This window comes from Kitasatospora sp. NPDC048545, from assembly GCF_040651155.1.
In the GTDB taxonomy this organism is placed as follows: Bacteria; Actinomycetota; Actinomycetes; order Streptomycetales; family Streptomycetaceae; genus Kitasatospora.
The window spans coordinates 1-56,410 of the sequence record NZ_JBEZIQ010000045.1 but is presented as its reverse complement, the minus strand read 5'-3'; the positions used below and the strand labels follow the sequence as shown (position 1 = coordinate 56,410).

The window sequence follows — 56,410 nt, the reverse complement described above, 5'->3', positions numbered from 1 at the left end:
CGCGGCCCTGATCCAGGAACTCCACGATGCCCGACACGCCACCGAGTTCACGGATCGTCCGGGCGGCACCGAACGGCGCGTTCCAGAACCCGCCCTGCCGCGGGGTGTGCGGGCCGACGTACGCGTACGGCTCCGGCCGGTGCACGTCACCGAGCGAGACACCGTAGTTGACGTCGTCGAGGGTCACCGCGATGTCGAAGTGCTCGGGCCAGATGACCGGTTCGGCGTCCGCGGACAGCCCGCGCAGCGCGGCGTCACCGAGGGCGAAGCAGTGCAGCAGCCGACGGGCGGCGGCCGGGTCCACCTCGATCGCGTCCTCGACGCCGCCCGAGCCGTCCGGGTAGAGCCCGGCGGGAGCACCGACCGTGATCCCGAGGGCCGCGCCGATCACGGTGCAGGACGTGCGTTCGAGGGACAGCACCTGCCCCGGCGCGACCAGCTCCGCGCCGATCACCCGCAGCCGCGGCTCGACCGTGGTGGCGAAACCGCCCGCACAGGCGCGCAACCGGATCGTGCCGCCGACCCGGTACTGCGGGCCGGCCAGGACCAGCTCGGCCACCGCGTGCAGCGCGCGGCGGGTGCGTACGACCGTCTCGGTGTCCATGGGGACCATGCTCCCCCGGGACGGCGTCCGTGTCCGGGCGACGCACCCGGCCCGCGCCGGTCAGCAGCCCGGCGGCCGGACGGGACGGGGTCAGGCCGGCGAGACGGCCACGCCGAGGGAGTCCGCCCCCATCGGCTTCGGGGCGCCCTTCTCGTAGAACACGTCGACGTCGGTCAGGACGAAGCCCGCCTCGGCCAGCAGCTCGGTGACCGGACGGGTCAGGTGACATCCCGCGAACAGCCGCTGCTCCAGCGGGTCGAGGCGGCGCTGCCAACGGCGCACGGCCTCGTCCTCCGCCGGCGCCAGGCCGTGCTCGACGAAGTGCAGCGTCCCGCCGGGCCGGAGGACGCGCCGCACCTCGTGGAGCGCCGCCTCGACGTCCGGGACGGTGCACAGTGTCCAGGTCGACAGCGCCGCGTCGAAGCTGTGGTCCGGGAACGGCAGCACCTGACCGTCCAGGCCGCCGCGCTCCACCGGGACGGGGGCCGCCGCCACCCGCTCGGCCGCGAGCTTCCACCCCACGTCGGAGGGGTCCACCGCGGTCACCCGGGTCACGGCCGCCGGGTAGAACGGGACGTTCAGCCCCGAACCGAACCCGATCTCCAGGACATCGCCCTCAAGGCCCTCGCAGACCCTCCGCCGGAGGTGCGTGGCCTCCTTCGTCCCACAGACGACGTTGACGATCCGCGGCACGACCTGATCGGCGTAGAACCCCATCACGACCTCCAGCCCTCATGACCAGTCTGGCACCGAGCCGGGCCTCCGCCCAGTGCCGGCCGACACTCCCGATCGCTCCGGGCGACCAGGACCGCCCCGGCCCGACGACCGGCGGCGACCGGCAGTGACCGGCAGTGACCGGTGTCCGCCGGTCACCACTGGGCGACCTTCGACGACCGCGCGGCCGACCGCGACACGACGGCCCGGCGGCGCGGTGGGAGTCCGCGCGGCCGGGCCGCCACCGGGGTGCGGTCGGGTCAGTGCTGCCAGACCCGCACGTAGTCGACCTGCATGTCGGCCGGGGCGACGGCCGGGTACTTGGAATCGACCGCGTTGTCGAGGATCAGGTACATCGGCGCCGAGGTGACGCCGGTCGTGATCTGCCCGACCTTCACACCGTCGTAGTAGTAGGTGACCGAGCCCGGGGCCCATTCCGCGCCGTAGGTGTGCCATCCGCTGAAGTCGCCGTGGGCGCAGCCGCCGGGGCCGCCGGCGTCGGAGTGGAAGTGGTAGCAGGCCTCGCCGCCCAGCCCCTCCATCACGTCCAACTCACCGTCGGTCGGCCAGTTCTGGCCGTCCGCCCAGAAGGCGGGCCAGTTGGCGACCTGCGAGCCGGACGGCGGCAGGTAGATCCGGGACTCGAACGCGCCGTAGGTGAACTGGGCCTTGCCGTTGGTGTTGATCAGACCCGACGTGTACGGGTAGGTCTTGCCATTCACCGTGGCCGGCTTCTGCACCGCCGCCAGGTGCAGACTGCCACCGCTCACCGACACCTGGGACGGCGAGTACGCGGCGGCCTCCTGCGAGTTCACCGGCTGGGTCGTGCAGGTGCTGCAGCCGAACCAGTTGGGGTTCCACTTGGCGGCGTCGAGCGAGCTGCCGTTGAACTCGTCCGCGAAGACCGAGTGCCAGGCGCCCGGGATCCCCAGCGGCCCGCCGGCCGCACCGGCCGTCGGCGTGGCCGTGGCGGTCGACGACGGGGACGCCGTCGCGGTGGCCGTCGGCGAGGGCGTGCCGGTCGCGGTGGCCGTCGGCGAGGGCGTGCCGGTCGCGGTGGCCGTCGGCGAGGGCGTGCCGGTCGCGGTGGCCGTCGGCGAGGGCGTGCCGGAACCGGTCGCGGTGGCCGTCGGCGAGGGCGTGCCGGAACCGGTCGCGGTGGCCGTCGACGAGGGAGAAGCCGTCGCCTTCCCGGTGCCGGTGGCGGTGGCCGCGGCCGTGGGCGACGGGCTCGATGCCGGAGCCGAGGCAGACGGCGAAGCGGACGGCGCCGCGGAGGTGGCACCCGAGGTGAAGCTGTTCACCGGGTTCAGGTTGTGCCAGCGGTCGCCGCTCTCGTACGCCACGAAGTACGTGTACGTGCCCGCCGGGAAGGTCCGGCTCGCCGGTGTGAAGGTGAGCTGCGACGAGGTCAGCGTCGCGGGAACCGCACCGCGGAAGTCGTAGTGCGCGCCGTCGGCCGACCGCACCGCGACGGTCAGTGCCTGGACCGAGGTCTGGCGGGTGGCGTGCAGCTTCGCGGTCGCCGTCACCGGACTGTCGGCGCCGGGACCGGTGGGCGTGATCGAGATCGAGTCGACCACCACCGGTTCGGCCCGTGCGCCCGGCACGGCCCAGGCGGCCGCGCCGGTTCCGGTGGCAGCCAGCGCGATCCCGAGCGCGAGGAACCGGCGCCGGCCGCCGGTCGTGCTGTGGCGGTGCTTGGAGTGTTTCGGCATACGAGGGAGGACCCTTTCGTCCCCCCTCTGCTGTGGACTCGCAGCAGCCTGAAGGAGGGATGGTCCGTATGCAAGCCTCGATGCCGCGGCCGGACCGGTGGCATCGATCGCCGACCCGGTCAAGTCTCCTGGTCGGACGCCCTTTCGGGACATCGCCGTCGGCCGGTTGTGAGTTGGCGCACAGCCGACCGGCCCGCATCCGCCGTCCACCGCGTGCCGGCGGCGGGCCGACCCGGCACCACGCCCGGGTGCGCACGGCCGACGGTGCCGACGCCCGACGCCGCCGGGCCGGCTACAGAAGTCCGTGCAGCCGGTGCTCGGATCGTCCGTCCGTGCGCCGGATGGCGACGACGGCCGCGTCGTCGCCGAGCCGCCCGCCGGCATGGGCCAGCAGATCGCGGCGGATGTGGTTGACCAGCGCCTCGGGCGTGCTGCCGACCCAGCGGGCGACCCGGTCCGCGAACGGGTAGAACGCACCGGAACGGTCACGGGCTTCGACCACGCCGTCGGTGTAGAGCAGCAGGGTGTCCCCGATCTCGAAGGGGAACGTGTCGTCCGGGTAGTCGGCGGCGGCCAGTACGCCGAGGCCCAGGGGCGGCGCGGCGCCCGCGCCGTCGAGGCTGACCACGCGGTCGTGGCGCAGCAGCAGCGGCGGCGGGTGTCCGCAGTTGGTCATGCGGGCCACCGGGGCATCGTCCGGGATGTCGAGGAACAGGGCGGTGACGAAGTGCTCGGCGGCCTCCCGGTCGGTCTCGGCGAAGTCGACCAGGTACCGGCCGACGTTGTCGTCCAGCGTCCAGGCGAGGTGGGGCAGTGTCTCGTGCTGGGCGGCGATGAGCCGGAAGGCGCTGAGCAACAGGGCGGACTCCCCGACGGCGGCCAGTCCCTTCCCCCGGACGTCCCCGACGATCACGCGCGCGCCGTCGGCCGTGCGGGTCGCCGTGTAGAGGTCACCGCCGATCTGTGCCTCGCGCTCGGCAGCCAGGTACACGGTCGCGATCTGCAGCGGGCCGATCCGCTCGGGAATCGGGCGCAGCAGGGCGCGCTGGGCGGCTTCGGCCACCGACTGGGCCCGGGCGAGCTGCCGGTCGCGGCGTTCCCGCACCACCGCGAAGACCACGACCATCATGCACAGCACGGTGAGGGCGATGAGCTGCGCCGGGTGGTTGCCGGCGGTCAGACCACCGCGCAGGACGGCGATGAGGAGGCCGACGGCGACGGTGAGCGCCGCGACGACGGCGGTCACCCGCGGCCCGGCGAAGGACGGGGTCAGTGCGGGAGCGATCACCAGCAGCGGGCCGAGGCGGATCGACTCGGGCGACCGGACGATCACCACGAGGAGCACCGCGAGGAGGCCGATGGGCACCAGCACCAGGGCCGGGATCCTCCCCCAGGGCCTCTCGCCGACCGAGCGCCGTTCGACGTCCATGCCGTCCAGGATGCGCCAGGCACGGGGACCGGCACGTCCGGCACGGTGCGAGCCCCCCACCGGACCCCCGTACGGCGTACGCCACACAGCGACGGCCCGCACGATCCGGCGTACCGGGCCGGGCCGGTCGCCGAGGCCGTCGACGGCTCCGGCCCGGTCGGCGACGACGACGACGCCGAGCGGACGTTCACCACCGACGGCCTGCGCACCGAACTCCCGGAGCCGGGCGGCCATCTGCTCTGCCTCCTCGACGCGGTCACCGGCCCGGACGAGGAGACCGACCTGCCGGCCGACGTCGAGCGGGCCTGCGAGCGCCCGGGCCAGGCCGGGCCGCGGCCGCGGGCCGTGTCGTGCTTGACTCGTGCGGTCGGCACCAGCACAGTGCGGATCCATGACCACCGACGCGATCTTCCTGGGCTTGGGGCTGACAGCGGTGCTCGCGGTCGGCTCCCAGGTGCTGGCGAGGTGGCTGCGCGTCCCCGCGCTGATCGTCCTGCTACCGGTCGGGTTCACGGCGGGCGCGCTCACCGACGACCTCGACCCCGAGCGGCTGCTGGGCCCGGCCTTCTCCCCCCTGGTGTCGCTCTCCGTGGCGTTGATCCTCTACGACGCGGGCCTCGGCCTGGACCTGAAACACCTCCGGGGACACAACCGGCGCGTCGTGGTCAGGCTGCTCCTGATCGGCGTGGTGGTCACCGGGACGGCCGCCGCCCTCCTCGCGGCACAGTTCCTGGGTATGTCCTCCCGTGCCGCGCTGATGCTCGGCGCGATCCTCGTGGTCAGCGGCCCGACGGTGGTCGGGCCGCTGCTCAACTTCGTGCGCCCGGTGGAGCGGCTGCAGCAGATCCTCACCTGGGAGGGTTCGCTGATCGACCCGATCGGCGCGATCCTGGGCGCCCTGGTCTTCCACTCGGTCATCGCGAGTACCCATGCCCATGTCGGCGAGCGGGCCGGCCAGTTGCTGCTGAGCGTCGCGGTCGGGCTCGCCGGCGCGCTGGTCGGAACGGCGGTGCTGTGGCTGCTGCTGGCCAGGTTCCGGATTCCCGAGCCGCTCGGCACGTCGGTGCAGCTCGCCGCGGTGATCGGCGCGGCGGCGGTCTGCGACGCCCTCCGCGACGACACCGGCCTCATCGCGGCCGTGGCCATGGGCGTGGCCGTCGCCAACCTCCCGTCCTTCGACGTCCCTTCACGCAATCCGTTCTTCGAGATCCTCGTCCAGCTGATCATCGGACTGCTGTTCATCTCCATCTCGGCGACCATCAGCCCGCCCTCGCTCACCGGCCTCCTGCTCCCGACGCTCGGCCTGGTCGCCGTGCTGGTCGTCGTTGTCAGACCGCTGGTGGCGGCGCTGTCCACGCTCGGAACCGACCTTCCGCAGGGCGAACGCGCCTTCATCGGCTGGATGGCCCCGCGCGGCATCGTCGCGGCAGCCACGGCCTCGACCTTCTCCACGACGTTGGTCGCGGACGGTGTCGGCGGGGCCGCGAAGATCCTTCCCGTGACCTTCCTGGTCATCGTCGCCACGGTGGCGGTCTACGGATTCACCGCGGTACCGGCCGCGAGGTTGCTGGACGTCAGGCGTTCCGCCCGCTCGCGGCCCTTGCTGGTCGGCGGCGCGCTCTGGGTGGTGGAACTCGGCCAGGTCCTCCGCTCGGCGGGCCTGGACGTGCTGATGTGGGCCGGCCTCGAACCGGAGCGCGAACGGATCAGGGCGACCGGCCTGGAGCTGGCGCCGGGTGAGCTGCTGGCGGCGGCCACCGGGCAGGGCGCGGAACTGGAGGGCATCACGGCCGTCCTGCTGCTGACCGACGAGGACGACTTCAACGCGCTCGCCGCGACGATCCTGCAGGGCAGCGTCGAGGGCGCGGTCTACCGTCTGGGGCCGCCCCGCGGCAGCCACGGAGTGGTGGCGCCGTACACCGGCGGCGAGATCCTCTTCGGTGAGCCCCTGGTCCGGCCGGAGCTGGCCCGCCGGTACGCCGACGGGGCGCCGGTCGTGGCGAGGCCCGGAGCCGGGGCGATCCCGGCCGGGTACGACCTGCTGTTCCGGATCCGGTCGGACGGCGCGCTCGCCCCGGCCGTGGGCGGCCGCCTGCCGGACGAGGAGGCCGGGGACGTCCTGGTCCTGCTCGGCCCGGCCCGGCGGCCCGAGCCGGGCTGAGCCCGGGCCCGGTGGCGACCCGGGCGACGTCCCCGGCCACGACCGGGCCGTTCGGAGCGTCAGGCGACCGGGTCGTACCAGTCGTCGCCGGCGGGCAGCAACGCGTCGGCCTGCGCCGGGCCCCAGCTGCCCCGGGCGTACGGATGCACCGGCGCGGCGTCCCCCAGCACCGGGTCGACGATCCGCCAGGCGGCCTCCACGGTGTCCTGCCGGGCGAACAGCCAGCGGTCCCCGTCGAGGGCGGCTCCGATCAGCCGGTCGTAGGGGCGCATGTCGGATCCCGGCTGCTGCGCGAAGGCCAGTTCCTCGTGCTGGACCGCCCAGCCCGCGCCGGGGCGCTTCCCGGCGAGGGTGAGCGCCACCCGGGTCTCCGGCCAGACCCGGAACCTCAGGGCGTTCACGGCCTGGACGGGTCGGAGGCCGAACACGTCGTGGGGCGCAGCACGGAACTTGATGGTGACCTCCGTGGCGGTGACCGGCAGGCACTTGCCCGCCCGGATGACGATCGGCACGTCCGCCCAGCGCCAGGAGTCGGACGCGAGCCGGACGGCGGCGTAAGTCTCCACCGTCGACCCCGGATCGACCCCGGGCACCTGGTGGTACCCCTCGTACTGGCCGCGCACGGTGTTCCCGGGCGTGAGCGGGCGCAGCGAGGACACCAGCTGGGCCTTGGTGTCCCGCCACGAGGACAGCCCCTCGCCGGACGGCGGGTCGGCGAGGACGCTCGCGAGGACCTGGAGCATGTGGTTCTGCACCACGTCCCGGATCGCACCGGTGCGGTCGTAGAACCTGCCGCGGTCGGAGACGTCGAAGGACTCGGCCATGGTGATCTGGACGCTCTCGACGTGCGTCCGGTTGAGCAGCGGTTCGACCACCGAGTTGGCGAACCGCGCGAACAGCACGTTCTCCACCGGGTCGAGCCCGAGCCAGTGGTCGACGCGGTAGATCGCGTCCTCCGGGAAGTACTCGTGCATGGTGGCGTTGAGCCGCCCGGCGCTCTCCAGGTCCGTCCCGAACGGCTTCTCGACCATCACCCGGGCGCCCTTGGCGCGGCCGGCCGTCGCGATGCCCCTGGCGATGCGTCCGAACAGCGGGGGCGGCACCTCCAGGTAGTACAGGGCGTCGCCGCCGGGGCCCATGGCCTCGGACATCGCCGTGTAGGTGGCGTCGTCGTCGAGGTCGCCGTCGACGTAGCGCAGCAGTCGGAGCATCTTCTGCGCGGCCGCGCCGTCCGGGTCCATGCCGTTGAGGCGCAGCGAGGCCGCCGCGTAGTCGCGGAACTGCTCCAGGCCCCAGCCGCTCTTGGCCACCCCGACGACGGGGACGTCGAGCACCCCGCGCTCGACCAGGCCGACCAGCGCCGGGAAGGTCTCCAGTTTGGCCAGGTCACCGGTCGCGCCGAAGATCACCAGCGCGTCCATCCGATCGGTCGCCATCTCGGTCTCTCCTGCTCTACTTCAGTCGGGCGGCGATGACGTCGCCGACCCGAAGGGCGTTGGCGATAGCGGTCAGTGACGGGTTCACCGCGCCGATGCTGGGGAAGAAGCTGGTGTCCACGACGTAGAGGTTGTCGAGGTCGTGGGCCTTGCAGTCCACGTCGAGGGCGGAGCTCCGGGGATCGGTACCGAAGCGCACGGTGCCGGCCTGGTGGGCGGTGGCGCCGATGGGCATGCCCTTGTGCAGGTAGATGCTGTGCGGCAGCAGGTGGTGCTCGTGCATGCCGAGGTGGCCGAGCATGCCCTGGAGCTTGTGCCGGAGCCGTTCCAGCCCGGCGATGTTGTTCTTCTCGTCGAGGGCCAGGTGGATGTCGCCGTCCCGGTCGAGGGTGACCCGGCTCTCCGGCAGCGGGAGGTCCTCCCCGCACAGCCAGAAGTCGACCGAGTGGTGCGCGAGCATCTCGAAGGGCAGGTCGGGGGTGACCGCGCCCGCCCAGCGCGGCGCCTCGCCGTGGATCTGGTCGGTGTCGGACTTGCCGAGCATCTGGACGCCGCCGAGCGGGAAGTCCCAGTCGTCGGCGCCCAGGTACCAGTCGTGCAGGGCGAGGGTCTTCTGGAAGCGGGTGGGGTTGGGCTCCTTGGAGACCGCCATCAGCGCCAGGTTGTTGTGCCGCATGTAGTGGCGGCCCACCACGTCCGAGCGGTTGGCCAGGCCGCCCGGGTGCGCGTCGTTCGCCGAACGGAGCAACAGGGCAGCGGAGTTGACCGCCCCGCAGGCCACCACCACGATGTCCGCGCGGAAGGCCGTCGTGGTCCCGTCCGCGAGTTCGGCGACGACCCCGGTGACGGTGCGTCCGGTCGGGTCGGTCTCCAGCCGCCGCACGTTCGCGCCGGTCACCATCGTCACGTTGCCGTGTTCCAGTGCGGGATCGACGCAGATCACCTGCGCGTCGGACTTGGCGCCCAGCAGGCACGGGAAGCCGTCCACCCGGTCGCAGCGGATGCAGGCGCTGGTGCGGGTGGGCCGGCCGTCGCCGTCCTGGGTGAGGTCCACGCCGATCGGCAGGTGGAACGGGTGCAGCCCCTTCTTCTCCAAGTCGTCGCTGAGCTGCTGGATGCGGGGCTCGTGCTCCACCGGCGGGTGCGCGTACTGGGCGCCCGCCGGGCCCTCGGTCGGGTCCTCGCCGTGCCGCCCGTGGACCAGGTAGAGGTGCTCGGCCTGCGTGTAGTACGGCTCCAGGTCCTCGTAGCGGATCGGCCAGGCGGGCGAGATCCCGCCGTGGTGGCGGAGTTCGCCGAAGTCCTCGGGGCGCAGCCGGAACAGCGCGGCGCCGTAGAACTTGGTGTTGCCGCCGACGTAGTAGTTCACCTCGGGCGGGAACCGGTCGCCGTTCTTGTCGTACCAGAACTCGGGGGCGCGGTACCTGCCCGTGACGAAGACCGCGGTGGAGTCCCAGTTGTCCCGCTCCCTCGGCAGGTAGTCCCCGCGTTCCAGGATCAGGACGCGTCTGCCGGTGGGGGCGAGCCGGTGGGCGAGCGTGCCTCCGCCCGCGCCGGTGCCGATCACGATGACGTCGTAGTGCTGGTCGTCGGCCACGCCGGGTCACGTCCTTCTCGCCGTTGGGGACATCGGGCATTCACTGCAAGACCGGAAGGCAACGGGCGCTCGTGCGGTCCACGGAACGACGGCTTCCAGGCGCGTCCGCGTTCACCCGATCGCCCCCGTCGCGGGCTCCGGCCCCGGCTACGGGCTGCGGGCTGCGGTCAGCGGGGTGACCGTCACAGGACCGCGATCGGGTTGACCGGGGAGCCGGTGGCGCCCGGCAGCCGGAGCGGGGCCACCACGCAGAGGAACGCCCACCGCCGCTCCCGCGCGCAGACCGGAGCCAGTTCCTCGAAGCACAGGTAGTCCAGCAGGTGCAGCCCCATCGCGTGCACGGCCAGGACGTGCACCGGGAAGTCGACGCCCCGGGTCGAGCTCGGGGCGGTGTCGCTGTTCCCGTCGCTGCCGAGTACGCAGACCCGGCGGTCCGCCAGGAACCCCAGCGCGGACGGATGGAGCCCGGCGCGCGCCCCCGCGGCGGGCCACGCCCCGAGCTCGGTGCGGCGCCTGCGGTGGCCCACCCGGACGAGGAGCAGGTCGCCCTCGCCCACCCGGACGCCCTGGGCGGCCTCGGCGGCGGTGAGGTCCTCCGCGGTGACGTGGTCCCCGGGCTCCAGCCACGGCACGCCGCGCAGCCTCGGGACGTCGAGCAGGACACCGCGGCCGACGATCCCGTCCCGGGCCACCTCGACGGACAGCGCCGCGGCCCCGGACTCCGTGACGCCGTCCACCGGCACGCCGCCGTGCAGGGTGCCGTCGTAGACCACGTGGCACAGGGCGTCGAGGTGACTGTCGGCGTCGCCGTGCACGTTCATGGCGAAGCGGTCCATCGCGAAGTCGAGCCCGTCCGACCGGCCGTCCGGCACCGCCGTCATCCGGTGCTGCGCCGGCTCGGGGTTGTCCGGTCCCGGCAGGGTCTCCACGGGCGCGGCGAGGCCGACCGTACGGCCCGTCCGCACCACGCCGGCGGCGGCCGCCACGCGTTCGGGGGTGAGCGCCACCAGCGCGCCGCGCTCGCCGGCGGCCCACGCCGAGCGCGAGCGCAGCGTCCGGTACAGCGCGCCGAAGTCGGCCTCGCTCAGCGTGGGCTGTTCCGTGGTCATCCGCGCCGCTGCTGCCTGTCGAGCGCTTCGTCGAGCGTGGTGGCGGCCATGATCAGCGCGAGGTGGGTGAACGCCTGTGGGAAGTTGCCGAGTTGCTCACCACTGGGCCCGATCTCCTCGGCGAACAGCCCGACGTGGTTGGCGTAGGTGTGCATCTTCTCGAAGGTGTAGCGCGCCTGGCGCAGCCGCCCCGCCCTGGCCAGCGCGTCCACGTACAGGAAGGTGCACAGGCTGAACGTGCCTTCCGAACCGCGCAGGCCGTCCGGCGAGGCGGCCGGGTCGTAACGGTAGACCAGGCTGTCGGAGACCAGCTTGCGCTCCATCGCGTCCAGGGTGTTCAGCCAGCCCGGACTCCTCGGCGCGATGAACCGGAGCCGGGGGATGAGCAGCAGCGAGGCGTCCAGGACGTCGCCGTCGTAGTGCTGGACGAGCGCCTGTTCGGTCTCGCTCCACCCCTGCTCCATGACCTGTTCGAGGATGGCGTCGCGGGCCGCCGTCCAGCGCGACGTGTCGGCGGGCCTGCTGTACTCGCGCGCCAGGTGCAGGGCCCGGTCGAGCGCGACCCAGCACATCACCCGGCTGTAGGTGAAGTTCTGACGCCCGCCGCGGGTCTCCCAGATGCCCTCGTCCGGCCGGTCCCAGGTGTCGGCCAGCCAGTCCACGGTGCGGGCGAGACCCTTCCAGCCGTGGTAGCCCGACTGCACGCCGAGTTCCTGGCCCTCCGCCAGGGCGTACATCGCCTCACCGTAGATGTCGAGCTGCAGCTGGTCGGCGGCGGCGTTCCCGGCGCGCACCGGGTAGGAGCCGCGGTAGCCCTCCAGGTGCCCCAGGATCTCCTCGGTGAGGTTGGGGTCCCCGTCGACCCGGTACATGATCTGCAGGCGCTCCCCGGGGGAGTCCGCCAGGTCGTGCATCCGGTCCCCGAGCCACTTGGTGAACCTGGCCGCCTCCTCGACGAACCCGAGGTCGAGCAAGGCCCGGACCGACAACGAACCGTCGCGGACCCAGGAGTAGCGGTAGTCCCAGTTGCGCTCACCGCCGACCTGCTCGGGCAGGCCCATGGTGGCGGCGGCGATCGGCGCACCCGTGGGCGAGTACGTGAGCAGCTTGAGGGTGATCGCCGAGCGATTCACCATGTCCGGCCAGCGGCCCCGGTAGTGGGAGGTGCGCACCCATGCCTGCCAGAACTCGCCGACCTCCCACATCCGCTCGTGGAACGCGCCGAGTTCGAGCGGGGCGGGCGCCTCGCCGTCGGGTCCGCAGACCGTCAGGACGGCAACGGCGGACTCGCCCGCGTTCAGGACCACCTCGCCGCGGACGTCGTCGCCCTCCCGCTCCAGCGGGAAGGTGCTCTGCAGGTGCGCGGCGATGCCCGGCGCGTGGAACGAGGCGCCCTCGGGGACCAGCCGCAGCTCGTGGGCGGCCCGCCCGTAGTCGAACCGCGGCCGGCACTCCAGGGTGAACCGGACCCTGCCGCGCACCGCCCGCACCAGCCTGACCAGGGTGTGCCGGTCGGTGGGGCGGTTCGTGCGGTCCGGCGGCATCCAGTCCACCACCTCGCCGACCCCGTCCGGCGACATGAACCGGGTGACCAGCACCGCCGTGTCCGGGTAGTAGAGCTGCTTGCGGGTGTCCTCGGGGTGCTCGGGCGACAGGCGGAAGTAGCCGCCCCGGTCGTGGTCCAGCAGCGCGGCGAACACGCTCGGTGAATCGAACCGCGGGGCCGCGAACCAGTCGACGACGCCTTCCGCGGACACCAGCGCCGTGGTCTGCAGGTCCCCCACGAGGCCGTGATCGGCGATGAGCGGGTAGCGCTCCATGGCGATTCTCCGAAGGTCGGCGGAACTCCGTCCGATGAAAATCCTTCTCCAGCCACTGTCCGATATGTTCGGCCTGCGCGCGCGATGGGACCGCCGGGCCGGCCCGGGCCCCGCGGCGATCCCGAGCAGTGGAGGCCTGGATGGACCTGATCCACGTCCGCGCGGTGAGCCCGCCCGAGCTCACCGAGCGGATCGTCGGCCTGCTGGCCGAGGATCCCTTCGTGTTCAACCTCGTGGTCCAGCGCGGACTGGCGCACCACCCCCACGGCGACGCCGTCCAGTGCGACGTCCTCAAGGGCGCGGCCGACGACGTGCTCCGCGGCCTCCGGGAGCTGCACCTGGACCGGCACGGCTCGATCGTGATCGAGCAGGTCGACATGGCCTTCTCCGAGCGGGCGGCGGCCGCCGAGACCGAACAGCTCGGGCCGCTCGCCCACGCGCCCCTGTGGGCGGCCGTCGAGGCCCGGATCCGCGCCGAGGGGACGTACCTGCCGAGCTTCTACGCCTACCTCGTCATCGCGGGCCTGATCGGCGCGGTCGGGATCCTCACCAACTCCCAGATCCTGATCGTCGCCGCCATGGTGGTCGGGCCGGAGTACGGGGCCATCACCGCCATCGCGCTCGGCCTCGACCGCGGCGTCCGGCGCAGCGTCCGGCGGGGCGTGCGGGCCCTCGCCCTCGGGTTCGCGCTGGCCATCGTGACCACCTTCGCGTTCGCCCTGCTGATCCGCGGCGCGGGGCTCCAGCCGAAGGCCTTCACCCTGGGCATCCGGCCGGTCTCCAACCTCATCGACACGCCCAACTTCTTCTCGGTCGCCGTCGCCGTCCTGGCAGGAATCGTCGGCATCCTCTCCCTGACCGAGGCGAGGACCAGCGCGCTGCTGGGCGTCTTCATCTCGGTGACCACCATCCCCGCGGCCTCCGACCTGGCGGTCTCCTGCGCGTTCGGCAGCTACCGCGAGGCCTGGGGCTCCTTCCTCCAACTGCTCCTCAACATCGTCGTCCTGGTGGTGATGGGCGTCCTCGTGCTGCGGCTCCAGCGCGCCGTCTGGCGAAGGATCGGCGCCTCACGACGCCGAACCGGGTGAGTCGACGCAGCCGACGGGCGCACGGGCCCCGGGCAGCGCCGTCGCTGTCACCCGAGGTCGAGCAGCTGCTCGTAGAACCCGCCGGAGCCCAGCTCGCGGTCGACGAGGTGCAGCTCCGAGATCCAGTGGCAGGTCTGCCCGCGCCGGTCGGAGCGGCGCAGCGGAGCGTCGTTCTCCGGGGTGATGTACGAGTCGGCCTTGGCACCGTCTTGGTCTCGTGCGGGAACTCCCGGGACCACGGTCCGGCACCCTCAGCCCGGGGCAGCAGCTCCGGTGGACGTCCGGACGGACCTGCTTGCCGGGTGGCCACCCGAACCGCTGCCCGCGCCGCGAGCGAATTCCGGCCCTCGCGCAGCGGAACGCTCGCCTCGGGACCGGGGGCGGAACTCCCGGTCAGGTGACCAGGCCGTGGCGGTAGGCATAGACGACGGCCTGGACGCGGTCGCGGAGTTGAAGTTTGGTGAGGATGCGGGAGACGAAGGTCTTGACGGTCTCATGGCTGATGACGAGGGTTGCGGCGATCTCGCTGTTGGAGAGGCCGTCGGCGATGAGGCGGAGGACTTCCAGTTCACGAGGTGTGAGCGGGGTGTCTCGGTGGGTCTTCTCGGCGGGACGGATGCGGGCGGCGTAGCGCCCGACGAGTCTGCGTGTCACGTCGGGGTCGAGGAGGGCCGCGCCGGTGGCCACGGTCCGGATGCCGTGGAGCAGCCGGTCCGGAGGGGCGTCCTTGAGGAGGAATCCGCTGGCACCGACGCGCAGTGCCTCGTAGACGTATTCGTCCAGGTTGAACGTGGTCACCACGAGGACTTTGACGGGGTGGGGCACTCCGGCGCCGGCCAGCAGGCGGGTGGCTTCGAGGCCGTCGAGGACCGGCATGCGGATGTCCATCACGACGACGTCGGGTCGTACCTTGCCGGCAAGGTCGACTCCGGTCCGTCCGTCTCCGCACTCGCCCGCCACCTCCATGTCGGGCTGGGCGCCGATGATGGTGACCAGGCCGGTGCGGACCAGCATCTGGTCGTCGCAGACCAGGACCCGGATCGGTGCGCTCACGAGGTGCCGTCGGCGGGGATGCGTGCCCGCACGGTGAAGCCGCCGTCCGGGCCGAGGCCGGCGCTGAAGTCACCGCCCAGGACGTCGACGCGCTCGCGCAGGCCCGCCAGGCCCCGTCCGCTGCCGGCGGCGACGGCAGTGGCGCGTGAGCCGGTTCCGTCCGTGGTGACCTCCACGGTGATCTCCCTCGTGCCGCGCTGCATCTGCACGGAAGTGCGGCTGCCGTGAGCGTACTTGAGGGCGTTGGTCAGTGCTTCCTGCACCACCCGGTAGGCGACGAGGTCGGCGCTTCCGGTCGAGGCCGGCGGCGTGCCCCGCTCGGTGAAGTCCACGGGCTGTCCGGCCCGGCGGGTCTGCTCGACGAGCGTGAGGACCTTGCCGACGGCCGGTGTCCTGGCCTGCGCGGCCTCCGCCGGGCCAATGCCGTGGCCGACTCCGTGGTCGGTGCCGTGGTCGGTGTCGTGGCCGACGCCGTGGCCGGGGTTGAGCAGGTCCAGCAGGTGACGCAGGTCGGTGAGGGCGCGGCGGCCGGTGTCGCTGACAGCGGTCAGGGACTGCTCCAGCCGCTCGGGAGCGGCAGTCAGGTAGCGGGCGGCTTCGGCCTGTACGACCATCGCGGTCACGTGGTGGGTCACCACGTCGTGCAACTCGCGGGCGATGCGGATCCGTTCGGCGGTACGGGTCCCGGCGGCCACACGCTCGCGGCGTGCGGCCTCCGCGGCCCGTGTGGAACGCAGCCACGCCCCGGCTCCCCAGGCCAGGGCGAGCGTCAGGTAGAACGTCACGAAGTCCGTCGCCGTCTCGCCGCCCGAACCGAGCCGGGCGAGCGCGATCGCCAGCGACACGTACACCGCGGACAGGAGGACCACGGTGGTGCGCCGACGCTGTTCCAGATGGGAGCCCGCACTGATCAGCGCGACGGGCAGGGCGGTACCGGCGGCCGAGTGGTAGCCGCACAACTGGTCGAGGGCGAAGCCGCACGCCACCAGGGCCAGACAGATGACCGGCCACCGCCGGCGCACCACGAGGGAGAGGCATTCGAACGCGAGGGCCACGACGGCCAGCGCGTCGAAGGGGCGGGTCGGCAGGTCCCCGACCTGCGTCCCGTGGCCGCGCAGTCCCGGCAGGAACGACGCGACCAGGAACAGTGCCCCGAGAGGGAGGTCACGGAGGGTGACGTCGAGCCGGCGCCACACCTGACCGGCCTCCTGAAGGCTCATCACCGGGCGAGTGTAGCGAGGGCGTCGACACGCTCGGCACGCTGCCGGGGGACGATGTGGCCGCGCCGACGGGCCAGCCGCAGGAAGACGACCATGAGCAGCGCGCCGAACAGCGTCGCGTACACACTGGCCTCCGGGCCGAACTCGCCACCGGTGATCAGCTTGGCCCCCGCCGTCGAGGCGTCCAGCAGTCCGTGCGTGTCGCCGTTGCCCGAGACCTCGGTGCCGAAGATGCCGGACTCCGCGAAGTTCCAGCCGAAGTGCAGGCCGATCGGCAGCCACAGGGAGCGGGTGGCGGCGTACGCGGCGGCGAGCATGCCGCCGGCCTCGATCGCGATGGCGACGGCGCCCAGCACGGTGGCGTCCTGGTTGAGCAGGTGGGCCGCGCCGAACACCGTGCCGGACAGGGCCAGCGCGATGTACGTTCCGAGGCCGCGCTCCACGAGCCGGAAGAGCAGGCCGCGGAACATCAGTTCCTCCGTGACGGCGGCGCCCGCCATGAAGCCGACCAGCCCGATCGCCCCTGTCGGCGAGCCGAAGCCGTGGACCTTGTAGTCCCCGAGGACGTAGATGTTCGCGATGACGGACCCGAACATCGCGACCCCGATCACCAGGCCCCGCAGGAGCGCCCCGGGCGCTCCCTCGCGGGCCAGTTCCGTGACCGGGCGCCCCTCGGTACGCCCCACGACCCATCGGTAGACGAGCACCGAGAGCACGACCGTCAGGCCGCCCACGAGGAGCGAGAGCCACGGATCGTCCTGGACCGCGGTGGCACCTTGACCGCCGACCGCACCGGCCAGGACCACGGCCAGGATCTGCCACACCGGTTTCATGACGACTCCTTCTTTCGGTTCCGTTTCCGGTTCCTTGTCCGGTCCGCGGCCAGGGCGCCGCGGCTGAACCGAACGCTAGGGAAACGGTGATCGGGAATCGTCACCTCACAGAGGACACCTGCACGTAGCTCTCATGGGGGACAGACCCCCAGCCTCCTCTCCCGGGGCGCCAGGATCTGCTTGCGGACACCCTGACGCGGCCGGCGGCGGAACAGTCCGCAGATCGTCTGCCATGGTCCGTACTCCGGCGGAACGTCCCGCGACGGGGCGCGGCCGAACCGCTGGTGACCCACTGGCTGCATCGCCATTTCGACGCCGGAGCCGGCGCTCAGATCAGGTACAGGGTGCGCTTCGAGAACGGGTTTGTTCTCGGCGGTATCGAAGAAGGCCGGCTGACCGGAGCCTGAGTATCTGCCGCCGCGCCAATCCGCCCCTCCTCAGGCCGGGTAGCCGATCGAGCCCGGCGGCGGGCAGGGGATGAGCGCGGTTCCGGCGCCGGGACGTTCCACGAAGGCCCGGGCCTCGACAGCCTGCCGGCGCCGGGTTTCCAGCTCGTCGGCGTGCCAGGCGTCGCCCATGGCACGGGGGTAGTCCCACGAGTCGTCGTTGAGACTGAGGCCGGTGTTGCCGGAACTGCGCTGGAACTCCGCCTCCGAGCGCGCGGCACCCGGTTCTTTGCCGGCCCCCGTCCCGCTCGAGTTCGAGTCAGGTCCGAGGGGACGGAGCCGGGTTGGCAGCCTCGATGCCGCCCAGGATGAGGTCGATACCGGCCAGGAACTGCTCCCGGTCGTCGTGCTCGGGCAACTGCGCCGCCACCCGGTGCACGAACGGGTACCGAGCCGGATCGAGCTGGGCCCACTGCTGGGCGATCTCACCCAGGAAGGCCGTCCGATCGGTCCTGTGCGCGTACAGGCGGGCGTTGGCGGCGTTCTGTCCGGCGACGCCGAGGACATGGATCACGAGCGTGGACGTGGCGTCGAACTGCGCCCCCTCGGGCACACCGAGCCCCTCCAGCCGGCTGCCGAAACCCTCGAAGATCTGCGGAATCGCGGCCAGCCACGGCGCGCGGGAGAGCTGGGTGCCGACCCAGGGGTGTGCGTCGATCGCGTCGAAGAGCCCGAGCGCGAGGGTCCGGATCGCCTCCCGCGGACGCGTGCCGCCGGGCACGTCCGCCATGACCCGGGCGATCACGTCGTTGGTGGCCGCCGCCAGCAGGTCGTCCTTGTTGGCGACGTGCCAGTAGATCGCCCCGCTTCCGGTGGCCAGGTGGGCCGCGAGCGTGCGGAAGGTCAGCGCGCCCTCGCCGTCGGAGTCGAGGATCTCGATCGCCGCCTCCACGATCCGTTCCTTCGACAGCGCGTCCGTGCGCCGTACAGCCCGCGGCTTCTTGATGGCCATGAACACAGTTTGACATGAATGGATCGCCGTTCCAACATGAGAATGGAACAACGTTCCACCATGGCTTCGAAGGGAACACCATGACGACACCGGTCACGATCATCGGCGCGGGCCTGGGCGGCCTCACCCTTGCGCGGGTCCTGCACGTGCACGGCATCCCCGCCACCGTCCACGAGGCCGACCCCTCCGCCGAGTCCCGCACCCAGGGCGGCCAGCTCGACATCCACGAGGAGGACGGACAGCGTGCCCTCGCGGACGCCGGCCTCACCGACGAGTTCCGCGCGATCATCCACGAGGGCGGCGACGCCGCCCGGGTGCTCGACCAGCACGGCACGCTGCTGCTGGACGTCCCCTCCGACGGCACCGCCGTACGCCCCGAGGTGCTCCGCGGCGACCTGCGCCGGATCCTGCTCGACTCCCTGCCCGAGGGAACGGTGCGCTGGGGCAGCAAGGTCACCGACGTCCGGCCGCTCGGCAACGGCCGGCACGAGCTGACCTTCACCGACGGCTCGACCGAGACCAGCAACATCCTGGTCGGCGCGGACGGCGCCTGGTCCAGGGTCCGGCCGCTGCTCTCCGACGCCCGGCCCGGCTACACCGGCACGACGTTCGTCGAGACCTACCTGCACAACGTCGACGAGCGGCACCCCGCGACGGCCGCCCTGGTCGGCCGAGGCGCCATGTACGCACTCGCCCCCGGCAAGGGGATCGTCGCCCACCGTGAGGCGGGTGGCATCCTCCACACCTACGTCGAGCTGAACCGTTCGGCCGAGTGGATCGCCGCCACGGACTTCACCGACACCGCGGCCGCGACCGCCCGGGTCGCGGCCGAGTTCGACGGGTGGACGCCGCACCTCACCGCGCTGATCACCGACGGCGAGACCGCCCCGGTGGCACGCATGATCCACACCCTCCCCGACGGACACCGCTGGGACCGGGTGCCCGGTGTGACGCTGCTCGGCGACGCCGCGCACCTGATGCCGCCGTCCGGCGACGGCGCCAACCTGGCGATGTTCGACGGTGCCGAACTCGGCAAGGCCATCGCCCAGCACCCCGACGACGTCGAAGCGGCGCTCGCCGCCTACGAGAAGGAGCTCTTCCCGCGCAGCGAGGCCTTCTACGCCGACGCCCACGAGATTCTTGACCTCTGCCTCGGCGAGCGCGCACCGCAGAGCTTGGTCGACTTCTTCAGCGGGCACCCGGGGGAACACGACGAGGCGGTGGCACAGTCCTGAAGGTGACCGCCGCGTTCGGACGACCGGGGGGCGGCCGAGCTCGTCCTCACCAGGTGAACCCGTGGAACGTCGACCCTGCGCACGGGCGGTGCTGCATGAGAGCCCCGGCCCACGCCTCCCGGTCGTGGGGCGCAGGACGAAGGGACGGCTGCACCGATCGCTTCTCGGACCCACCGGCTACCGGGCCGTGCCATCCAGATGGCCTCTCTGCCGTTGCCGAACGGTCATACATCCCCCGGCGCCGGGCAGGGCCGCGAGGACGACTTGAGCCCAACTACTGTGGACTGTGGGCCCGGTGGGCGGCGATCAGGTCGCGGTACCAGGCGCAGGACGCCCTCGGTCACCGCTGGTCCACGGCCGACGACAGGCCTGCGGTGCGCGCGGCGACGCCCGCCTGGACTGCGAAGACGCGGTCCCGCGCGTGCTGGTCGAGCGCGTGGAAGTGGCCGTGTGCCTCAAGGGTGACGAAGCCGTGCACGGTGGCCCAGGCCAGCATCAGGGCTTCCGCCGCGTCCGGCACCAGCGGGCTGCCGAGCCGGCCGCGTTCGGCCGTGTCGGCGACGAGTTCGGCCATGTGCTCCATCGCCCGCCGGCCGGCCGCCACGGTCGGTCCGTCCGGTGGGGCCGCGTACCCGGGCACGGGGGAGCCGAAGATGAGGGCGAAGCGCTCCGGATTCCGCTGCGCCCAGGTGCGGTAGGCAATGCAGGTGGCCACGAAGCGTCCGTCCGGGTCGTCCGGCGGCACGGTCTCGCGGGTCGCCGTCAACGCGTCCGACAGGCTGTCGTACGAGTCGGCGACCAGGGCGGTGAGCAGCTCGTCCCGGTCGGCGAAGTAGCGGTACAGCGCGGGCGGGGTCATCCCCATGCTGCGGGCGATGTCGGTGAAGCGGAGGTTCGCGGCGCCGCGCTCGACGATCAGGCTCAGGGCCGCGCGCTTGATCTCCTCCACCGTGTCGGCGCGCAGCCGCTCACGGCGGCTCCGCCCCCCGCTCCCATCCGTCGACCCACCCGTCATCGCATCTCCATCCGCTCGCTGCGCCAGTCACCGCGTTGACAATCCGTACCCGCCGAGGGAAACGTTACGCTTCGTAAGGCGCGTTATGAAGCGTAACGCTTTGCCTGGGGGCGGAGCCCCTGACGACGCACGGAGGACCACATGTCCCAGGGACTGCGCGAGGATCGGCGGACAGCCGCCGGGGAGAGCGGGTCACACAGGCCCGGCCCGCTCGGCCGAATAGCCGGTTGGAGCTTCCGGAACCGGGGCCGCACAGTACTGCTCTGGCTGCTCGCCGCCGGCGCGGCCTTCGGCCTCTCGGCCGGCCTCGGCGCCAAGTACAGCGCCGACTACACCGCGCCCGGCTCGGACTCCAAGCAGGCCCAGCAGCTGCTGGCACGGGACTTCCCCGGGCTGGGCGGTGAATCGATCAGCCTGGTGCTGACCTCCGACGGCAGCGTGACCGACACCGCCACCCGCGACCGGGTCAAGGACCTGCTCGCCCGGATGGCCGAGGTGCCGCACGTCAGCAACATCGACGACCCGTACGGCCCGCGCGGCAAGGTGTCGGCCGACGGCCGCACCGCCCTCGGGCAGATCCACCTGGACGTCGCCGTCGCCCCCGACATGCCGAAGGCGGACACCCAGCGGCTGCTCGACCTCGCCCGCCCCGTCGGCGGCGGCCTGCGCGTCCACCTCGGCGGCATGACGGTCCAGCAGGCCGAGCAGGGCGCGATCGGCTCGGAGGGCATCGGCATCGCGGCCGCCGCCCTGATCCTGGTGATCACCTTCGGCTCGGTCGTGGCCGCCAGCCTGCCGCTGCTCACCGCGCTCGGCGGGCTCGCGGTCAGCAGCGCCCTGCTGCCGGTCCTCGCCGCGATCATGCCGGTCCCGGACTGGTCGACCTCGCTCGCCGCGATGCTGGGCATCGGCGTCGGCATCGACTACGCGCTGCTGCTGGTCACCCGGTTCCGCGAGTGGCGCGCCGAGGGGCTCGAACCCGAGGCCGCCACGGTCGCCGCGCTGGACACCGCGGGCCGCGCGGTCGTGGTCGCCGGAATGACCGTGGTGGTCAGCATGCTCGGGCTGTTCGCGATGGGCCTGTCGTTCATGCGCGGCGCCGCGGTCTCGGCGATCCTCTCCGTGCTCGTCGTGATCGCCGCGTCCGCCACGCTCTTCCCCGCCCTGCTCGGCTACCTCGGCCGACACATCGAGCGCCTCCGGCTGCCCCTGCCCCAGCGCCGCGCCGCCCGGGGCGAGAGCCCCGTGGGCGCCGGCTGGCTGCGCTGGAGCAGGCTCGTCGAGCGTCACCGCGTCCTCGGTGCCGTCACCGGGGTCGTCGTCCTGCTGGCGCTCGCGGCGCCGTTCCTGGGCGTGCGCTTCGGCTTCCCCGACGCGGGCAACGACCCCGCCGGGCGCTCGAACCGGCTGGCGTACGACACGGTGGCCACCGGCTTCGGACCGGGCAGCAACGGACCGCTGGTCCTGGTCGCCGAGTTGGCGCCGGGCACCCCCGCCGACGCGACGGCCGCGCTGCCCACCGTGCTTGAGGCGGTGCCCGGCGTCACGGCGGTGACCCCTGCGGTGCCCGGCTCCGACGGCCGCTCGCTGCTGCTCACTGTCGTCCCGGACAGCGGTCCGCAGTCCAGCGAAACCAAGACCCTGGTCCGCGACCTCCGCGATCACGTCATCCCGGGTGCGGTCGGCCCCGGCGTCCGGGTGCACGTCGGCGGGGCGACCGCCAGCGCGATCGACAGCACCGACAACATCGCCCGCCGCATCCCGCTGCTGGTCGGCGGCGTGGTCACGGTGTCGATGCTCCTGCTCCTGGTGGCCTTCCGCAGCCTCGCCGTCGCCCTCAAGGCCGCTGTGATGAACCTGCTCTCCGTCGGCGCCGCGTACGGCGTGGTCGCCCTCGTCCTCGAAGGCGGCACCGCCGGCCGGTTGATCGGCATCGACAGCCCCACCCCGCTGCCGGCCTTCGTCCCGGTGCTGACCTTCGCCGTCCTGTTCGGCCTCTCGATGGACTACGAGGTCTTCCTGGTGAGTCGGATGCGTGAGGCCTGGCTGCGCACCGACGACAACGCGGAGTCCATCGTCCGCGGACTGGCGGGCACCGCGCGGGTGATCACCGCGGCGGCGGCCATCATGGTCGCCGTGTTCGCGGCCTTCGTCCCGGCGCCCGACCTGCCGATCAAGGTCATCGGCGTCGGCATGGGGTCGGCCATCCTGATCGACGCCACGCTGGTCCGACTGTTGCTGGTACCGGCCGTGATGCACCTGCTCGGCCGCGGCAACTGGTGGCTGCCCGCCTGGCTGGACCGCCGCCTGCCCCACCTCCACGTCGAAGGACACACCGAGTTCTACCAGCCGGAGGCCGCCCCCGAGGCGCCCCGCTCCCCGGCGGTGGTCGGCTAGCACCAGCGGACCGCGGGCGCCCCACGACGCCCGCGGTCCGCTGGTCACGGCGGAAGGCGGCGAGCGGCGCCAGCGCCCAGGCGGCCTCGCCGGCCCTGGACCATGGGCATGATGAGTGGCAATCAGATCGCGGTACCAGGTGTATGAGGCCTTCGGGGTGCGCTGCTGCGTTCCGAAGTCGACGTGGACGAGGCCGAAGCGCTGGTGGTAGCCCTCGGCCCGTCGAACAGGGTGTCATCGTGTCCCGCCGCCGGCCGGACGGCTGGACTCGCCCAACGATCACGGTCGTTGGCGAGCCGTGGCGGCGGACGGCCGCTCATCGGGCGACCGCCTCGGGTTGCCGGGCCGCCGCGCGCAGCCACCGCTGGTACGCCGGGCTGCGCTCGGCCGCGACCCGGTGGGCCGCGCGGACGTGCTCGACCAGTGCCGTCTCCAGGGCGGCCAGCGGACCCGCCTGGTGCCAGGCGATCAGGTGCCGGTACCAGAGCGGGTCGCCCGTGATGGGCCGCACGGCGATGCCGGGCAGTTCCTCGTAGGTGGCCTGGCACAGGCTCACCGCGCTGCCGCTGCGGACCAACTCCATCAGCAGCCGCCCCTCCGCCTCGTGCACGGTGCGCATCCGGTGGCCGGTCGCGTGGAAGGTGGTGGACCAGTACTCGCGGACCCGGTCGTCGTCCGGCCGGGGCGACACCCAGTCCTCGTCGGCGAGTTCATCCAGTCCGACCTCCGGCCGGGCGGCGAGGCGGTGGCCCGCCGGCAGGGCGACGAAGACGGGCTCGGTGACCACCGGCCGCAGGACGACGCCGGGCCGCGCGGCCAGCTCGTAGCCGGGGCAGTCGCCGACCACGACGGCTTCGAGGCGGCCGGCCGAGACGTCCTCGATCAGGGGGACGGACGAGCCCTGGGCGCGGGAGACGATCCGGGCCTCGGGGAGGTGGGCACGCAAGGCGTCGATCAGCCCGCCGATCAGCGGGGCGTTGACCGAACCGAGCCGCAGGCGCGGGACCGGGCTGCTGGAACGGGCGGCCAGGGCGGAGGCGCTCAGCAGTTCGTCGACGGTGGGCAGGACGGCGCGGGCGCGGGTGAGCACGGCCTCGCCGAAGGCGGTCGGCACGGCGCCGGTGCGCCCACGATCGAACAACGGCCCGCCCAACATCGCCTCGATCCGGCGCAGTTGGGCGCTGAGCCCGGGCTGGCTGAGCCGTAGTGAGGCGGCGGCGCGGGTGAGGCTGCCGGTTTCGGCGATCGTGCAGATCATCCGGAGATGCCGTATCTCAAGCTCCATAACCGGATGTTATGAACAGCTGGGAGCTCCCGGAAGGGATCGCGAAGGCCCAATCTTGTCCCACATGTGAAATGTCATATCACACCAGAGGGGGACGAATGAGGCCACGAAGAGCCGCATGCGCCCTGGCGGCGGCCCTCGGGCTGCTGTCCGCGGCGGCCTGCACCGGATCGACCGGGGCCGGATCGACCGGGGCCCCCGGGGACGCCGTCCCCGTGAAGGGCGGCACCCTGCACGTCCTGTCCACCATCGACCTGGAACACCTGGACCCGGCCCGCGCGTACGTCACCTCCACCCAGGACGTAGGCCGACTGATCTACCGGACGCTCACCACCTTCGCCCCGGCGCCCGGCCAGGCCGGCGGAAAGATCGTGCCGGACCTCGCCACCGACACCGGCCGTCCCACCGACGGCGCCCGGACCTGGACCTTCACCCTCCGGGACGGCGCGCGCTTCGAGGACGGCCGGACCGTCACCAGCAAGGACGTCAAGTACGGCGTCGAGCGCACCTTCGCCGCCGAACTGCCCGAGGGCCCGCCGTACGCCCGGCTCTGGCTGACGGGCGGCGACACGTACAAGGGCCCGTACCAGGACAAGGCCGGCCTCGCCTCGATCGAGACCCCGGACGAGCGGACCGTCGTCTTCCACCTCAACCGGCCGGTCGCCGACTTCGGCTCGGCCGTGTCGCTGCCGATGTTCGCGCCCGTGCCGCAGGACAAGGACACCGGCGTGGGCTACGACAACCGCCCGTTCTCGTCCGGCCCCTACCGGATCGACATGTTCGAACCCAAGAAGCAGCTCACCCTGGTGCGCAACCCCTCGTGGGACCCGGCCACCGACACCGTCCGCAAGGGCCTGCCCGACAAGGTCGTGATCGACCTCAACCTCGACCCGGCCGTGGTCGACCAGCGGCTGATCTCCGGCCAGGGCGAGGACGCGAACGCCGTGGCGATGGAGCCCATCGGCCCGGCCTCGGTCGGACGGGCGCTGGGTGACCCCCGGCTGAAGCAGCGCCTGGTCACCGGCGAGTCCATCAACACCCGCTTCCTCGGCATCAACACCAGGCACAAGCCGCTGGACGACGTCCGGGTGCGCCAGGCGATCGCGTACGCACTCGACAAGGACGCGCTGCGCACCACCCGTGGCGGCCCGATCGCGGGCGACCTCGCCACCACCCTGCTGCCGCCCACCCTGCCCGGCGCGGCGCCCGAGGACCCGTACCCGAGCCAGGACGGCAAGGGCGACCCGGCCAAGGCCAAAGCCCTGCTCGCCGAGGCCGGACACGCGTCCGGCCTGGAACTCACCCTCGACACCCCGGCCACGGCCGGTGGCAAGGCGCAGGGCGAGGCCGTGCAGGCCTCACTCGCCCGGGCCGGCATCACCGTGCGGATCAACGAGATCAGCTCCTCGGCGTTCTACAGCACCATCGGCAGCCCCTCCCGCGAGCACGACCTGCTGATCGACGGCTGGACACCGGACTGGCCGGGCGCCTCCACCTACCTGCCGATCCTGTTCGACGGCAGGCTGATCACCGCCGAGGGCAACAACAACCGCTCCCAGTACGACTCCCCCGAGGTCGACGCCCGGCTCGACGAGATCGCCGCCGCCGGCGACCCGACCACCGCGCAGGCGGCGTACGGCGAGCTCGCCAAGCGGATCATGCGGGACGCACCCGTCGTCCCGTTCCTCTGGGACCGGGCCGCCGTCCTGGTCGGGCCGAACGTGGCCGGCGCGTACGGGCACACCGCCTTCGTCGGCCGACTCGACCTCGTCTCGCTGGGACTGCGCAGGTGAGCGCCCGCGCCGCCGGGACCACGCACACGGGTTCCCGCACGGCCGGGACCGCGCAGGTGACCGTCCTGCGCAGGCTCCTGTCCCAGCGCGCGACAGCGCTCGCACTGGCCGCGGTCGCCCTGCTGGTCCTGGTCGCGCTGGCCGCCCCGCTGATCACCTGGCTGACCGGTGGTTCCCCGACCGCCTTCCACGGCGAAGCCGTCGACCCGGCGCTCGGCGGACTGCCTCGCGGTAGGGCCGGCGGCATCAGCGCCGAGCACTGGCTGGGCGTCGAGCCGGTCAACGGCCGGGACGTGCTCGCCCGGGTCGTGTACGGCGCGCGCGTCTCACTGCTGATCGCCGTACTGGCCACCGCCGTCTCCACGCTCCTCGGCACCGCGCTCGGCCTCCTCGCCGGATTCCTCGGCGGCTGGGCCGACACCCTGATCGGCCGGCTGATGGACCTGCTGATGTCCTTCCCCAGCCTGATCTTCATGATCGCCCTGATCTCGGCAGCGCCCGGGGCGGACCGTCGGCTGTTGCTGATCATGGTCCTCGGCCTCTTCGGCTGGCCGTACATCGGACGGATCGTACGCGGGCAGGCGATGGTGCTCGCCCGCGGCGAGTTCGTGGCGGCGGCCCGGGTGCTCGGCGCGTCCCGACGGACACTGCTGCTGCGCGAGGTGCTGCCCAACCTGACCGGGCCGGTGCTGGTGGTGGCGACGATGTCGATCCCGGCCTGCATCGCCACCGAGGCCGGGCTGTCCTTCCTCGGCGTGGGCGTGCAACCGCCCACGCCCTCCTGGGGGCAGATGATCGCGTCCGCCGTGCCCTGGTACGCCTCCGACCCCGCCTACTTCCTCATCCCCGGCGTCCTCCTGTTCGTCACGGTGCTCGCCTTCAACGTGCTCGGCGACGCCGTGCGCGACGCGCTCGACCCCCGGAGCAAGCCACGATGATCCTCTACCTGCTGCGAAGACTGGCCGTCACCGCGGCCATCCTGGTGGTGATCTGCGCCGCCACCTTCGCGATCTTCTACCTGATGCCCGCCGACCCGGCCCAGGGCGCCTGCGGCAAGGCCTGCAGTCCCGAACGGCTCGCCACGATCCGAGCCACCCTCGGGCTGGACCGCTCCCCGTTCGGACAGTTCGGGGACTACCTCGGCGGCATCCTCTCCGGGCGCACCTACGGCAGCGGGGCGACGGCCGTCCAGTGCCCCTTCCCCTGCCTGGGTTTCAGCTTCCAGACGAACCAGCCGGTCTGGGAGATGCTCACCAGCAGGCTGCCCGTCAGCATCTCCATCGCCGTCGGTGCGGCGGCATTGTGGCTGTTCGTCGGCGTGACGGCGGGCGTGGTGTCGGCACTGCGGCGCGGCAGTCTGTGGGACCGCGCCGCCATGACGGCCGCCCTCGGCGGGGTCTCGCTGCCGATCTACTTCACCGCTCTGGTGCTCCAGTACCTCCTGGTGGTCCAGCTGAACGTGCTGCCCTACCCGACCGCCGTCCGCCTCACCGAGGACCCGATCGGCTGGACGCAGTCGATGGTCATGCCCTGGATCACCCTGGCCATGCTCTACGCCGGGGTGTACGCCCGGGTCACCCGCAGCGAGATGCTGGAGAGCCTCGGCCGCAACTACGTTCGCACGGCGCGCGCCAAGGGACTGTCCGAGGTCACCGTGGTCCGCAGACACGCGCTGCGACCCGCACTGATGCCGATCGTGACCATCTTCGGCATGGACCTCGGCGCGCTGCTGGGCGGCGCGCTGATCACCGAATCGGTCTTCGGCCTGCCCGGCGTCGGCAAGCTGGCCGCCGACGCGATCGCGAGCGCGGACCAGCCGGTGATCCTCGGCGTGACGCTGTTCGCCGCCTCCTTCGTCGTGCTCGCCAACCTGGCGGTGGACCTCGGTTACGCCGCACTGGACCCGAGAGTGAGGGCCGTCGGATGACCTTGCTGACCGTACGGGACCTCACGGTCGACTTCGCGTCAGGCGTCCGGGCGGTGGCCGGGCTCGACCTCGACCTCGCGGCCGGACAGGTCCTGGGCGTGGTCGGGGAGTCCGGCAGCGGCAAGTCCGTCACCAGCCTCGCCGTCCTCGGACTGCTGCCCCGCGATGCCCGCGTCGGCGGCGAAATCCGCTTCGACGGACGCGAGTTGACCCGCCTCGACCAGCGCGCCCTGCGCCGCCTGCGCGGCAACCGGATCGCCATGGTCTTCCAGGACCCGCTCTCCTGCCTCAACCCGTACTACCCGGTGGCCTTCCAGATCGCCGAGGCCTACCGCGCTCACCACCGGGCCGGCCGGAAGGCGGCCCACCGGGTCGCCGTCCGGATGCTGGAACGGGTCGGCATCCCCGAGGCCGAACGACGCGCCCGCTCCTACCCGCACGAGTTCTCCGGCGGGATGCGGCAGCGCGTGATGATCGCCATGGCGCTGTGCCTGGAGCCGGACCTGCTCATCGCGGACGAGCCGACCACCGCGCTCGACGTCACCGTCCAGGCCCAGATCCTCGACCTGCTGCGCGAGCTGCGGCGGGAGACCGGTACCGCAATCATGCTGATCACCCACGACATGGGCGTGGTGGCGGGACTCGCCGACCAGGTCGTCGTGATGCGCGACGGCCGCGCGGTCGAGCGCGGCGCCGTCCACGACGTCTTCCACCGCCCGCGGCAGCCGTACACCCGCGGCCTGCTCGCCTGCGTCCCCCGCATCGACGGGCCGCTGCCGCGCCGGCTGCCGACCCTTGCGGAGCAGACATGACCGCGTTGTTGGAGACCAGGGACCTGGTCAAGCGATTCCCGGTCCGCCACGGCCTCACCCGGCGCCTCGCCGGCCACGTCACCGCCGTCGACGGCGTCTCGTTGCACGTGGCGGCGGGCGAGACCCTCGGCCTGGTCGGCGAATCCGGCTGCGGCAAGTCCACCCTGGCCCGCCTGCTCACCAGGCTGGAACCACCGACCTCCGGCAGCATCCGGTTCGCCGGCCAGGACCTCGCCGAAGTGGACGAACACGGCCTGCGCCCCGTCCGCCGCGAGCTCCAGATGGTCTTCCAGGATCCCTTCTCCTCACTCAACCCCCGCCAGACCGTGCGCCGGATCCTCACCTCGCCCTTCGCCTACCAGGGGTTGAAGCCCGACGAGCCGGTGGAACGACTCCTGGAGCGGGTCGGCCTCGGACCCGAGCACGCCGACCGCCACCCGTACGAATTCTCCGGCGGCCAGGCCCAACGCATCGGCATCGCCCGGGCGTTGGCCCTTCGGCCGAAGCTGGTGGTGTGCGACGAGCCGGTCTCCGCCCTCGACGTCTCAGTGCAGGCCCAGATCCTCAACCTGCTCAAGGACCTCCAGGACGAACACGGCCTCGCCTACCTGTTCATCGCCCACGACCTCGGCGCCGTCCGGCAGATCAGCACCCGGATCGCCGTCATGTACCTCGGTGCCGTCGTCGAGACCGCCGACCGCGACACCCTCTTCGGCACCCCCGCCCACCCGTACACCCGCGCCCTGCTCTCCGCCGTGCCCCTGCCCGACCCCGACGCCGAGCGCGCCCGCGAGAGGATCGTGCTCCACGGCGACCCGCCCAGCCCCCTCGACCCGCCCAGCGGCTGCCGCTTCCGCACCCGCTGCCCCAGGGCGGCCGACCGATGCGCCGGCGAGCGCCCCACCCTGCGGGTGATCGCGCCCGGCCACCAAGTCGCCTGTCACTTCGCCGAGCGGAGCGAGGGGAACGAGGGGAACATTCACCACAGCTCGGAGTCGTCACAGTGATCCTGACCACCCACCGCCTACCCGGACTCGCGGTGACCGACCACGTCTTCACCGTCCCACTCGACCACGCCGAAGCCGGCCGCGCGACCATCGACATCTTCGCCCGGGAGGTCGCCGACCCGGCCCGCGGCGACGAACAACTGCCGTGGCTGCTCTACCTCCAGGGCGGCCCGGGCGGCAAGTCACCCCGCCCGCTGAACGCCGGCGGCTGGCTCGACCACGCCCTCAAGACCCACCGGGTCCTGCTGCTCGACCAGCGCGGCACCGGCTGTTCCACCCCCGTCACCGCCCGCTCGGCGGCCGGGTTCGGCTCACCCCGGCAGCTGGCCGATCACCTCGCGCTGCACGGGGCCGACTCGATCGTCGCCGACGCCGAGCTGATCCGTCGTCGCCTCTGCGGCGATGAGCCATGGGAGACGCTCGGACAGAGCTACGGCGGATTCGTCACCCTCAGCTACCTGTCCTTCGCGCCCGAGGGCCTGCGTGCCTGCTACATCACCGGTGGCCTGCCCGGACTCGACGCCACCGCCGACGACGTGTACGCCGCCACCTACCCCCGAGTGCGCGACAAGGTGGTCGCCCACTACCTCCGCCACCCCGGTGACCCGCTCACGCTCCGACGGCTCGCCGACCACCTCCACCACCGCGCGGTCCGCCTTCCCGACGGCGACCGGCTCACCGCACGGCGGCTTCGCACCCTCGGTCTGATGCTCGGCATGGGCGACGGCTCCGCCCGCCTGCACTGGCTGCTCGACGAGTCCCTCGACCCCGCCGGCGAGCCCACCGCCGCCTTCCTCCAGCAGGTCATGCAGCTGACCGCCTTCACCGACAACCCGCTCTTCGCCGTCCTCCAGGAGTCCATCTACGGCCGCCCGGGCGCCTGCACGGGCTGGGCCGCCGAGCGCGCCCTGGCCGCCCACCCCGCCTTCGCCGAGGACGCCGACCCGCTGCTGCTCACCGGCGAGATGATCTACCCCTGGATGTTCCGGGAGATCAGCGGCCTGCGCCCGTTCGCCGACGCCGCCGACCTGCTCGCCGCACGGACCGACTGGGCCACGCTGTACGACCCGGCCCGACTCGCCGCCAACCGGGTACCGGTGGCCGCCGCCGTCTACCACGACGACATGTACGTGGACGCCGACCTCTCCCTGCGCACCGCGCGCTCGATCGGCGGGCTGCGGGCCTGGATCACCAACGAGTGGGAGCACGACGGTGTGACCGCCTCGAACGGACGCGTCCTCGCCCGCCTCATGGCCCTGGCCTCCGGCCGGGCGTAACCACCCACCCGAAGGAAAGAGTTGAGCCCTCGCCTGCTCGCCGGCGCCCTCGCGCTGGCCCTGCCGCTGATCGCCGCCACCCCGACCACCGCGTCCCCTTCCCCCTCCGCCGCGGCGTGCGCCCTGCCCGGCCGCACCGGATGGACGGACGAGGGCCACGACACCGACCGTACGCAGTTCCTCCGACCACTGGGCACCAAGCACGTGCTGATGCTGTTCGTCGACTTCCCCGACGCGCCCGCGGTCGGCGACCGCGACGACTACTACGACCGACTCGCCCCGGCCGCGGACTGGATGAGGCAGGACTCCTACGGCCGGACCCGCCTCGACATCACCCCGCTCGACCGCTGGGTCCACATGCCCCAGGCGTCCACCAGCTACGGCTTCCAGCGCGGCCTCTCGTTCGAGCAGCACGAGGCGTACGTCCGCCAGGCCGTCGAGGCCGCCGGGCCGGACGTGGACTTCTCCCGGTACGACCTGCTGTACATCGTCCCCACGAAGTCCGCCTCCGCCATCTCCTTCTCGCCCACCTACCTCTACGACCCCGCCGCCACCGGCATCGTGGCAGGCGGCACGCGGATCAAGTGGGCGGTCACCTTCGGCCAGGACATGTACCACTGGGGCCCGAAGGTCGCCGACCACGAGACCTCGCACACCTTCGGCCTGCCCGACCTGTACGCCTTCCAAGGCGCCGACACCCACCGCTACGTCGGCGGCTGGGACCTGATGGGCCTCATCTCCGGCCCGTCGCCGCAGCATCTGGGCTGGGAGCGCTGGAAGTTCGGCTGGATCGACGACCGCCAGGTCGCCTGCCTCCCCGCCGCCGGCCGCCGCACAGTCCGCCTGCACGCGATCGAACGCCCCGGCGGCACCAAGATCGCGGTGATCCGCACCGGCGAGACCACCGCGTACGTCGCCGAGTCCCGCCGCGCGATCGGCGGCGACGAGTCCGCGTGCTCCACCGGCGTCCTGGTCTACCGGATCGACACCGCCGCCCAGACCGGCCAGGGCCCGGTCCAGGTCGTCAACGGCAACCCCACCGCCGTACCGCCGACCGACTGCACCCCGCTCGACATGGCCGCCCTGCAACCCGGCCAGAACTTCACCGACCCCGCAACCGGGGTCCGGATCGACGTCCTCCACGGCACGCCGATGACCGACACCATCACCGTCACCAAGTCGAGCTGACGGTCCACCCGCCCGCGCCCTGAACAACTCCGGCGGCCCACCCCCGGGCCACGGCGCGCCCCAACCCGGCCAGGGATGCCTGGCCCTGGCCGGGCTTCCTCCCCCACCCCCACACAGGAGGCACATCCGTGCGATCTCCGAACGCCGCCCTGCTGGCCCTCCTCGGCGCCCTCGTCCTGCTCCTCACCCTCACCCCGGACGCCAGAGCGGCGGCCGGCTCCCCGGCCTCGGCCTGTGCCCTGTCCGGCACCACCGGCTGGACCGACGAGGGCCACGACACCGACCGCACCCGCTTCCAGCAACCGCTCGGCACCAAACGCGTGCTCACCCTGTTCGTCGACTTCCCCGACGCCCCCGCCGACGGCCCCACCTCCATCTACAGCGCCCAACTCGCCCCCGCGGCCGACTGGATGTGGCAGGCCTCCTACGGTCGCACCTGGCTCGCCGTCACCCCGCTGGACCGCTGGCTGCGCATGCCGCAAGCCTCCACCGCGTACGGCTTCCAGCGCGGCATCGGCTTCGAGCAGCACGAGGCCTACGTCCGCGACGCCGTCGCGGCCGCCGCGCCCTACGCGGACTTCTCCCAGTACGACCTGATCTACGTCGTCCCGCCCCGGACGGCGTCCGCCATCAGCTTCACGCCGACCTACGTGTACGACCCCACCACGAGCGGTGTCACCGCGAACGGAACCCGGATCAAATGGGCCGTCACGTTCGGCCAGGACATGTGGTACTGGGGCCCGAGGATCGCCGACCACGAGACGGGCCACACCTTCGGCCTGCCCGACCTGTACGCCTTCACCGGCACCGACCAGCACCGGTACGTCGGCGGCTGGGACCTGATGGGCAGGATCGGCGGGCCGGCCCCGCAGTACACCGGCTGGGAGTCCTGGAAGCTGGGCTGGATCGACGACGACCAGGTCGCCTGCCTGCCCTCCCCCGGCTGGACCACCGTCCAGCTGAACGCGGTCGAGTACATCGGAGGCACCAAGATCGCGGTGATCCGCACCGGCGACACCACCGCCTACGTCGCCGAGTCCCGCCGCGCGGCGTACACCGACAAGAACCCCTGCTCCACCGGCGTGCTGATCTACCGCGTCGACACCTCCGTCCAAACGGGCTACGGCCCGGTCCACGTGGTCAACGGCAACCCCGCCGACACCCCGCCGACCGGCTGCACCCCGCTCGACATGGCCGCCCACCGGCCCGGCCAGAGCTTCACCGATTGGTCGGCCCGGGTCCAGATCTCCGTGCGCAGCGGCGGCCCGTACGGCGACACGGTGCAGATCAGCCGCTGGTGACCGGCACCAGGAGCCTGCGGGGACGATTGTTGCGGTAGCCGCCGATACCACCCACTCGGCCGGCCGGCCGGCAAGGTTTCCCCGGCCAAGGCACCCAAGCCCTCCCAGTCCGACCATCCCGAGCCCATCCTGCGGTTCCTCGCCCGGAGCCGCAGGACGGGCCGTTCGTTGGCGCATGTGCGACCTGAACGGCTGGTGACGGGCCCCGGACTTGTTGGACACCCTGTCATTTCCCCCTGACTCCGCTGACGCTGATGTGCCGCGCTACCCCACGTAGCCCCGGAACGACTACCAGGACCTCACGCATCCCACCCTCCACCATGGAATCCAACTACCCTGAATGGAGCGCTCGGTGAGTGGCGATCAGCTTTCGGTACCAGGCGTACGACGCCCTCGGGGTGCGCTTCTGGGTCTCGAAGTCGACGTGGACGAGGCCGAATCGCTGGTGGTAGCCCTCGGCCCATTCGAAGTTGTCGAGGAGGGACCAGGTGTAGTAGCCGCGGACGTCGACGCCTTCGGCGATGGCGGTGGCGAGGGCGTCGAGGTGGGTGGCGAGGTAGTCGATGCGCAGCCGGTCGGGGGCCGCGGACTCGTCGACGGAGCAGCCGTTCTCGGTGATGGTGATGGGCGGCAGAGCTGTGCCGTACAACTCCTGCAGTCCGACGAGGAGTCGGCGGAGGCCGTCGGGGACGACGGGCCAGCCGAAGGCGGTGTGGGGGACGTCGGGGATGTCGACGAGGTCGAAGGGCAGGCTCGGGTCGGTGGGGGCGGCGACGCGGGTGGGGTTGTAGTAGTTGACGCCGAGACCGTCCAGACCCGGGGTGTGGATGAGGTCGACGTCGCCGGGGCGGATCGCGCCGAAGATGTCGTCGGGGACCCCGAGGGCGGAGAGGTCGGGGTAGCGGCCGAGGAGGACGGGGTCGGTGAACAGGCGGTTGTGGAGGGCGTCGTAGGCCGCGGCGGCAGTCAGGTCGGCGGGGTTCGAGGTGGCCGGTTCGACGGGGGTGAGGTTGTTGGAGAGCATCACCTCCAGGCCGCGTTCACGCAGGATCGAGGCGGCCAGACCGTGGCCGAGGAGTTGGTGGTGGGCGGCGGGAAGGGCCTCGAACATGAGGGCGCGGCCGGGGGCGTGGATGCCCATCGCGTAGCCGAAGACGGTGTGGACGAAGGGCTCGTTGAGGGTGATCCACGTCGGAATGCGGTCGCCGAGCCGGGCGGCCGTGGCGGCGGCGTAGTCGGCGAAGCGGTACGCGGTGTCGCGGTTGAGCCAGCCGCCTTCGTCCTCCAGAGCCTGCGGGAGGTCCCAGTGGAAGAGGGTGGGCAGCGGGGTGATCCCCGCCTCCAGCAGGGCGTCGACCAGGCGGTCGTAGAAGGCGAGGCCTGCGGGGTTCACGGGGCCGCTGCCGACGGGCTGGATCCGCGACCAGGCGATGGAGAAGCGGTAGCCGTCGAGCCCGAGGCCCTTCATCAGGGCGATGTCCTCGGGGTAGCGGTGGTAGTGGTCGCAGGCGACCGCCCCCGTGTGCCCGCCTCGGATGACTCCGGGGCGGGTGACGAAGGTGTCCCAGACGGACGGGCCGCGGCCGTCCTCCTCTGCCGCCCCCTCGATCTGGTAGGCGGCGGTGGTGACACCCCAGCGGAACCCCGCCGGCAGGTCATGGCGGTCCGGCATGGCGGCCTCCTGACGATAACGTGAGGAGTGCTCATGTTACTGACGTCACGCTGAAACACCAGAGGAGGCGGGACACCAGCGGGACGGCCGACGTCGGCGACGGCGGATCCGCACCGCCGGCCCCTCGGTCAGCCTCCGACACCGACATCCGCGAAGGGCGCCGGACTCAGCCCGAGCGGGCCTCCGAAGGGCGAGTTCAAGGCGTAGACGAGGACGACCATGAAGGCGATGAGGCTGGTGAACCCCAGGCCAGCACGGCCTGTGGCCTCCCGACCCGCCTTCCGAGGGGTGTCGATCCGCACCGATCACACGACGGGGGCAACGGCCGCGAACGGGCGGTGGCGCGCGCGTCTGATGCCGGTGTAGGCCCCGGTGCCGACCGGGGCCTACACACGTGAAGCAGGCCTCCGGGCGCGGCGTCTCCGCGCCGAGGGCCGAGGGCCGAGGGCCGGGGGCCGAGGGCCGGGGCCGGGGCCGAGGGGCGGGCCGCTCCGGCCGTCGGCTCAGAGGCCCGTGTAGGTGAACTCGTCGGCCGGGCCGGTGGCGGAAGCGATTTCGCCGGCCGTCACGGTGATGTCCACCGTCTGGTCGTCATCGATCTGCAGGGGCGCGGTGGCGGTGAGCTGGGTGTCCGAGATCCAGGTGACCGACTTTGACGGCCGGTCCTTGAAGTTCACGCCGGCGTCCTCGGGGAAGCCCGATCCGGTGATGGTGGCCGTGGTCCTCATCGCCGGCCCGCTGATCGGGTCGATACCGGTGACCACCAGGGGCGCCGGCCCGTCGTAGGCGAACTGCCCGAGCGGCTCGACGGGCGACGTGCCGCGGACGTTGGTGACCCGGACGTCCACGATGCCGACGCCGTCGGGCACCGTGGCGCTGATCCGGTAGCCGCCCACGCCGATGATCGGGTCGGGGCACGGGATGGGACCGAAGTCGAGAACGCTGCCCGGGGTGAAACCGCTGCCCTCGATGACGACCGTGGAGCCGCTCGTGCCGAAGGCGGGACTGACGCCGGTCACCGTCGGCCCGGGGGCGAGCATGGAGGCCTGGAGCAGGCCGAGGTAGGTGTTGTCGGCGTGCTGGTAGGCGACTTGCCCCAGGAAGTCCGCCGACGTGCTGTTGACCAGTGCCGGGTCGTGCGTCGAGTAGTCCCCGTCCGACGGCACCTGCTGCCGCACCCCGGGCTGCACGTAGCCGTTGCCCTTCGGGAGCCCGTCGAGAACGTCGAACAGGTGGTGCACGGTGCTGTTGCCCGCTGGGCCGGGTGCCGGGTACCAGTTGTCCTGCTTCACCTCCTCCAGGCTGTTCCAGGCCAGCGGTACGGCGTCCCAGGCGTTGACGGCGGCGGTGTCGTCGGCGCCGCCTGGACCCCGACCCGCGTCAGGCCCGCCGGTCGGGCACGGAGACGGTGAAGAGGCTGCGGAAGTACGAAGGGTCCACGCCCTCGTCGACCATCCGCCCCTCGGCCTCCACCCAGGCGTGCGCGCCGAACGGCGGGCGGGCGCGGACTCCCACCGCCCAGGTCGGCCAGGTGCCGCGCGCCCGGCAGAGCAGGACGGTCGCGAGCGAGCGCGGCAGGCAGCCTTCGAAGGCCGCGCAGCGCAGGCTGACCGCGACGACGGCGTCGCGCGCCGCCTCCGCCTCGGCGTAGCTCGCCGGGCGGGCGCCCCTGCCGAGCCGGGTCAGCAGCGCGCGGATCCTGGCCGGCGACTTCCGGGCGAGCAGCCTGGCCAGGCCCACCGCCACCTTGGCGCAGAGTTTTTGACCGACCGTCAGATTTGTTCCGGACCTGGCGGGCACCACCGCGTCGCTCATCCGGCCACCACCTTGAGCGCGACCAGCTTGGCGACCAGCCGCTCGACGTCCTGCCCGGCCCGGTCCGGTGTGACGTCGAAGGCGGCCGTCAGCCGCTCGGCGGCCTGCTCGACGGTGCCGCCGTCCACCAGCGCCCGGAAGGCCGTGGCTGCGGTCCCGTTGAGCTGGAAGTAGCGGCCGTCGCGGCCGTCCAGCAGCACGATGCCGTACTCGGTGACGGCGGTGGAGACTTCCGGGTGAAGCGCGAAGGTCATGCCGGTCTCTCTCGTCGTGGTCGGGCGGGCACGGCCCGACGGGGGCGGTGCAGGCGGGGAAGGGCAGGTGGGAAGGGGCAGATGGGCGGAGCAGGCAGGCAGAACCGAAGCGGGCGGGCCGGGCTCAGCCCAGCCGGTCCCTGGCCCAGAGTTCGGTGCTCAGGGCGACGGGCATCCGCCCCCCGTGCGTGGCGCCCGCGTACGGGCGGCGGCACAGCTCGCGCAGCGGGGCCGGGTCGATCAGCCCCAGGTCCGCCAGCCGGGAGGTCTGCCAGATCCGGTCGAGTTCGAGCCGGTGCCGGGCGAAGCCCTCGGCGGCGATCATCGCGCCGTCGGCCTTGGTGCGCCGTTCCAGGAAGCGCCGGGGCAGGTCGGCGGCCATGGCGCTTTTGATCAGCGGCTTGAACTCCCATGGGGTGACGCGCTCTTCGGGCCGAACCGCCAGGCAGACCGCGATGACCCGGTCGTCCAGGAACGGGGAGGAACCGCCGTACCCGGGACGGCCGACCACCTGGTGCAACGACCGGACCAGCAGTCCGGCGTCCTGGATCGCCGCCAGGTCACTGTGCCGGCCGCGGCTCGGGGCGAGCGGCCGGGCGTGCTCGCCCGCTGCGCGCAGTTCGGCGAGGACCAGGTCCGACGCCTCGGGGGTCAGCCAGTCGGGGAGGGCCAGTCCGCCGCCCCAGTCGAAGACGCGGTTGCGGCGCCGGGCCCGGCCCGTGGTGAGCGCGTTCAGCTCGGCGGTGAACCAGGAGCCGTAGGAGCTGCCGTCGAGCAGGGTGCGCAGCGAGGCTCCGAGGTCCAGTCTGCTGAGCAGGCGGATCGTGCGCAGTCGCCGCAGGGCCATCAGCGGGTGGCGGCGCAGCAGTTCGTGGTAGGAGGCGAAGTGGCCGGTCAGCGCCTGGTCGCCGCCCAGGCCGTCCAGGTGCAGGGTGGATCCGTGGCCGACGGCGAGTTCGCGCATCGCGTGCAGCCGGGGCGTGCTCAGGACGGCGAGGCTGGGCTCGTCGGTGAGCGCCGTGAGGTCGGTCAGGCCCCCGAAGAAGCCCGGCACCTCGTCACTCCCGAAGACGACGTGCCGGAGGTGGGGCAGTCCGGCGGCCGCGATCCCGGCCCAGTGGAGGTCGTCGTCGGCCTGGTCGTCGTTGGCCATCGTGAATCCGACGACCGGTGTCTCCTTGGCGGCCAGGGCGAGCAGCGAGGTCGAGTCCAGGCCGCCGGAGAAGTCACCGGTCAGCCTGGTGGTGCGGGCGAGGCGGGCGCCGACGGCGGCGGACAGCTCGGTGTGCAGTGCCACCGCGGCGTCCGGGAGCGGGAGTTCGGCCGGCGGCGGCTGCCACCAGGGGTGCACCGCGGCTCCCCGGCCGTCGGCCGGCACCGACAGCCAGCTGCCGGGCGGCACGGTCTCGACGCCTTTCCAGAGCGAGCGTTCGGGCAGCGGGTGCGGCAGGTTCTCCAGCAGGCGCAGCGCGAGGGCGCCCGGGTCGGGTTCGGGGCCGATCAGGTCGGCGAGCAGGTCGGTCCGGTCCGCGGCGACGGTCAGTCCGTCCACGGTTCCGTGGCTGATCCTGCGCAGGCCCGAGGCGGTGCCCTGCACCCGCAGCCGTCCGCCCACCGAGGCGATCAGGTGGTAGCTGCCCGACCAGCGCAGCGACAGCCCGTCGAGCCGGGCGGGCTCGGTGATCCGTGCCGCCTGGGCGTCCAGGTCGGCCTGGGTGGCGGAGCAGATGCCGACGACGGCGAGGACGGTCTCCCCCGCTCGGGCCTGCAGGAGCTGTCCCGGGGGGATCCGGCCGGCCAGACAGGGCCGGCCGGATCGGTGCGACACGAGCGGCGTGGCATCCGGGGGGAGCCGGTCGGCGGCGGCGACTGCCCTCGGATGGTCCGGGAAGACCACGAAGTACTGTTCACCGAATTCCACCGGCCCTGCCCCCCTTGACGGATTAGCGCCCGCGCTCACTCACGGCGCGGATTTACCACCAGCTGCGCGGGATGCTGGTCACCCACGGCTCGCCGCCGACGAAACCCATGTAGCCGGTGTCCTCGGCGAAAGAGCCGACCTCGAAGACCTCGGGGGTCTCGTAGGCCTGGAGCTCGACGGTCTCCACGGACTTGTTCTCCATGACAATCTCCTCCCTCGTGATGCGAATCACGCCCGAGTGGGAATGAACGCTCGGAGAGCGTCCCCTGTTCGCGGGGGGATCGGCCTTGCCACGGCCGGGATCCGGGCGGTTCGGGGCGGCGTCGACCATTGGCGCCCGACGCCGGTGAACCGTGGACCGGAGCCGGCTTCGGCCGATGTCCGGTCAGCTGTTGCACATTGCTGGAAGGACCATGAACGCACCCCCGTGACGGTCTCCCTGACGCAGGGGCCGACAGTACTCAGGCGGTCTTCGGCGGGCAACCGGCAAATTTGCCGGAGAACCCGGTTCCGAGGGCGCGGACGGGCGGGCCGGCCGTTCTCCGGGATTTCACCGAGTGGGCGTCACGGTGGTTTTGTCGTGGGCGAGTTGGAGTCACCGGGGATGCCCGGATCCGGGTTCTCCGGGTTCGTCCGGTCGGCGGGTCGCGCGGCGCCGGATTGCCGCCGGGCGCCGCGGCCGGAGCCGGAGCCGGTCCGGGACCTCCGCGCCGGACGGTTCCCCGCGCCCTGCTTCCCCGGGTACCGCTCCCGACCGTTCGCCCGGGCATCCGGGCATCCGGGCATCCGGGCATCCGGAGGCCGTCCACCCACTTGTCGCGCGTAGAAACGTTCTTCCGCCGTACGTCTGGCAGTCGCCCGGCACGGACGGTAGGGATCTGGTGGCGCTGCTACAACCTCAGCGCCCGACCTTTCCCATCCGTGGTCACACCGCCGGGCCACGAGCCCGGACGGTGGTCAGGAGGTAAGCCCCATGCGGAGCACCCCGATTCCCCGGACCAGCCTGAGAGCGCCGCGCGTGCGGCGCCGGGCGTCGGCGGCGGCCTCCGCCGCGGCCGTGGTGGCGGCGCTGGTGGCGCTGCCCGGCGGCGTGGCGCAGGCGGCGTCGCCCGACGTCGTGATCAGCCAGGTGTACGGCGGCGGCGGCAACTCCGGTGCCCCGTACGCCAACGACTTCGTCGAGCTGTACAACCGCGGCACCACACCGGTGTCCGTGACCGGCTGGACGGTGCAGTACGCCTCGGCCGCCGGTTCGAGCTGGTCGCGGACCACCCTCTCCGGCACGATCGCGCCCGGCCACTACTTCCTCGTCCAGGAGGCCGCCGGGGCGGGGACGGGCGCCGCGCTGCCGACGGCCGACGCCACCGGGACGACCGCCATGTCGGCGACCTCCGGAAAGGTCGCCCTCGTCACCAACGGAACGGCGCTGACCTGCAGTTCGGGCTGCGCCGGCCTGCCCGGCGTGAAGGACTTCGTCGGGTACGGCAGCAGCGCCGGCTCCGCCGAGGGCTCGCCGACCGGCAACCTGTCGAACTCCACCGCGGCCCTGCGCGCGGGCGGCGGCGCCACCGACACCGACGACAACGCCGCGGACTTCTCGATCGGCGCGCCCGCGCCGCGCAACTCCTCCTCCACCGGCGGGGGCGGCGGCACCGGCGGCACCCGCATCCACGACATCCAGGGCGCCGCCCGCACCTCCCCGCTGACCGGCAGCGCGGTCAGCGCGGTGCCCGGCGTGGTGACGGCGGTCGGCCCCAACGGGTTCTGGTACCAGGACCCGCAGCCCGACAACGACCCCGGCACCAGCGAGGGCGTCTACGTCTACACCACGGGCGCGCCGTCGGTCGCGGTCGGCGACTCGGTCACGGTGAGCGCCACCGTCAGCCAGTACCGCCCGGGCGGCACCGGCGGCACCACCAACCTGTCGATCACCGAACTCACCGCGCCCACCGTCACGGTGGTCGCCCACAACGCGCCGCTGCCCGCCGCCACGCTGGTCGGCCCGGGCGGGCGGACACCCCCGTCCGCGGTCGTCTCCGGCGTCACCTCCGGCGACGTCGAGACCGCGGGGAACTACCGGCCCGCCACCGACGGCCTGGACTTCTGGGAGTCCCTGGAGGGCATGCGGGTCGAGATCGACGACGCCGCCGTGGTCGGCCCGTCCAACACGTACGGCGAGGTGCCGGTCGTCCCGCAGGGCAGCACCACCCGCACCAACCGGGGCGGCATCCTGCTGCAGGCGAACGACGGCAACCCGGAGCGGGTCGTCCTCGGGAAGGCGCTCGCGCCCACCCCGACCGCGAACGTCGGCGACACCCTGACCGGCCCCACCGTCGGCGTGCTCGACTACGCCTTCGGCAACTTCACCCTCCAGGTCACGGCGACCCCGACGGTCACCCCCGGCGGCACCGCCCCCGAGGTCACCGCCGCGCCGACGGCCGGGCAGCTCGCCGTCGCCACCTTCAACGTGGAGAACCTCGCCCCCTCCGACCCGCAGAGCAAGTTCGACGGCCTCGCGGCCGGCATCGTCACCAACCTGCGCGCACCCGACCTGGTCGCCCTGGAGGAGATCCAGGACAACAGCGGTGCCACCGACGACGGCACGGTGAGCGCGACCCAGACGCTGGCCAAGCTGACCGCGGCCATCACGGCGGCCGGCGGCCCCGCGTACTCCTACCGCGAGATCGACCCGGTCAACGACCAGGACGGCGGGCAGCCCGGCGGCAACATCCGCCAGGTGTTCCTGTTCCGCACCGACCGCGGCCTGTCCTTCACCGACCGCCCCGGCGCCGGGTCCACCACCGCCGACTCGGTGGTGAACGCGGGCGGCACACCGCAGTTGGCGTACTCCCCCGGGCGGATCGACCCGGCGAACGCGGCATGGAACTCCAGCCGCAAGCCGCTGGCCGGCGAGTTCCGCTGGAACGGCAAGCCGGTCTTCGTGATCGCCAACCACTTCGACTCCAAGGGCGGCGACCAGCCCCTGTTCGGCCGCTACCAGCAGCCGGCCCACCCCTCGGAGAACCAGCGCCACGACCAGGCGACCGCGGTGAAGTCCTTCACCGACTCGATCCTGGCCGTGAACCCGAACGCCTCGGTCATCGTGCTCGGCGACCTCAACGACTTCGAGTTCTCGCAGACCGTCGACATCCTCACCGCCGGCGGCTCGCTCACCGACCTGCCGCGCACGCTGCCGCTGCCCGAGCGCTACACCTACGTGTATGAGGGCAACTCGCAGGTGCTGGACCACATCCTGATCTCCGGCGCCCTGGCGGCCATGGCGTATGACTACGACATCGTCCACATCAACAGCGAGTTCAGCGCACAGCTCAGCGACCACGACCCGCAGGTGGTGCGCATCCCGCTGCCGTGACGCTTCCCGCTCCGACGGTGCCGGTCGCCCCGCTCGCGGGGAGGCCGGCACCGGCCGTTCCGGGGGCCGGGTGCGCAGGTGCGCCGGTGCACCGTCGGACCGCGGACGGGCGCGCGGCCCGGCTACTCCGGGAGCAGTTCGGCGGCGCGGTCGGCGACCTCGTGGTGCAGGGCGTCGCGCACCGCCCGGACGGCGGGGTGGGTGACCGCCTCCCGCCGCACGGCCAGGGTGATCGGCAGCCGGATGTCGACCTCCGCGGCGAGCAGCCGCCGCAGCCCGGACCGGCCGGTGAGGAAGGCCGGCAGCACGCCGATGCCGGCCCCCAGCCGGGCCGCTTCGAGCTGGGCGAAGACATTGGTCGAGGAGAACGCGGGGGTGATGCCGGGCAGGTGGCGTTCGATGTCGAGGTCCCCGACCTGGAGCATCGACTCGATGTAGAAGACCAGCGCGTGGTCCCGCAGGTCGGCGACCGTCGCGGGCGACCCGCACCGCGCGAGGTACTCGTCGCTGGCGTACAGCCCCAGCGCGTAGTCGGTGAGGTGCTCGGTCACCAGCCGGCTCCGTGGCGGCCGGCCGATCGCCAGGGCGAGGTCGAAGCCGGCCGGGCGCAGGGTCAGCTGCCTCGTCGCGGTGACGAGTTCGACCTGCAGTCCGGGATGGTAGCGGCGCAGCCGGGCCAGCGCGGGGGTGACGACGCGGGTGCCGAAGCCGTCCGGGGCGCTCACCCGGACGGTGCCATGGAGGGACGGCGCGTCCTGGCCGGAGACCACGTCGACCACCTGGACCAGGGCGTCCTCGATCGCGCGGGCGCTCTGCGCAACTGCCCGGCCGGCCTCCGTGAGGACCCAGCCCTCCGCGCCGCGCTCCATCAGCCGCACACCGAGGCTCCGTTCCAGCGCGCCGATGCGACGGGACACGGTGGTGTGGTCCACGCCGAGCGCGTCGGCCGCGGCCACCAGACGCCCTGTACGGGCGACCGCGAGCAGGTAGCGGAGGTCGTCCGCGCGGAGCCGCCGCGGATCGAGCCTGCCGCCGCGGTCCGCGCGCGGCGCCGTCGGCGGCGGGGACGGCGGCAGTGGCGGCGGGGCCGGATCCTCGCCACCCACCGGCCGGGAACCGGAGTGCACCCGAGCAGGGTATCTGCATTTCCGCACACCGCGTCTGCGCGATTGGCGATTGAACGCACAACTCGCGGGCGTCACAGTCGAACCCGCCCCGGCCGGAGCACCCCGACCGCCGCTCCCCCACCGTCGAGAGGTCCTCCATGGTTGCCAGCCTTTCCCTGCCCCGGATCCTGCGCGTCGGGCCCGGCGCCGCCGAGGAGTTGGGCGACGTCCTCGCGGGGCTGGGGCTGAGCCGCCCCCTGCTCGTCACGGACGCGTTCCTGGTCGGGACCGGCGCCGCGGAGCGCCTGACGGCGATCCTGCACGAGGCCGGCCTGCACCCGCGGGTGTTCTCCGACACCGTGCCCGACCCGACCACCGCCTCACTGACCGCCGGCCTGAAGGCCCTGCGCGAGCACGAAGCGGACTCCGTCGTCGGATTCGGCGGTGGCAGCCCGATGGACAGCGCCAAGGCCCTGGCCCTGCTCGGCGTGCAGGGCGGCCACATGCGCGACTACAAGGCACCGCGGGTCAACCACGGCCCCGCCCTCCCGGTGATCGCCGTCCCCACCACCGCCGGCAGCGGGTCCGAGGCCACCCAGGTCACCGTCATCACCGACAGTGCCACCGACGAGAAGATGATGTGCCTGGGCCCGGCCTTCCAGCCGCTGGCCTCCGTCGTCGACGTCGACCTGACCCTCTCGATGCCGCCGCGGCTCACCGCCGACACCGGCATCGACGCCCTCACCCACGCCGTCGAGGCGTACGTGAGCCGCAAGGCCAACCCGTTCACCGACAGCCTCGCCCTCGCCGCGATCGACGCCATCGGCCGCCACCTGCGCCGCGCGTACGTGGACGGCTCGGACACCCGGGCCCGCGAGGCCATGATGCTCGCCGCGACCCAGGCCGGCATCGCCTTCTCGAACTCCAGCGTCGCGCTCGTGCACGGCATGAGCCGCCCGATCGGCGCCCACTTCCACGTCGCCCACGGCCTGTCGAACGCCATGCTGTTCCCCGAGGTGACCGCCTTCTCCGTCCACGCTGCTCCCGCCCGCTACGCCGACTGCGCCCGCACCCTGGGCGCCGCGACCGCCGAGGACGCCGACGACACGGCCGCCGACAAACTCGTCGACGCCCTCCGCAAGCTCTGCCTCGACCTGGAGGTGCCCACGCCCCGCGTCTACGGCATCGACCGGGCCGTCTGGGACCGCCTGACGCCCGTCATGGCCGAGCAGGCCCTGGCCTCCGGTTCGCCCGCCAACAACCCCGTCGTGCCCACCGCCGAGCAGATCCGGGACCTCTACGCCCGGATCTACGGCTGAGCGCCCACGCCGACGCCCACGACCGCGGCTGACGACGCACCGATGTCACGGCGCGTCGGAGTGATGGTGCATCGGGCATCGGTGCGCCGGTGCGTCAGCGGAGTTCGGCGTGCGCCGGACCGGGGGTGAGCAGCCGGGTCAGGCGGTCGGCGGAGTTGTCCCAGGTCCACTCGCGGGCGGCCCAGCGGCGGCCCTCGCGGCCCATCGCGGCACCCTCAGAGGTGGTCAGCGCCCAGCAGCAACTGGTGGCGCTCACCATGACCCTGGGCCTGGCCGAGATGGAGATGAAGGAGCAGAACCCGGAGGCCGCCGCGCTGGTCGCCCGGGGCCGCGGCGAGGCGCGCCGGGCCCTGGACCAACTGCGCGACCTGGTGCGGGGCATCCACCCGCAGGTGCTGACCGACCACGGACTGGCCGCCGCCGTGGCCGAGGTGGCGCAGCGCTCGCCGATCCCGGTGGAGGCCGCGATCGACCTGCCGCGCCGGCTGCCGCCCCTGGTGGAGGCGACGGCGTACTTCACGGTGACGGAGGCGCTGGCCAACGCGGCCAAGCACAGCGGTGCCACCCGGATCACGATCACCGGTACGTTGGTGGACGATCGGCTCATCCTGCTGATCACCGACGACGGGCGGGGCGGGGCGGATCCCGGCGCGGGCACCGGCCTGTCCGGCCTCGCGGACCACCTGGCGATCCTGCGGGGGCGTCTGCTGGTCTCCAGCCCCGTCGGCGGTCCGACGCAGCTCCGGGTGGAGGTCCCGTGCTCCGCGTAGTCCTTGCCGAAGACGCCGTCCTGCTCAGGGCAGGCCTGACCGAGATCCTCGGCCGCAGCGGCCACGAGGTGGTCGCCGCGGTCGGCGACGGGCGGGCCCTGTCCGAGGCCGTGGACGAGCACCGGCCCGACATCGTCGTCACCGACGTCCGGATGCCGCCGGACTTCCACGACGAGGGCCTCAGGGCGGCGCTCGAACTGCGCGCCCGGCACGAGCGGTTGCCCGTCCTGGTGCTGTCCCAGTACGTGGCCACGGCGTACGCGACCCAGTTGCTCGGCGGCATCAGGCAGGACAAGGGCGGCCTCGGCTACCTGCTGAAGGACCGGGTCGGCGAGGTCTCCGAGTTCCTGGACACGCTGCGCCGGGTCGCCGACGGACAGACCGTCATCGACCCTGAGGTGGTGCGGGTGCTGCTGGCCCAGCAGACGGCGGCGCGCCCGCTGAGCAGGCTCACCCCGCGCGAGCGCGAGGTGCTCGCGCTGATGGCCGAGGGCTACAACAACCAGTCGATCGCGGCCCGGTTGAGCGTCACCGAGGCGTCGGTGGTCAAGCACTCCGGCAACATCTTCATGAGGCTGGACGTCGACCCGGCGGAGGGCAACCGCCGCGTCCTCGCCGTGCTGGCACACCTGCGCGGCGACGCGAACTGACGGATCGTGGTGCTCTCCCGCCGGCCGTCTCCCGGGTAGACGGCGCGACGCCTCCGGCCGCGTCCCGACCACCGGCGTGCCCCGACCACCGGCGCGTCCAGGCCCGGCCGGTCAGGACGCCAGCAGGTCCTCCAGGCCGCCGCTCCAGTCGATCCGGGTGTGTTCCGACCCGGCCGGGACGAGTTCGGTGGTGGCGGTGACGAACCGGTCGACCTCCGCGGCGGAGGTCGCGAGCAGGGCGACGCCCTCGCTGCCGGCGAGCGCGATGAGCATCCGGGTGTCGTCGAACGGCGTGACGTGGACGTCGCCCTCTCCCACGGGCTTGTGGATGCCGGCCGTCAGCAGGTCGCGCGAGATCGTCCACACCGCGTCCGCCTGGAACGCGCTGAAGTCCAGGTCTATCGCGTAGGGGTCGTCGGGCCGGTAGGACCAGGCGACGTCCAGGTCCCGGCTGTGTTCGTCGCCGGTCATCAACCGCATGGCGATCCTGGTGGTGAGACGTTCCATCGAGCGGGTCCCCTCCTCGGGAGTGCTTCCTTCGAGCATTTCGAGCGTGCTGCCCCGGAGTTCGCCGTCGCGAGTCCGTTCACTGCCGATCCGTCCCGCTGCCGATCCGTCCCGCGCGTGCGTCCCGCGCGCCTGCCGTTGTGAGTCTGCCCTCCCGGCGGGCGGACCGGTGGCCCCGTCCACATGTCGGTTCCACGATCCACACCCTGACGCCTCTTCAGCCACTCACCGGCCCCGCCGTCTCTTCCACGTGGCGCTTGAAGTCGGCCAGGTCGTCGATGATCCGGCGGTCGACGAAGCCGAGCGCCTCCGCCAGGTGCTCCAGGATCCCGTGCGGCTCCATCTCCAGCTGGAGCATGACGCGGGTGGTCCCGTCGTCCACGTGGTGGAAGGTCACCACCCCGGAGTGCCGCACCGGCCCGTCCCCGCCGTCCCAGGCCACCCGCTCGCCCTCGACCGCCTCCGTGGTCACCGCCTCGAACGCGCGCCGGCCGCCCGCGGTCCGCACCACCCAGGCGCTGCCCGGGCCGTCCCGGTCGACGCTCACCACCCCGCGCATGAAGTGCGGGAAGTCCTCGCACCGGACCCACTGCTCGTACACCGTGTCGAGCGGGGCCCGCACCTCCACCGACTCCTCGAACCGTCCCATCGCTCCTCCTCTCCTCCCGGCCCGACCGCGCCCGGCGGCGGTCCGTGGTGTCCGGGTGCCCCGATCTCCGTTCGGCATGCACGCGTCTTCACGGAATCCCCGCGGCCTTTACCGCCCCCGGCCGCCCCCCGCGGCGACCGGACGCGGACGGTGTGAGAGAGTCGGCGGCCCGAACACGAGGAGAAGCCGATGCACGGGAACGGGCCCGGGGGAACGGGCGCCCCCGCCGGCGGCGGCCGGGTCCTGGTGGTGGACGACGACGCCGCGATCCGGCGCACCCTGGAACGCGGTCTGCGCCTCAGCGGGTTCACCGTCGCGCTGGCCGAGGACGGCGAGACGGCGCTCGCCCGCCTGCTGCCCGCCGCACCGGACGCCCCGGGCGCCCGGAACCCGGCGGCGACGGACGTCCTGGTGCTCGACGTCTCGCTGCCCGGCATCAGCGGCGCCGAGGTCTGCCGGACGCTGCGCGCCCGGGGCGACGACCTCCCGGTCCTGATGCTCTCCGCGCTGGACGAGCCCGCCGACCGGGTCGCCGGCCTGCAGGCCGGGGCCGACGACTACCTGGTGAAGCCGTTCGCCCTGGAGGAGTTGGTGCTGCGGCTGCGCGCCCTGCTGCGCCGCCGCCCGCCGCAGCCCACCGACCTGGTGACGGCCGGCCCGCTGACGATCGACCCGGCCACCCGGCAGGCCCACCTCGACGGCCGTGAACTGAACCTCACCCGGCGGGAGTTCGAGTTGCTCACCCACTTCGCCAGGAACACCGGCCTGGTGCTCTCCCGCGAGCTGCTGCTGGAACGCGTCTGGGGGTACGACTTCGACGTGCGCAGCGACGCCGTGGACACCTTCGTCAGCTACCTGCGGCGCAAGCTGGAGGCCGACGGCCGGCCCCGGCTGATCCACACCGTCCGCGGCGTCGGTTTCGTCCTGCGGCTGCCCGGCGGGAACGGGTAGCGGCCGCCGTGAAACTCTCCACCCGGATCGCCCTGTGGGCCGCCGCCGTCGTACCGGTGCTGGTGGTGCTGGCCGGGCTGCTCCTGCTGCCGCTGGTCGGCCGGGACCTGCGGCACCAGCAGGACGCCCGGCTGGCGAGCCGGGCGGCGGCCGTCCTGCCGAGCGTACGCGCGCTGGTGGCCGCCGACACCAGGGGCCGGCCCAAGGTCGAACAGAACCAGCAGCGCAAGGTGCTGGACGCCGCCCTCGACTCCGGTGTGCGGGTCACCGCCCAGGACGGCACCGTGCTGCTGTCGGTCGGCCCACAGCCCGCCGACGACCCGTCCTTCCCCACCGCGCCGGGCGGACCGACCACCGTCCGCGACCAGGGCACGGCCTGGCGGGTGCTGACCGTCCCGGTCTCCGGCACCGGGGCCAACGGCGGCAGCGGCACGCTCTGGGTCAGCGAACCGGGCGGCCTGGCGGGGAACCAGACGGCGGCGGTGCGCCGCCGGGTCCTGCTCGTCGCGGCGATCGCCGCTCCGCTCTCCGCCCTGATCGGCTTCGCCCTCGCCGAACGGGCCACGGCACCACTGCGCCGGCTCAGCCGCCGCGCGGCGGAACTCGACCCGGCCGCCGCCCACGCCGCCCCCGGGGGCACCCCGGGCCCCGGCGGCGAACCGGGCACCGGCGGCGGCCCGGTCGCCGGTGGCCCGACCGGCACGCCCTTCACCGCGGAGCGCAGCGGCACCGCCGAGGTGGACGAACTCGCCGCCGCCCTCGCCCTGTTGCTCTCCCGCTACGACGAACAGGCGGTGCGCACCGCCCAGGCCCTGGAGACCGCACGCTCGTTCTCGGCCGCCGCGTCGCACGAACTGCGGACGCCGCTGATGAGCCTGCGCACCAACCTTGACGTCCTGGCCGCCCACCAGGACCTGCCGCCCGGTGAACGGGCGGAGATCGTGGCCGAGCTGCGCGACGACCACACCCGGCTGCTGGACCTGCTCACCGCGCTCGGCACGCTCGCGCGCGGCGACCTCGTCGAGGTCGACTCCTTCGGCCCGGTCGACCTCGCCGACCTCACCGACGCGGCCGCCGCCGACGCCCGGCGCCGGCACCCCACCGCCGACTTCACCGTCGAACTCCCGCCGGACCTCAGGGTGTTCGGCTGGGAGCCCGGGCTCCGGATCATGCTGGTCAACCTGCTGGTCAACGCCGCCGTCCACGGACGCGGCGGGCCGACGCGGACCGAGCCGGCCCGGGTGACGGTCCGGCTGGCTCCGGCGGGCACGGTCGCGGTGCTCACCGTCGACGACACCGGGCCCGGTGTCCCGCCGCAGGAGCGCGAGGCCGTCTTCCACCGCTTCCACCGCCGCCGTGACAGCCCCGGTTCGGGCCTCGGACTCACCCTGGTCGCCCAGCAGGCCGCGCTGCACCGGGGCACCGCCCGGATCACCGAACCGCCCGGCGGGACCGGCTGCCGGGTGGAGGTCCGTCTCCCGCTGCCGGACGCCGACGCGCCGACCCTCCGGCTCCCGGCGCGGCGGGACTGGATCACGGGCGAGGAGCACTGAGGGCCGGGCGCCGAGGGCCGGAGCCGGGCGCCGAGGGCCGGGCGTGGACGGGAGAGGGCTGAGCGCTCTCGACCGGTCCCCGTTCCACAGGGAATCCACAAAAAGCCGTCCTACGCTCCCGGCAACCGGGCCGGACCGGGCCCGCACCCACCGGCCCGGTGCCCGAGCTCGTCCACGGCAGAAAGGGACGCCCATGTCCGCCCACCGCACGTCCGTCAGCCGCAGGGCCGCCGCCCTCGGCGCCCTCGCCCTCGCCGGTTCGCTGCTCGCCGCCGTGCCCGCCCAGGCCGACGGCTCGCCGTCCGCGGCCCCGTCCGCCGGGTCCACGCCCACGGGTGACGGCGCGAAGTCCATCTGCAAGCGCCTGCCGAAGACCGAGCAGCACGTCACCAAGGCGATCACCCGGCTCAACGGCGACGCCACCGTCGGCGGCTCGGTCGCCCGTCTGCAGCAGCGCGCCGACAACGCCAAGGCCGCCGGCCACACCGAGATCGAGAAGCTGCTCAACGACCGGCTCACCGCCCGCAAGGGCCTGCTCACCACCCTGCAGACCCGCCACACCGACCTCGACGCCGTGGCCACCTGGTGCGCCGCCCACGACCAGGGCACGACCAAGTGAGCCGGCGCCCGTCCGCCGTCCTCGCCGCCCTGGTCCTCGCCGGCGCCGCCCTGCTCACCGCCTGCGGCCCGGCCGGGCACCAGGCCCCGGGCGCGGGAGCCGCCGACAGCAGCCAGGTCCAGGACATGCAGCACAAGCTCGACGCCGCCGAGAGCGCGGCCGCCCAGGCCGACAGCGACGCGGCGGCCGACGGCAACTGACCGGCCGACCGGCCCCGCAGCCCGACAGCGCCGCAGCCGGCGCGGCCCGGACCGACGGACCGGGCCGCGCCGGCTCGCTCAGGCCGCGGCGGCCGGCTGTTCGGCATCGCCGAAGCGGGCCAGCGTCAGGGCGCCGGCCACGGCGGCCACGAAGCCCAGGACGGCGACCGGCGTCAGGTCGTGCCGGGTGTGGTCGCCGAGGACGAGCACCCCGACGACGGCCGGGCCGAGCGTCTCCCCCAGCACCATCGCGGCCGTCGCGGAGGTCACCGACCCGTGCTGCATCGCCCAGGTCAGCGCGGCGAACCCGCCGATCCCCGCCACCGCGACGGCGTACGCCGAGGGCTCGGTCAGCAGCTGTGGCAGCCTCGGCTCGGGCAGCACCCGCACCGCCACCCCGACGACCCCGAACTGCAGGCCCGCCACCAGCCCCAGCAGCGGGGCGCGGCGGGCTCCGCCGTAGCGCACCACCGCCCAGCCCGCGCCGAGCAGGGCCACCGCGACCAGCAGCACGCCCAGCCGCAGCGCGTCGTCGCCGGTCCCGTGGCCGTCCCGCCCGGCGGTGAGCGCCAGTAGCAACAGCCCCGCGCACACCGCCGCCACCCCGGCCCACTCGCTGCGCCGAAGCCTGACCCGCAGGACGCGGGCCGCCCCGACGGCCGTCACGGCGAGCGCCGAGGCCAGCGCGGCCTCGACCACGTAGAGCGGCAGCCGCTCCAGGGCGACGAGTTCGGCGGCGAACCCGCACATGTCCATCCCCATGCCCACCAGGAACGGCCACTGCCGCAACGCCCCGGCCAGCGCGGCGGCCTCGCCCGCCGTCGAGCCCGTCCCGGCGGCACGGCGGGCGCCGACCGCCTGCAGCACGGTGGCCGACCCGGTGAGCAGCGCGGCCAGGAGGGCGGACAGCAGGCCGATGAGCATGGGCCGACGCTACGGCCCCGGCCCCTCCCCGGTGGCCTGGCGCGCCGCCGGCCCCGCGTCCGGACGAGCCGACCCGGACACCCGCCGCGCCGCCGCCGCTCAGGTGTTGCGGCGGGCGGACTCGTGTTCCTGGGCCAGTCGGCGCAGGGCGAGGAGGGCGGGTTCGAGCAGCACGGTGCGGAGGAGGGCGCTCTCGGCCTGGTCGACGGGGTCGGCGTGCGGGTCGAGCTGGTCCAGGTCGAGGACGGCGGTGCGTTCGGCGAGGGCGGCGTAGCCGAGGAGGGCCTCGTGGGAGACCTCCTCGCCGAGGGAGCGGAGGGTGTCCAGGGTCTCGCCGAGGACGGCGCGGGAGACGGCCCCCGTCGAGCAGCTCCCCGTCCGCTGGACCGACGCCCACGCCCGCCTCGACGCCGAACGCGCCAAGGCGGCCGCCCGGCCGGCCTGACCCGCGCCCCGGCCCGGTCCCGCCCGGCCACCGCACCGAGGCGCGGCGCCGGGCGGGACCGGGCCGCACCGGGCGGGGCGGGATCCGGCGCGGCCGGACCGGTACGGACCCGTACGAACCCGTACGAACCCGTACGAACCCGTACGGACCCGTACGAACCCGTACGGACCGGTCAGCGTTCCAGGTGCGCGAGCAGCAGGTTGGGGTCGGTGCGGGTGAAGTAGGCCGCGCTGGGCACGTAGACCTTCCCCCCGCGCACGGCCACCGAGGTCGGGTTGGACAGGCCGTCACCGGCCGCGAGGACGACGTGGTGGCTGCCGTCCGACGCGACGTACACCGCCTCGCTCGCCGGGTTCAGGGCCGCGATCAGGGCGTCGCCGCGTCCGGTGAAGGCGAAGTCGTCGATGCCCGCAAGCCCGTCCGCGCGGACCTCGGCCGGCCGGGCCGCGCCGTCCTCGCCGATGGGGATGCGCAGCAGGTCGCCGGTGTCGGAGTTGCTCACCCAGACGGCGCCGCGGTGCACCTTGAGGCCGTTGGCGCCGATTGCCGTCACGGGCTTGAGCAGGGCGTCGTCGGACCAGATGGTGGCGGCGCCGCCGTCCACCGCGACGGCGTAGACCACGCCGAGGACCGAGTCGGCCGTGTAGAGGCGCCCTTCGCGCTCGTCGAGGGCGAGGCCGTTGGGGAAGCCGGTCGCGGGCAGCGGGGCGATCCGCTCGGGGGCGCCACCGGAGCAGAGCCGCCAGATGCCCTGCAGGTCGTCGGTCCCGGTGGCGTAACCGAAGTACAGGGTGCCGTCGTGGGCACGGGCGATGCCGGTGACGAGCGCCGCCCCGACGACCGGGGTGGCCGGGTTCGCGGGGGCGGGCAGGGTGGCGAGGACGGTGAGGCGGCCGTCGGTGCCGACCCGTCCGATCTGCCGGGCGAAGGACAGGGTGAGGTCGGCGGAGCCGTCCGGTTCGAGGGCGATGTTCTCGGGCTGCTGCCCGCGGGCGAGGTCGAAGTGGGCGATGATCCGGGGGCCGGACAGTGGGGGCTCGACAGCCGCGGCCGGGGTCACGGCCGACAGGGCGAGGGCGGTGCAGGCCGCGGCGGCGAGGCCGACGGCCCTTCCGGTACGGGGTGATCGGCGGGCCGGTCCGAGCAGGCGGGACATGGTCTCTCCTTGATCGACGGTGGTGGCGACGGTCGCCTGTCCTCCAGCAGAACACTCTTGACTGCGCGTCATTCGCGATCGACCGCCGCGTCCGCCACGACATCCCCCGGTCGGTCGCCCCGCCCGCGCAGCGGGGCGCGCCCGGGGGCGCCGCACCGGTCCCATTTTGTGACGTGCCCCTGTCTAGTTCGTTCGCGTCCCGGTGTGATGGGATGTGCGGTCACGGGGTGATGACCGCTGGTGGGGGTGGTGTGTGTGAGGCGCAACGGACGACCGTCGGGACTCGACGGCGACGCGGCGAACCTGGTCGCCGTCGGACTGGTCCGGCTGGGCGCGCAGGAGTGGGTGGGCACGTCGGGCGGGGCCCCGGCCTGGGTGGGCGGCCTGCGGGCGGCCTCCTTCGCGGACGCCTGGCTGGCCTTCGGCGACCCGGCGGCACCCGGGCTGCGGGTGCCCGCGACGGCGGCACTGCGGGCGGTCGCCGAGCGGGCGGCGAAGCTGGTCGTCGAGTCCTGCGCCGGGGACGGGCCGGCGGCCCTGGAGTGGCTGGGGCAGCGGTCCGCGGAGGCCCGCGAGCAGGCACGGCGCGACGGCGTCCCGCACCCGGCAGAGCCCTGCGCGCTGACCCTCGTGTGGCACGGCGTCCAGGCGCTGGCCACCGGGGAACACCGGGACGGGGACGTGCCCGACGAACGGGAGGAAGGGGGTGAAGGGGACGAGCCGGGCGGGCTGCCCCACGACCGGCGCATCGAGGAACGGGTCGAGGCGTACGTCCGGGAGCGGCACCGCCGCCAGGACACCCTCGCGCTCGTGCTGGGCTGCACCAGGATCGCGGCGGCCGCACTCGTCGAGCTGTGCGACAGCGACCCGGCACGGGTGTGCGGGTGGCTGGAGGAGGACGCGGCACGCGCCATGCCGCGCGTCGGGCCCGTACCGCTGTGGGTGCCGGGACGGCCCTGGCAGCCGGCGGGCTGACAGGGGGCGGCCGCGCCGCCGGGGCGGTATCGGCGGCCGTCGGCCGTCTCAGGCCGCGCCCAGGAGCCGGGCGGCCTCGGCCATGGCCGGCCCCAGCGGGAGGTCGAGGCGCAGCGCGGCGAGGTCGTCGCCCCGGGTCGGACCCTGGTTGACGATGGCGACGGGCAGCCGCGCTCGGGCGGCACGACGCACGAAGCGCAGGCCCGACAGGACCGTGAGCGAGGACCCGAGGACCACCAACGAGCCGGCGGCATCGACCAGTTCGTAGCAGCGGTCGACCCGGTCGGCAGGCACGTTCTCGCCGAAGAAGACCACGTCCGGCTTGAGCACGCCGCCGCAGTCCGCACAGGGCACGACCCGGAACCCCGCCACCAGCTCGGGCGACAGCTGCGCGTCGCCGTCCGGGCGCAGCACGGCGTCGGGGCGGCGGAAGCCCCGGTTCGACGCGTCGAGGCGCTGGTCGAGTTCGGCGCGCGAGCTGGTGCGCCGGCAGTCGAGGCAGACCACCCGGTCCAGTCCGCCGTGCAGTTCCACGGCCTCCCGGGTCCCGGCCGCGTGATGCAGCCCGTCGACGTTCTGGGTGATGACCGCGGCGACGTGCCCCGAGCGGCGCAGCCGCTCCACCGCGCGGTGGCCCGCGTTCGGCCGGGCGCGGGCGAAGGCGGGCCAGCCGGTGTGGCTGCGGGCCCAGTAGCGGCGCCGGGCGGCCTCGCTCCCGGTGAACTCCTGGTAGGTCATCGGGGTGCCGCTGCGGCGGCGGCCGGTGGCGCCGCGGTAGTCCGGGATGCCGGACTCGGTGGACAGGCCGGCGCCGCTGAGCACCACCGCGCCGCGCCGCTCCAGCAGCCGGACGAGGCCCGCCACCTCCGCGAGACCGTCCCGGCCCGACGATCCCGCCGGGCCGCCCGGCGCCTCCGGGCCCTCCGGCAGGTCCGGGCCCTGCGGCAGGCCCGGCAGCTCCCTGGCACTGGCTTCCGACGCGTCCATACCGCCGAGGGTAACGCCGTCGCCGGGCGGCACCGCCGGGCGGCGGTGGGCGGCCGCGATGGCAGGCGGCTACCCGTCCTCGGCGGCGAAGGCGGCGATCCGCGCCAGGGACGGCCGCCAGCCGTCCGTCGTGTCCACCACCAGGCAGGGCACGTCGAGCGCGATCGGCTCCCACGACTCGATCGGCCGCTCCCCCGCCGCGATCCGGCGCAGGAACGCGGCGTCCGCGTGGACGGCCCGCGAGGGCAGGTCGGCGGCCCGGCGCGCGATCCGCCGGCGGGCCGCCCCGGGGTCGACCACGCAGCGCACGACGCGGAGGCGGGCCAGGTCGGCGAGCGGCTCCAGGCCCGGCCGCCACAGACGGTCCTGGAAGGCCGCCTCCGCCACCAGGCTGCGCCCCGCAGCGAGGTGTCCGCCGATGGCACGGAAGAACGCGTCCAGTGTCCTCAGGTCCAGGTCACTGCCGGGCTCCGGGCCGTCGGCGGCCATCCGCTCCTTGAGTTCGTCCCGGCAGACCACCGGCCACCCGAGCGCCTCGGCGAGGGCGTGCGCCAGCGTGGTCTTGCCCGCCCCGGGCGGGCCGCTGACGGCGACCAGCACCGGGCGCCGGCCCGCACCCTGCGGGGCCGCGCCGCCGGAGGTCCTGCCGCATGGGGTCATGCCACCGGATTCTGCGCCCGATGCGCCGCCGCCCGCCACCTCCCCTGTCGGTGGCGGACGGTCGGCGCCGGGTCGTGGATCCAGCTGACCGCCTCCCAGGAGTGACCGCCCGACGTCGAGGTGTACGAGGCGGGACCGCCGGTCCACGAAACCGTGTCGGCCGCGTACCACCGATCGGCGCGGCGCCGCGATTTCCGCCGCGGCCTGGCCGTTTTCTTCACGGCAGCCGACGAGCACATCGACCATGCTCTGAACACCCACTACGGCTTCGACACCGCCGTCGACTGGGTCATCTGCTCACTGGAGCTCCATGCCGACCAGTTGACCTGACGCACCGACACACTCTCGGGCGGGTGCCATTCGGGCACCCGCCGCGAGCCTGTGTTCGATCCCTAGTGCCGCATCAGGCAACGTTCGCCCTGGTGACGACCTCGCGTAGCCGTTCGTTGGCGGCGTGCTTGTTCCGCCAGATGATGTAGCGGCGGAT

Annotated in this window: 49 protein-coding genes and 5 pseudogenes (1 of these 54 cut by a window edge); 22 read left to right on the top strand and 32 right to left on the bottom strand. The window is 73.3% G+C overall.

Annotated elements, in window-relative coordinates:
* The 4 genes from AB0D10_RS33215 to AB0D10_RS33200 all read right to left on the bottom strand — a co-directional run.
* On the bottom strand, positions 1–604 hold the 5' portion of the coding sequence (locus tag AB0D10_RS33215; protein WP_360262686.1) for a hypothetical protein. It extends 20 nt beyond the left edge of the window; 604 of the gene's 624 nt are visible here — the first part of the coding sequence; it begins with the start codon at positions 602–604; the stop codon falls past the left edge of the window.
* 90 nt (positions 605–694) lie between these two features.
* Positions 695–1,321, bottom strand: coding sequence for a class I SAM-dependent methyltransferase (locus tag AB0D10_RS33210; RefSeq protein WP_360262685.1), 627 nt, complete (start codon positions 1,319–1,321; stop codon positions 695–697).
* A 257-nt stretch (positions 1,322–1,578) separates the two neighbouring features.
* On the bottom strand, positions 1,579–3,036 hold the full coding sequence (locus AB0D10_RS33205) for a family 16 glycosylhydrolase (protein ID WP_360262684.1): 1,458 nt from the start codon (positions 3,034–3,036) through the stop codon (positions 1,579–1,581).
* Positions 3,037–3,328: 292 nt separating this feature from the next.
* A complete protein-coding gene (locus AB0D10_RS33200; RefSeq protein WP_360262683.1) occupies positions 3,329–4,699 on the bottom strand; it encodes a PP2C family protein-serine/threonine phosphatase in 1,371 nt (456 codons plus the stop codon).
* Positions 4,700–4,856: 157 nt separating this feature from the next.
* Here AB0D10_RS33200 and AB0D10_RS33195 point away from each other — a divergent pair, with 157 nt between their 5' ends.
* A complete protein-coding gene (locus tag AB0D10_RS33195; protein WP_360262682.1) occupies positions 4,857–6,626 on the top strand; it encodes a cation:proton antiporter in 1,770 nt (589 codons plus the stop codon).
* A 59-nt stretch (positions 6,627–6,685) separates the two neighbouring features.
* Here AB0D10_RS33195 and zwf read toward each other — a convergent pair whose 3' ends face one another.
* From zwf to AB0D10_RS33175, 4 genes are all read right to left on the bottom strand, one after another.
* Entirely contained in the window at positions 6,686–8,062 is a 1,377-nt protein-coding gene (gene zwf / locus AB0D10_RS33190) for a glucose-6-phosphate dehydrogenase (protein ID WP_360262681.1), read from the bottom strand.
* Positions 8,063–8,078: 16 nt separating this feature from the next.
* Positions 8,079–9,659 carry a GMC family oxidoreductase gene (locus tag AB0D10_RS33185; RefSeq protein ID WP_360262680.1) on the bottom strand — a complete coding sequence of 527 codons (1,581 nt, stop codon included), beginning with the start codon at positions 9,657–9,659 and terminating at the stop codon, positions 8,079–8,081.
* A gap of 182 nt (positions 9,660–9,841) precedes the next feature.
* Positions 9,842–10,768: a cyclase family protein gene (locus AB0D10_RS33180; protein ID WP_360262679.1), complete on the bottom strand. Its 927-nt coding sequence runs from the start codon at positions 10,766–10,768 to the stop codon at positions 9,842–9,844.
* Positions 10,765–12,588, bottom strand: coding sequence for a glycoside hydrolase family 15 protein (locus AB0D10_RS33175; protein ID WP_360262678.1), 1,824 nt, complete (start codon positions 12,586–12,588; stop codon positions 10,765–10,767). The genes AB0D10_RS33180 and AB0D10_RS33175 overlap by 4 nt, the downstream gene beginning before the upstream one ends.
* 140 nt (positions 12,589–12,728) lie before the next feature.
* Here AB0D10_RS33175 and AB0D10_RS33170 point away from each other — a divergent pair, with 140 nt between their 5' ends.
* The gene (locus tag AB0D10_RS33170; protein WP_360262677.1) at positions 12,729–13,676 is read left to right on the top strand and encodes a DUF389 domain-containing protein; all 948 of its coding nucleotides are present in this window, start codon (positions 12,729–12,731) and stop codon (positions 13,674–13,676) included.
* 47 nt (positions 13,677–13,723) lie between these two features.
* Here the strand turns inward: AB0D10_RS33170 and AB0D10_RS33165 are convergent.
* From AB0D10_RS33165 to AB0D10_RS33140, 6 genes and pseudogenes are all read right to left on the bottom strand, one after another.
* Positions 13,724–13,885 (bottom strand): annotated as a pseudogene (locus tag AB0D10_RS33165) (aminopeptidase); the annotation flags it as partial.
* Between the two features lie 184 nt (positions 13,886–14,069).
* Positions 14,070–14,729, bottom strand: a complete 660-nt coding sequence (locus tag AB0D10_RS33160) for a response regulator transcription factor (RefSeq protein WP_360262676.1) — start codon at positions 14,727–14,729, stop codon at positions 14,070–14,072.
* On the bottom strand, positions 14,726–15,949 hold the full coding sequence (locus tag AB0D10_RS33155) for a histidine kinase (RefSeq protein WP_360262675.1): 1,224 nt from the start codon (positions 15,947–15,949) through the stop codon (positions 14,726–14,728). Before AB0D10_RS33155 ends, AB0D10_RS33160 begins: the two co-directional genes overlap by 4 nt.
* Positions 15,949–16,782, bottom strand: coding sequence for a CPBP family intramembrane glutamic endopeptidase (locus tag AB0D10_RS33150; protein ID WP_360262674.1), 834 nt, complete (start codon positions 16,780–16,782; stop codon positions 15,949–15,951). Before AB0D10_RS33150 ends, AB0D10_RS33155 begins: the two co-directional genes overlap by 1 nt.
* A 437-nt stretch (positions 16,783–17,219) precedes the next feature.
* On the bottom strand, positions 17,220–17,360 hold the full coding sequence (locus tag AB0D10_RS33145) for a hypothetical protein (RefSeq protein WP_360262673.1): 141 nt from the start codon (positions 17,358–17,360) through the stop codon (positions 17,220–17,222).
* Positions 17,361–17,487: 127 nt separating this feature from the next.
* Positions 17,488–18,180, bottom strand: coding sequence for a TetR family transcriptional regulator (locus tag AB0D10_RS33140; RefSeq protein ID WP_360262672.1), 693 nt, complete (start codon positions 18,178–18,180; stop codon positions 17,488–17,490).
* A gap of 80 nt (positions 18,181–18,260) precedes the next feature.
* On the opposite strand from AB0D10_RS33140, the gene AB0D10_RS33135 reads away from it, so the two are divergent.
* Entirely contained in the window at positions 18,261–19,415 is a 1,155-nt protein-coding gene (locus AB0D10_RS33135) for an NAD(P)/FAD-dependent oxidoreductase (protein WP_360262671.1), read from the top strand.
* 340 nt (positions 19,416–19,755) lie between these two features.
* Here AB0D10_RS33135 and AB0D10_RS33130 read toward each other — a convergent pair whose 3' ends face one another.
* Positions 19,756–20,430 carry a TetR/AcrR family transcriptional regulator gene (locus tag AB0D10_RS33130; RefSeq protein WP_360262670.1) on the bottom strand — a complete coding sequence of 225 codons (675 nt, stop codon included), beginning with the start codon at positions 20,428–20,430 and terminating at the stop codon, positions 19,756–19,758.
* Between the two features lie 141 nt (positions 20,431–20,571).
* On the opposite strand from AB0D10_RS33130, the gene AB0D10_RS33125 reads away from it, so the two are divergent.
* On the top strand, positions 20,572–22,827 hold the full coding sequence (locus tag AB0D10_RS33125) for an MMPL family transporter (RefSeq protein ID WP_360262669.1): 2,256 nt from the start codon (positions 20,572–20,574) through the stop codon (positions 22,825–22,827).
* A gap of 120 nt (positions 22,828–22,947) precedes the next feature.
* On the opposite strand, the pseudogene AB0D10_RS33120 reads toward AB0D10_RS33125, so the two are convergent.
* Positions 22,948–23,046: pseudogene (locus tag AB0D10_RS33120) on the bottom strand (family 1 glycosylhydrolase); the annotation flags it as partial.
* 97 nt (positions 23,047–23,143) lie between these two features.
* On the bottom strand, positions 23,144–24,112 hold the full coding sequence (locus AB0D10_RS33115) for a LysR family transcriptional regulator (protein ID WP_360262668.1): 969 nt from the start codon (positions 24,110–24,112) through the stop codon (positions 23,144–23,146).
* A gap of 98 nt (positions 24,113–24,210) precedes the next feature.
* Between AB0D10_RS33115 and AB0D10_RS33110 the strand changes: the two genes are divergently transcribed.
* The 8 genes and pseudogenes from AB0D10_RS33110 to AB0D10_RS33075 all read left to right on the top strand — a co-directional run bounded on the left by AB0D10_RS33110 (position 24,211) and on the right by AB0D10_RS33075 (position 33,417).
* Positions 24,211–25,905, top strand: coding sequence for an ABC transporter substrate-binding protein (locus tag AB0D10_RS33110; RefSeq protein WP_360262667.1), 1,695 nt, complete (start codon positions 24,211–24,213; stop codon positions 25,903–25,905).
* Positions 25,902–26,843, top strand: coding sequence for an ABC transporter permease (locus AB0D10_RS33105; protein WP_360262666.1), 942 nt, complete (start codon positions 25,902–25,904; stop codon positions 26,841–26,843). The genes AB0D10_RS33110 and AB0D10_RS33105 overlap by 4 nt, the downstream gene beginning before the upstream one ends.
* Positions 26,840–27,832: an ABC transporter permease gene (locus AB0D10_RS33100; protein WP_360262665.1), complete on the top strand. Its 993-nt coding sequence runs from the start codon at positions 26,840–26,842 to the stop codon at positions 27,830–27,832. The genes AB0D10_RS33105 and AB0D10_RS33100 overlap by 4 nt, the downstream gene beginning before the upstream one ends.
* Positions 27,829–28,599: pseudogene (locus AB0D10_RS33095) on the top strand (ABC transporter ATP-binding protein); the annotation flags it as partial. The gene AB0D10_RS33100 and the pseudogene AB0D10_RS33095, both read left to right, overlap by 4 nt.
* Positions 28,600–28,640: 41 nt before the next feature.
* Positions 28,641–29,651 carry an oligopeptide/dipeptide ABC transporter ATP-binding protein gene (locus tag AB0D10_RS33090; protein WP_360262664.1) on the top strand — a complete coding sequence of 337 codons (1,011 nt, stop codon included), beginning with the start codon at positions 28,641–28,643 and terminating at the stop codon, positions 29,649–29,651.
* Positions 29,651–30,928: an alpha/beta fold hydrolase gene (locus tag AB0D10_RS33085; RefSeq protein ID WP_360262706.1), complete on the top strand. Its 1,278-nt coding sequence runs from the start codon at positions 29,651–29,653 to the stop codon at positions 30,926–30,928. Before AB0D10_RS33090 ends, AB0D10_RS33085 begins: the two co-directional genes overlap by 1 nt.
* 21 nt (positions 30,929–30,949) lie before the next feature.
* Positions 30,950–32,116, top strand: coding sequence for a M6 family metalloprotease domain-containing protein (locus AB0D10_RS33080; RefSeq protein WP_360262663.1), 1,167 nt, complete (start codon positions 30,950–30,952; stop codon positions 32,114–32,116).
* 176 nt (positions 32,117–32,292) lie between these two features.
* Complete coding sequence (locus tag AB0D10_RS33075; protein WP_360262705.1) at positions 32,293–33,417, top strand: M6 family metalloprotease domain-containing protein; 1,125 nt, start codon at positions 32,293–32,295, stop codon at positions 33,415–33,417.
* 331 nt (positions 33,418–33,748) lie between these two features.
* Here the strand turns inward: AB0D10_RS33075 and AB0D10_RS33070 are convergent, their stop codons facing one another.
* The 6 genes from AB0D10_RS33070 to AB0D10_RS33045 all read right to left on the bottom strand — a co-directional run bounded on the left by AB0D10_RS33070 (position 33,749) and on the right by AB0D10_RS33045 (position 39,281).
* On the bottom strand, positions 33,749–35,089 hold the full coding sequence (locus tag AB0D10_RS33070; protein WP_360262662.1) for a GH1 family beta-glucosidase: 1,341 nt from the start codon (positions 35,087–35,089) through the stop codon (positions 33,749–33,751).
* A 503-nt stretch (positions 35,090–35,592) separates the two neighbouring features.
* Positions 35,593–36,381, bottom strand: coding sequence for an IPT/TIG domain-containing protein (locus AB0D10_RS33065; RefSeq protein WP_360262661.1), 789 nt, complete (start codon positions 36,379–36,381; stop codon positions 35,593–35,595).
* An 88-nt stretch (positions 36,382–36,469) separates the two neighbouring features.
* On the bottom strand, positions 36,470–36,904 hold the full coding sequence (locus AB0D10_RS33060) for a lasso peptide biosynthesis B2 protein (protein WP_360262660.1): 435 nt from the start codon (positions 36,902–36,904) through the stop codon (positions 36,470–36,472).
* Entirely contained in the window at positions 36,901–37,158 is a 258-nt protein-coding gene (locus AB0D10_RS33055) for a lasso peptide biosynthesis PqqD family chaperone (RefSeq protein WP_360262659.1), read from the bottom strand. Before AB0D10_RS33055 ends, AB0D10_RS33060 begins: the two co-directional genes overlap by 4 nt.
* 124 nt (positions 37,159–37,282) lie before the next feature.
* Positions 37,283–39,079, bottom strand: coding sequence for an asparagine synthase-related protein (locus AB0D10_RS33050; protein ID WP_360262658.1), 1,797 nt, complete (start codon positions 39,077–39,079; stop codon positions 37,283–37,285).
* 52 nt (positions 39,080–39,131) lie between these two features.
* A complete protein-coding gene (locus tag AB0D10_RS33045; protein WP_360262657.1) occupies positions 39,132–39,281 on the bottom strand; it encodes a keywimysin-related RiPP in 150 nt (49 codons plus the stop codon).
* A gap of 771 nt (positions 39,282–40,052) precedes the next feature.
* Between AB0D10_RS33045 and AB0D10_RS33040 the strand changes: the two genes are divergently transcribed.
* Complete coding sequence (locus tag AB0D10_RS33040) at positions 40,053–42,452, top strand: lamin tail domain-containing protein (RefSeq protein ID WP_360262656.1); 2,400 nt, start codon at positions 40,053–40,055, stop codon at positions 42,450–42,452.
* Positions 42,453–42,574: 122 nt separating this feature from the next.
* On the opposite strand, the gene AB0D10_RS33035 is transcribed toward AB0D10_RS33040, so the two are convergent.
* Positions 42,575–43,579 (bottom strand): LysR family transcriptional regulator, encoded by a 1,005-nt coding sequence (locus tag AB0D10_RS33035; RefSeq protein ID WP_360262655.1) that lies wholly within the window; start codon positions 43,577–43,579, stop codon positions 42,575–42,577.
* Positions 43,580–43,716: 137 nt separating this feature from the next.
* On the opposite strand from AB0D10_RS33035, the gene AB0D10_RS33030 reads away from it, so the two are divergent.
* The 3 genes and pseudogenes from AB0D10_RS33030 to AB0D10_RS33020 all read left to right on the top strand — a co-directional run bounded on the left by AB0D10_RS33030 (position 43,717) and on the right by AB0D10_RS33020 (position 46,297).
* Positions 43,717–44,877: an iron-containing alcohol dehydrogenase gene (locus AB0D10_RS33030; protein ID WP_360262654.1), complete on the top strand. Its 1,161-nt coding sequence runs from the start codon at positions 43,717–43,719 to the stop codon at positions 44,875–44,877.
* A 230-nt stretch (positions 44,878–45,107) separates the two neighbouring features.
* Positions 45,108–45,647: pseudogene (locus tag AB0D10_RS33025) on the top strand (histidine kinase); the annotation flags it as partial.
* Positions 45,635–46,297 carry a response regulator transcription factor gene (locus tag AB0D10_RS33020; protein WP_360262653.1) on the top strand — a complete coding sequence of 221 codons (663 nt, stop codon included), beginning with the start codon at positions 45,635–45,637 and terminating at the stop codon, positions 46,295–46,297. The pseudogene AB0D10_RS33025 and the gene AB0D10_RS33020, both read left to right, overlap by 13 nt.
* A 111-nt stretch (positions 46,298–46,408) precedes the next feature.
* Here AB0D10_RS33020 and AB0D10_RS33015 read toward each other — a convergent pair whose 3' ends face one another.
* Complete coding sequence (locus AB0D10_RS33015) at positions 46,409–46,804, bottom strand: SsgA family sporulation/cell division regulator (protein WP_360262652.1); 396 nt, start codon at positions 46,802–46,804, stop codon at positions 46,409–46,411.
* Positions 46,805–47,021: 217 nt separating this feature from the next.
* Positions 47,022–47,453 (bottom strand): SRPBCC family protein, encoded by a 432-nt coding sequence (locus AB0D10_RS33010; RefSeq protein ID WP_360262651.1) that lies wholly within the window; start codon positions 47,451–47,453, stop codon positions 47,022–47,024.
* Positions 47,454–47,642: 189 nt separating this feature from the next.
* Between AB0D10_RS33010 and AB0D10_RS33005 the strand changes: the two genes are divergently transcribed.
* The 4 genes from AB0D10_RS33005 to AB0D10_RS32990 all read left to right on the top strand — a co-directional run bounded on the left by AB0D10_RS33005 (position 47,643) and on the right by AB0D10_RS32990 (position 50,776).
* A complete protein-coding gene (locus AB0D10_RS33005) occupies positions 47,643–48,404 on the top strand; it encodes a response regulator transcription factor (protein ID WP_360262650.1) in 762 nt (253 codons plus the stop codon).
* Positions 48,405–48,412: 8 nt separating this feature from the next.
* Positions 48,413–49,957: a HAMP domain-containing sensor histidine kinase gene (locus AB0D10_RS33000; protein WP_360262649.1), complete on the top strand. Its 1,545-nt coding sequence runs from the start codon at positions 48,413–48,415 to the stop codon at positions 49,955–49,957.
* 193 nt (positions 49,958–50,150) lie between these two features.
* Positions 50,151–50,576 carry a hypothetical protein gene (locus AB0D10_RS32995; RefSeq protein ID WP_360262648.1) on the top strand — a complete coding sequence of 142 codons (426 nt, stop codon included), beginning with the start codon at positions 50,151–50,153 and terminating at the stop codon, positions 50,574–50,576.
* Entirely contained in the window at positions 50,573–50,776 is a 204-nt protein-coding gene (locus AB0D10_RS32990) for a hypothetical protein (protein WP_360262647.1), read from the top strand. Before AB0D10_RS32995 ends, AB0D10_RS32990 begins: the two co-directional genes overlap by 4 nt.
* A 78-nt stretch (positions 50,777–50,854) precedes the next feature.
* On the opposite strand, the gene AB0D10_RS32985 is transcribed toward AB0D10_RS32990, so the two are convergent.
* From AB0D10_RS32985 to AB0D10_RS32975, 3 genes are all read right to left on the bottom strand, one after another.
* Positions 50,855–51,700, bottom strand: a complete 846-nt coding sequence (locus AB0D10_RS32985) for a hypothetical protein (RefSeq protein WP_360262646.1) — start codon at positions 51,698–51,700, stop codon at positions 50,855–50,857.
* A gap of 99 nt (positions 51,701–51,799) precedes the next feature.
* Positions 51,800–52,123, bottom strand: a complete 324-nt coding sequence (locus AB0D10_RS32980; protein WP_360262645.1) for a hypothetical protein — start codon at positions 52,121–52,123, stop codon at positions 51,800–51,802.
* Positions 52,124–52,317: 194 nt separating this feature from the next.
* Entirely contained in the window at positions 52,318–53,301 is a 984-nt protein-coding gene (locus AB0D10_RS32975; protein ID WP_360262644.1) for a hypothetical protein, read from the bottom strand.
* 255 nt (positions 53,302–53,556) lie between these two features.
* Here AB0D10_RS32975 and AB0D10_RS32970 point away from each other — a divergent pair, with 255 nt between their 5' ends.
* Positions 53,557–54,276, top strand: coding sequence for a hypothetical protein (locus tag AB0D10_RS32970; RefSeq protein ID WP_360262643.1), 720 nt, complete (start codon positions 53,557–53,559; stop codon positions 54,274–54,276).
* Positions 54,277–54,324: 48 nt separating this feature from the next.
* Here AB0D10_RS32970 and AB0D10_RS32965 read toward each other — a convergent pair whose 3' ends face one another.
* Both AB0D10_RS32965 and AB0D10_RS32960 read right to left on the bottom strand, forming a co-directional pair.
* Positions 54,325–55,263, bottom strand: a complete 939-nt coding sequence (locus AB0D10_RS32965; protein ID WP_360262642.1) for an NAD-dependent protein deacetylase — start codon at positions 55,261–55,263, stop codon at positions 54,325–54,327.
* Between the two features lie 69 nt (positions 55,264–55,332).
* A complete protein-coding gene (locus AB0D10_RS32960) occupies positions 55,333–55,923 on the bottom strand; it encodes an AAA family ATPase (RefSeq protein WP_360262641.1) in 591 nt (196 codons plus the stop codon).
* 120 nt (positions 55,924–56,043) lie between these two features.
* Here AB0D10_RS32960 and AB0D10_RS32955 point away from each other — a divergent pair, with 120 nt between their 5' ends.
* Positions 56,044–56,253, top strand: coding sequence for a hypothetical protein (locus AB0D10_RS32955; protein ID WP_360262640.1), 210 nt, complete (start codon positions 56,044–56,046; stop codon positions 56,251–56,253).
* Between the two features lie 73 nt (positions 56,254–56,326).
* Here AB0D10_RS32955 and AB0D10_RS32950 read toward each other — a convergent pair.
* A pseudogene (locus AB0D10_RS32950) lies at positions 56,327–56,410 on the bottom strand (transposase); the annotation flags it as partial.

Bases quoted from the DNA above. Each gene is read 5' to 3' on its own strand.
- zwf (WP_360262681.1), bottom strand. From the start codon at position 8,062: ATGGCGACCGATCGGATGGACGCGCTGGTGATCTTCGGCGCGACCGGT.
- AB0D10_RS33125 (WP_360262669.1), top strand. From the start codon at position 20,572: ATGTCCCAGGGACTGCGCGAGGATCGGCGGACAGCCGCCGGGGAGAGC.
- AB0D10_RS33210 (WP_360262685.1), bottom strand. From the start codon at position 1,321: ATGGGGTTCTACGCCGATCAGGTCGTGCCGCGGATCGTCAACGTCGTC.
- AB0D10_RS33110 (WP_360262667.1), top strand. From the start codon at position 24,211: ATGAGGCCACGAAGAGCCGCATGCGCCCTGGCGGCGGCCCTCGGGCTG.
- AB0D10_RS33180 (WP_360262679.1), bottom strand. From the start codon at position 10,768: ATGACCACGGAACAGCCCACGCTGAGCGAGGCCGACTTCGGCGCGCTG.
- AB0D10_RS33040 (WP_360262656.1), top strand. From the start codon at position 40,053: ATGCGGAGCACCCCGATTCCCCGGACCAGCCTGAGAGCGCCGCGCGTG.
- AB0D10_RS33115 (WP_360262668.1), bottom strand. From the start codon at position 24,112: ATGGAGCTTGAGATACGGCATCTCCGGATGATCTGCACGATCGCCGAA.
- AB0D10_RS33060 (WP_360262660.1), bottom strand. From the start codon at position 36,904: ATGAGCGACGCGGTGGTGCCCGCCAGGTCCGGAACAAATCTGACGGTC.
- AB0D10_RS33195 (WP_360262682.1), top strand. From the start codon at position 4,857: ATGACCACCGACGCGATCTTCCTGGGCTTGGGGCTGACAGCGGTGCTC.
- AB0D10_RS32960 (WP_360262641.1), bottom strand. From the start codon at position 55,923: ATGACCCCATGCGGCAGGACCTCCGGCGGCGCGGCCCCGCAGGGTGCG.
- AB0D10_RS33145 (WP_360262673.1), bottom strand. From the start codon at position 17,360: ATGGGCGACGCCTGGCACGCCGACGAGCTGGAAACCCGGCGCCGGCAG.
- AB0D10_RS33030 (WP_360262654.1), top strand. From the start codon at position 43,717: ATGGTTGCCAGCCTTTCCCTGCCCCGGATCCTGCGCGTCGGGCCCGGC.
- AB0D10_RS33015 (WP_360262652.1), bottom strand. From the start codon at position 46,804: ATGGAACGTCTCACCACCAGGATCGCCATGCGGTTGATGACCGGCGAC.
- AB0D10_RS33070 (WP_360262662.1), bottom strand. From the start codon at position 35,089: ATGCCGGACCGCCATGACCTGCCGGCGGGGTTCCGCTGGGGTGTCACC.
- AB0D10_RS33010 (WP_360262651.1), bottom strand. From the start codon at position 47,453: ATGGGACGGTTCGAGGAGTCGGTGGAGGTGCGGGCCCCGCTCGACACG.
- AB0D10_RS33045 (WP_360262657.1), bottom strand. From the start codon at position 39,281: ATGGAGAACAAGTCCGTGGAGACCGTCGAGCTCCAGGCCTACGAGACC.
- AB0D10_RS33155 (WP_360262675.1), bottom strand. From the start codon at position 15,949: ATGAGCCTTCAGGAGGCCGGTCAGGTGTGGCGCCGGCTCGACGTCACC.
- AB0D10_RS33140 (WP_360262672.1), bottom strand. From the start codon at position 18,180: ATGGCCATCAAGAAGCCGCGGGCTGTACGGCGCACGGACGCGCTGTCG.
- AB0D10_RS32975 (WP_360262644.1), bottom strand. From the start codon at position 53,301: ATGTCCCGCCTGCTCGGACCGGCCCGCCGATCACCCCGTACCGGAAGG.
- AB0D10_RS33170 (WP_360262677.1), top strand. From the start codon at position 12,729: ATGGACCTGATCCACGTCCGCGCGGTGAGCCCGCCCGAGCTCACCGAG.
- AB0D10_RS33100 (WP_360262665.1), top strand. From the start codon at position 26,840: ATGATCCTCTACCTGCTGCGAAGACTGGCCGTCACCGCGGCCATCCTG.
- AB0D10_RS33090 (WP_360262664.1), top strand. From the start codon at position 28,641: ATGACCGCGTTGTTGGAGACCAGGGACCTGGTCAAGCGATTCCCGGTC.
- AB0D10_RS33175 (WP_360262678.1), bottom strand. From the start codon at position 12,588: ATGGAGCGCTACCCGCTCATCGCCGATCACGGCCTCGTGGGGGACCTG.
- AB0D10_RS32965 (WP_360262642.1), bottom strand. From the start codon at position 55,263: ATGGACGCGTCGGAAGCCAGTGCCAGGGAGCTGCCGGGCCTGCCGCAG.
- AB0D10_RS33150 (WP_360262674.1), bottom strand. From the start codon at position 16,782: ATGAAACCGGTGTGGCAGATCCTGGCCGTGGTCCTGGCCGGTGCGGTC.
- AB0D10_RS33130 (WP_360262670.1), bottom strand. From the start codon at position 20,430: ATGACGGGTGGGTCGACGGATGGGAGCGGGGGGCGGAGCCGCCGTGAG.
- AB0D10_RS33135 (WP_360262671.1), top strand. From the start codon at position 18,261: ATGACGACACCGGTCACGATCATCGGCGCGGGCCTGGGCGGCCTCACC.
- AB0D10_RS32985 (WP_360262646.1), bottom strand. From the start codon at position 51,700: ATGCTCATCGGCCTGCTGTCCGCCCTCCTGGCCGCGCTGCTCACCGGG.
- AB0D10_RS33005 (WP_360262650.1), top strand. From the start codon at position 47,643: ATGCACGGGAACGGGCCCGGGGGAACGGGCGCCCCCGCCGGCGGCGGC.
- AB0D10_RS33055 (WP_360262659.1), bottom strand. From the start codon at position 37,158: ATGACCTTCGCGCTTCACCCGGAAGTCTCCACCGCCGTCACCGAGTAC.
- AB0D10_RS33205 (WP_360262684.1), bottom strand. From the start codon at position 3,036: ATGCCGAAACACTCCAAGCACCGCCACAGCACGACCGGCGGCCGGCGC.
- AB0D10_RS33200 (WP_360262683.1), bottom strand. From the start codon at position 4,699: ATGGCCGCCCGGCTCCGGGAGTTCGGTGCGCAGGCCGTCGGTGGTGAA.
- AB0D10_RS32995 (WP_360262648.1), top strand. From the start codon at position 50,151: ATGTCCGCCCACCGCACGTCCGTCAGCCGCAGGGCCGCCGCCCTCGGC.